Source organism: Sporosarcina aquimarina, assembly GCF_019748715.1.
GTDB lineage: Bacteria > Bacillota > Bacilli > Bacillales_A > Planococcaceae > Sporosarcina > Sporosarcina newyorkensis.
Genome location: NZ_JACLBZ010000006.1, coordinates 57,672 through 101,835 on the forward strand (window position 1 = coordinate 57,672; position 44,164 = coordinate 101,835).

General features: G+C 39.0%; 50 protein-coding genes, 3 pseudogenes and 1 riboswitch (1 of these 54 running past the window's edge). Of the genes and pseudogenes, 12 read left to right on the forward strand and 41 right to left on the reverse strand.

Annotation, left to right across the window (positions count from 1 at the left end; translation table 11 throughout):
• A protein-coding gene (locus H7J92_RS02640) for a vWA domain-containing protein (protein ID WP_078818170.1) crosses the window boundary here: on the forward strand, window positions 1-1,279 show its 3' portion. It extends 122 nt beyond the left edge of the window; only the last 1,279 of its 1,401 coding nucleotides appear in the window; its start codon lies off the left edge, out of view; it ends in the stop codon at window positions 1,277-1,279.
• A gap of 60 nt (window positions 1,280-1,339) precedes the next feature.
• On the opposite strand, the gene H7J92_RS02645 is transcribed toward H7J92_RS02640, so the two are convergent.
• Window positions 1,340-2,098 (reverse strand): class I SAM-dependent methyltransferase, encoded by a 759-nt coding sequence (locus tag H7J92_RS02645; RefSeq protein ID WP_078818171.1) that lies wholly within the window; start codon window positions 2,096-2,098, stop codon window positions 1,340-1,342.
• 174 nt (window positions 2,099-2,272) lie between these two features.
• Window positions 2,273-2,370, forward strand: a riboswitch (guanidine-I (ykkC/yxkD leader).
• A 65-nt stretch (window positions 2,371-2,435) separates the two neighbouring features.
• Here H7J92_RS02645 and H7J92_RS02650 point away from each other — a divergent pair.
• A complete protein-coding gene (locus H7J92_RS02650) occupies window positions 2,436-2,777 on the forward strand; it encodes a DMT family transporter (RefSeq protein WP_078818172.1) in 342 nt (113 codons plus the stop codon).
• Window positions 2,777-3,091, forward strand: a complete 315-nt coding sequence (locus H7J92_RS02655; RefSeq protein WP_009497921.1) for a DMT family transporter — start codon at window positions 2,777-2,779, stop codon at window positions 3,089-3,091. Before H7J92_RS02650 ends, H7J92_RS02655 begins: the two co-directional genes overlap by 1 nt.
• A 50-nt stretch (window positions 3,092-3,141) precedes the next feature.
• On the opposite strand, the gene H7J92_RS02660 is transcribed toward H7J92_RS02655, so the two are convergent.
• From H7J92_RS02660 to H7J92_RS02695, 8 genes are all read right to left on the reverse strand, one after another.
• Entirely contained in the window at window positions 3,142-3,417 is a 276-nt protein-coding gene (locus tag H7J92_RS02660; protein WP_009497922.1) for a hypothetical protein, read from the reverse strand.
• A 100-nt stretch (window positions 3,418-3,517) separates the two neighbouring features.
• On the reverse strand, window positions 3,518-4,735 hold the full coding sequence (locus H7J92_RS02665; protein WP_040759677.1) for an MFS transporter: 1,218 nt from the start codon (window positions 4,733-4,735) through the stop codon (window positions 3,518-3,520).
• A gap of 513 nt (window positions 4,736-5,248) precedes the next feature.
• On the reverse strand, window positions 5,249-5,758 hold the full coding sequence (locus tag H7J92_RS02670; protein ID WP_078818175.1) for a YfiT family bacillithiol transferase: 510 nt from the start codon (window positions 5,756-5,758) through the stop codon (window positions 5,249-5,251).
• Window positions 5,759-5,813: 55 nt separating this feature from the next.
• A complete protein-coding gene (locus H7J92_RS02675) occupies window positions 5,814-6,338 on the reverse strand; it encodes a hypothetical protein (protein ID WP_078818243.1) in 525 nt (174 codons plus the stop codon).
• Between the two features lie 73 nt (window positions 6,339-6,411).
• Window positions 6,412-6,639, reverse strand: a complete 228-nt coding sequence (locus H7J92_RS02680) for a hypothetical protein (RefSeq protein ID WP_040759382.1) — start codon at window positions 6,637-6,639, stop codon at window positions 6,412-6,414.
• Window positions 6,640-6,710: 71 nt separating this feature from the next.
• Window positions 6,711-7,163 (reverse strand): GNAT family N-acetyltransferase, encoded by a 453-nt coding sequence (locus H7J92_RS02685; RefSeq protein WP_221835276.1) that lies wholly within the window; start codon window positions 7,161-7,163, stop codon window positions 6,711-6,713.
• Window positions 7,164-7,273: 110 nt separating this feature from the next.
• Window positions 7,274-7,567: a hypothetical protein gene (locus tag H7J92_RS02690; protein WP_009497931.1), complete on the reverse strand. Its 294-nt coding sequence runs from the start codon at window positions 7,565-7,567 to the stop codon at window positions 7,274-7,276.
• Window positions 7,568-7,658: 91 nt separating this feature from the next.
• Window positions 7,659-8,219 (reverse strand): methyltransferase family protein, encoded by a 561-nt coding sequence (locus H7J92_RS02695; RefSeq protein ID WP_221835234.1) that lies wholly within the window; start codon window positions 8,217-8,219, stop codon window positions 7,659-7,661.
• A gap of 266 nt (window positions 8,220-8,485) precedes the next feature.
• Between H7J92_RS02695 and H7J92_RS02700 the strand changes: the two genes are divergently transcribed.
• Entirely contained in the window at window positions 8,486-8,977 is a 492-nt protein-coding gene (locus H7J92_RS02700) for a hypothetical protein (protein ID WP_221835235.1), read from the forward strand.
• A 54-nt stretch (window positions 8,978-9,031) separates the two neighbouring features.
• Here the strand turns inward: H7J92_RS02700 and H7J92_RS02705 are convergent, their stop codons facing one another.
• Both H7J92_RS02705 and H7J92_RS02710 read right to left on the reverse strand, forming a co-directional pair.
• A complete protein-coding gene (locus tag H7J92_RS02705) occupies window positions 9,032-9,331 on the reverse strand; it encodes a cupin domain-containing protein (RefSeq protein ID WP_221835236.1) in 300 nt (99 codons plus the stop codon).
• The gene (locus tag H7J92_RS02710; RefSeq protein WP_221835237.1) at window positions 9,318-10,346 is read right to left on the reverse strand and encodes an LLM class flavin-dependent oxidoreductase; all 1,029 of its coding nucleotides are present in this window, start codon (window positions 10,344-10,346) and stop codon (window positions 9,318-9,320) included. The genes H7J92_RS02705 and H7J92_RS02710 overlap by 14 nt, the downstream gene beginning before the upstream one ends.
• Window positions 10,347-10,439: 93 nt before the next feature.
• Here H7J92_RS02710 and H7J92_RS02715 point away from each other — a divergent pair, with 93 nt between their 5' ends.
• Complete coding sequence (locus H7J92_RS02715; protein ID WP_221835238.1) at window positions 10,440-11,519, forward strand: type III polyketide synthase; 1,080 nt, start codon at window positions 10,440-10,442, stop codon at window positions 11,517-11,519.
• Window position 11,520: 1 nt separating this feature from the next.
• Complete coding sequence (locus tag H7J92_RS02720; RefSeq protein ID WP_221835240.1) at window positions 11,521-12,048, forward strand: isoprenylcysteine carboxyl methyltransferase family protein; 528 nt, start codon at window positions 11,521-11,523, stop codon at window positions 12,046-12,048.
• A 307-nt stretch (window positions 12,049-12,355) separates the two neighbouring features.
• On the opposite strand, the gene H7J92_RS02725 is transcribed toward H7J92_RS02720, so the two are convergent.
• The 3 genes from H7J92_RS02725 to H7J92_RS02735 form a co-directional block, all read right to left on the reverse strand.
• A complete protein-coding gene (locus H7J92_RS02725; RefSeq protein WP_221835241.1) occupies window positions 12,356-13,468 on the reverse strand; it encodes a TolB family protein in 1,113 nt (370 codons plus the stop codon).
• A gap of 64 nt (window positions 13,469-13,532) precedes the next feature.
• The gene (locus tag H7J92_RS02730) at window positions 13,533-14,999 is read right to left on the reverse strand and encodes a sensor histidine kinase (RefSeq protein ID WP_221835242.1); all 1,467 of its coding nucleotides are present in this window, start codon (window positions 14,997-14,999) and stop codon (window positions 13,533-13,535) included.
• 3 nt (window positions 15,000-15,002) lie between these two features.
• Entirely contained in the window at window positions 15,003-15,674 is a 672-nt protein-coding gene (locus H7J92_RS02735; protein ID WP_343228062.1) for a response regulator transcription factor, read from the reverse strand.
• Window positions 15,675-16,049: 375 nt separating this feature from the next.
• Between H7J92_RS02735 and H7J92_RS02740 the strand changes: the two genes are divergently transcribed.
• Together H7J92_RS02740 and H7J92_RS02745 are read left to right on the forward strand one after the other, a co-directional pair.
• Window positions 16,050-16,379: a PadR family transcriptional regulator gene (locus H7J92_RS02740; protein WP_221835245.1), complete on the forward strand. Its 330-nt coding sequence runs from the start codon at window positions 16,050-16,052 to the stop codon at window positions 16,377-16,379.
• A gap of 15 nt (window positions 16,380-16,394) precedes the next feature.
• Window positions 16,395-17,591 carry a chromate transporter gene (locus tag H7J92_RS02745; RefSeq protein ID WP_221835246.1) on the forward strand — a complete coding sequence of 399 codons (1,197 nt, stop codon included), beginning with the start codon at window positions 16,395-16,397 and terminating at the stop codon, window positions 17,589-17,591.
• A 162-nt stretch (window positions 17,592-17,753) separates the two neighbouring features.
• Here H7J92_RS02745 and H7J92_RS02750 read toward each other — a convergent pair whose 3' ends face one another.
• Both H7J92_RS02750 and H7J92_RS02755 read right to left on the reverse strand, forming a co-directional pair.
• Window positions 17,754-18,311 carry a YdhK family protein gene (locus tag H7J92_RS02750; protein WP_221835278.1) on the reverse strand — a complete coding sequence of 186 codons (558 nt, stop codon included), beginning with the start codon at window positions 18,309-18,311 and terminating at the stop codon, window positions 17,754-17,756.
• A gap of 344 nt (window positions 18,312-18,655) precedes the next feature.
• Window positions 18,656-20,152, reverse strand: coding sequence for a multicopper oxidase family protein (locus H7J92_RS02755; protein WP_221835248.1), 1,497 nt, complete (start codon window positions 20,150-20,152; stop codon window positions 18,656-18,658).
• Window positions 20,153-20,249: 97 nt separating this feature from the next.
• Here H7J92_RS02755 and H7J92_RS17590 point away from each other — a divergent pair, with 97 nt between their 5' ends.
• Both H7J92_RS17590 and H7J92_RS02760 read left to right on the forward strand, forming a co-directional pair.
• Window positions 20,250-20,411 carry a hypothetical protein gene (locus H7J92_RS17590; protein ID WP_246602430.1) on the forward strand — a complete coding sequence of 54 codons (162 nt, stop codon included), beginning with the start codon at window positions 20,250-20,252 and terminating at the stop codon, window positions 20,409-20,411.
• Window positions 20,412-21,305, forward strand: coding sequence for an HAD-IC family P-type ATPase (locus H7J92_RS02760; RefSeq protein WP_246602431.1), 894 nt, complete (start codon window positions 20,412-20,414; stop codon window positions 21,303-21,305). It abuts the gene before it with no gap.
• Between the two features lie 275 nt (window positions 21,306-21,580).
• On the opposite strand, the gene H7J92_RS02765 is transcribed toward H7J92_RS02760, so the two are convergent.
• From H7J92_RS02765 to H7J92_RS02805, 9 genes and pseudogenes are all read right to left on the reverse strand, one after another.
• Window positions 21,581-22,291, reverse strand: a complete 711-nt coding sequence (locus H7J92_RS02765; RefSeq protein ID WP_221835250.1) for a cytochrome c biogenesis CcdA family protein — start codon at window positions 22,289-22,291, stop codon at window positions 21,581-21,583.
• 81 nt (window positions 22,292-22,372) lie between these two features.
• On the reverse strand, window positions 22,373-23,107 hold the full coding sequence (locus H7J92_RS02770) for an urease accessory protein UreH domain-containing protein (RefSeq protein WP_221835251.1): 735 nt from the start codon (window positions 23,105-23,107) through the stop codon (window positions 22,373-22,375).
• 123 nt (window positions 23,108-23,230) lie between these two features.
• Window positions 23,231-23,908: a response regulator transcription factor gene (locus tag H7J92_RS02775; RefSeq protein WP_221835252.1), complete on the reverse strand. Its 678-nt coding sequence runs from the start codon at window positions 23,906-23,908 to the stop codon at window positions 23,231-23,233.
• A gap of 18 nt (window positions 23,909-23,926) precedes the next feature.
• A complete protein-coding gene (locus H7J92_RS02780; RefSeq protein WP_246602432.1) occupies window positions 23,927-25,234 on the reverse strand; it encodes a HAMP domain-containing sensor histidine kinase in 1,308 nt (435 codons plus the stop codon).
• A gap of 504 nt (window positions 25,235-25,738) precedes the next feature.
• Window positions 25,739-25,948, reverse strand: coding sequence for an excalibur calcium-binding domain-containing protein (locus H7J92_RS17785; protein ID WP_425441356.1), 210 nt, complete (start codon window positions 25,946-25,948; stop codon window positions 25,739-25,741).
• Window positions 25,949-26,008: 60 nt separating this feature from the next.
• Window positions 26,009-26,286 (reverse strand): annotated as a pseudogene (locus tag H7J92_RS17790) (thermonuclease family protein); the annotation flags it as partial.
• A gap of 124 nt (window positions 26,287-26,410) precedes the next feature.
• Window positions 26,411-26,800: pseudogene (locus H7J92_RS18015) on the reverse strand (M56 family metallopeptidase); the annotation flags it as partial.
• A gap of 385 nt (window positions 26,801-27,185) precedes the next feature.
• On the reverse strand, window positions 27,186-27,473 hold the full coding sequence (locus H7J92_RS02800; protein ID WP_342746532.1) for a BlaI/MecI/CopY family transcriptional regulator: 288 nt from the start codon (window positions 27,471-27,473) through the stop codon (window positions 27,186-27,188).
• Window positions 27,474-27,531: 58 nt separating this feature from the next.
• The gene (locus H7J92_RS02805) at window positions 27,532-27,771 is read right to left on the reverse strand and encodes a hypothetical protein (protein ID WP_078818220.1); all 240 of its coding nucleotides are present in this window, start codon (window positions 27,769-27,771) and stop codon (window positions 27,532-27,534) included.
• Window positions 27,772-28,266: 495 nt separating this feature from the next.
• Here H7J92_RS02805 and H7J92_RS02810 point away from each other — a divergent pair, with 495 nt between their 5' ends.
• On the forward strand, window positions 28,267-29,259 hold the full coding sequence (locus H7J92_RS02810) for a M23 family metallopeptidase (RefSeq protein ID WP_221835254.1): 993 nt from the start codon (window positions 28,267-28,269) through the stop codon (window positions 29,257-29,259).
• An 887-nt stretch (window positions 29,260-30,146) separates the two neighbouring features.
• Here the strand turns inward: H7J92_RS02810 and arsC are convergent.
• The 7 genes and pseudogenes from arsC to H7J92_RS02845 form a co-directional block, all read right to left on the reverse strand.
• Window positions 30,147-30,560 carry an arsenate reductase (thioredoxin) gene (gene arsC / locus H7J92_RS02815; protein WP_040759388.1) on the reverse strand — a complete coding sequence of 138 codons (414 nt, stop codon included), beginning with the start codon at window positions 30,558-30,560 and terminating at the stop codon, window positions 30,147-30,149.
• A gap of 26 nt (window positions 30,561-30,586) precedes the next feature.
• A pseudogene (locus H7J92_RS02820) lies at window positions 30,587-30,817 on the reverse strand (ArsB/NhaD family transporter); the annotation flags it as partial.
• Between the two features lie 92 nt (window positions 30,818-30,909).
• Entirely contained in the window at window positions 30,910-31,257 is a 348-nt protein-coding gene (locus tag H7J92_RS02825) for an ArsR/SmtB family transcription factor (protein WP_009497957.1), read from the reverse strand.
• A gap of 140 nt (window positions 31,258-31,397) precedes the next feature.
• Entirely contained in the window at window positions 31,398-32,126 is a 729-nt protein-coding gene (locus H7J92_RS02830; protein WP_009497958.1) for a thermonuclease family protein, read from the reverse strand.
• A 19-nt stretch (window positions 32,127-32,145) separates the two neighbouring features.
• Complete coding sequence (locus tag H7J92_RS02835; RefSeq protein WP_009497959.1) at window positions 32,146-32,487, reverse strand: fluoride efflux transporter FluC; 342 nt, start codon at window positions 32,485-32,487, stop codon at window positions 32,146-32,148.
• Window positions 32,488-32,859, reverse strand: a complete 372-nt coding sequence (locus H7J92_RS02840) for a fluoride efflux transporter FluC (RefSeq protein WP_009497960.1) — start codon at window positions 32,857-32,859, stop codon at window positions 32,488-32,490.
• A gap of 29 nt (window positions 32,860-32,888) precedes the next feature.
• Complete coding sequence (locus H7J92_RS02845; protein ID WP_040759389.1) at window positions 32,889-33,677, reverse strand: alpha/beta fold hydrolase; 789 nt, start codon at window positions 33,675-33,677, stop codon at window positions 32,889-32,891.
• Between the two features lie 117 nt (window positions 33,678-33,794).
• Here H7J92_RS02845 and H7J92_RS02850 point away from each other — a divergent pair, with 117 nt between their 5' ends.
• Window positions 33,795-34,310 carry a gamma carbonic anhydrase gene (locus H7J92_RS02850; RefSeq protein WP_221835255.1) on the forward strand — a complete coding sequence of 172 codons (516 nt, stop codon included), beginning with the start codon at window positions 33,795-33,797 and terminating at the stop codon, window positions 34,308-34,310.
• A gap of 354 nt (window positions 34,311-34,664) precedes the next feature.
• Here H7J92_RS02850 and H7J92_RS02855 read toward each other — a convergent pair whose 3' ends face one another.
• The 9 genes from H7J92_RS02855 to H7J92_RS02890 all read right to left on the reverse strand — a co-directional run.
• The gene (locus H7J92_RS02855) at window positions 34,665-36,062 is read right to left on the reverse strand and encodes a sodium:solute symporter family transporter (protein ID WP_221835256.1); all 1,398 of its coding nucleotides are present in this window, start codon (window positions 36,060-36,062) and stop codon (window positions 34,665-34,667) included.
• 72 nt (window positions 36,063-36,134) lie between these two features.
• Window positions 36,135-37,736, reverse strand: a complete 1,602-nt coding sequence (locus H7J92_RS02860; RefSeq protein WP_221835263.1) for an N-acyl-D-amino-acid deacylase family protein — start codon at window positions 37,734-37,736, stop codon at window positions 36,135-36,137.
• Window positions 37,729-38,937, reverse strand: a complete 1,209-nt coding sequence (locus H7J92_RS02865; protein ID WP_221835264.1) for a YgeY family selenium metabolism-linked hydrolase — start codon at window positions 38,935-38,937, stop codon at window positions 37,729-37,731. Before H7J92_RS02865 ends, H7J92_RS02860 begins: the two co-directional genes overlap by 8 nt.
• 30 nt (window positions 38,938-38,967) lie before the next feature.
• Window positions 38,968-40,197, reverse strand: a complete 1,230-nt coding sequence (gene dpaL, locus H7J92_RS02870; RefSeq protein WP_221835266.1) for a diaminopropionate ammonia-lyase — start codon at window positions 40,195-40,197, stop codon at window positions 38,968-38,970.
• A 12-nt stretch (window positions 40,198-40,209) separates the two neighbouring features.
• Complete coding sequence (locus H7J92_RS17795; RefSeq protein ID WP_343228064.1) at window positions 40,210-40,428, reverse strand: Rid family hydrolase; 219 nt, start codon at window positions 40,426-40,428, stop codon at window positions 40,210-40,212.
• A 7-nt stretch (window positions 40,429-40,435) separates the two neighbouring features.
• Window positions 40,436-40,564, reverse strand: coding sequence for a Rid family hydrolase (locus H7J92_RS17800; RefSeq protein ID WP_281422249.1), 129 nt, complete (start codon window positions 40,562-40,564; stop codon window positions 40,436-40,438).
• A 193-nt stretch (window positions 40,565-40,757) separates the two neighbouring features.
• Entirely contained in the window at window positions 40,758-42,512 is a 1,755-nt protein-coding gene (locus H7J92_RS02880) for a sigma-54-dependent Fis family transcriptional regulator (protein ID WP_221835272.1), read from the reverse strand.
• A 292-nt stretch (window positions 42,513-42,804) separates the two neighbouring features.
• On the reverse strand, window positions 42,805-43,446 hold the full coding sequence (locus H7J92_RS02885) for a metal-dependent hydrolase (RefSeq protein WP_009497964.1): 642 nt from the start codon (window positions 43,444-43,446) through the stop codon (window positions 42,805-42,807).
• A 169-nt stretch (window positions 43,447-43,615) separates the two neighbouring features.
• The coding region (locus H7J92_RS02890) for an RNA-guided endonuclease TnpB family protein (RefSeq protein ID WP_221835274.1) at window positions 43,616-44,164 on the reverse strand (549 nt) is incomplete at its 5' end.

Here is a 44,164-nt window from a genome sequence, read left to right on the forward strand (position 1 = left end):
AAAAGGATCTGAAACTGATAATGAGACTAAAAAGCAAATTATAGCTGAAGACATTGAGCCTGCCCCACTTCCGCAAACATTAGCTGAGTTAGCTGAATTACCACCTGGTTATACAGGTCCCCAGCTTTTTGGAATACATGAGGAAGACCATCCGAAATTGGATGAATTAACTGCACACTTACCTGATATTTCTGGTGAACCTACAGAGGCACAGCTTGATCACTACTATAATGAAATTTTGGCAGTATTCCAACATGATTTTAAAGGTCCTGAAGAGTTACTTGCCAAGATGCGCTTTCAAGCTATTGGCAACCCGGATATTGAAGATTCCCGGATGCAGTTTAAGGAAAACTTAAATGTCCTTGTGGTACTTGATGCTTCCGGAAGCATGGGAAAAAATCTTGGCGGAGAAACGCAAATGGCCGCAGCGAAAAAGGCCATCACTAATTTTGTGGAAGGCCTGCCTGCCGAAGCCAATGTGGGGCTGCGAATATATGGACATGAAGGTACAGGCAATGCTTCTGACAAAGCCCGTTCGTGTGCAAGCAGTGATTTAATCTATCCAATAGGAAAATACGACAATGCGAATTTTAAAACTTCTTTAGAAAAAGCACAACCGGCTGGATGGACGCCAATTCAATTGGCGATCAACGAAGCTCAGAAAGATTTAGCAGGATTCAAAGGAGATCAAAACACCAATATCGTTTATTTGGTCAGTGACGGGGTTTCAACCTGTGATGACGATCCCGTTGCCGCCGCCAAACAGCTTTATGACTCTGATATTACTCCCATTGTCAATGTCATCGGATTTAATGTCGACAATGAAGGTCAAAAACAGTTGAAAGAAGTAGCCAGAGCAACAGAGGGCACATACGAAGACGTGCAAAATGCAGAAGGACTACAAAACGAGTTAGATCAAATGAAGGAAATAGCGAAAAATTGGAAAAAGTGGAAAGATCAAAAAACAACGAGTATAAATCATGACAAGATAAAAAACTCGCTCGATATCTTTGGCTATGAAGCAGGTGAGTATAAAAAAAGGGTAGATGAAGGAAGTCAAGTTGGAGTAGCCCTACAATATTTATATCAGGATCAAAATTTGATGTCGCGGGAAACCCACGACTATTTAAGAAAAAGAAATTCTGAATACCACAACTGGATTGAAGAAGAATATATTAAATTAAAACGAGAATTAGAAGAACTCAACGAAAAGAAGATTGATGAAGCGTTACAATTACTCGAAGAAAAGTTTAATGAAAATGTGCCAAGAGATTCCTAATACAGGAATCTCTTTTTTTACGGGCTCACTCTCACTGAATAGGCAGCCACTTTTAATAGATTACTTTTTAACAATGGCTTCAAATGTTATGGTTTGAGTTCGGTCTGTTGGATATTGTCCATACTTATAATCTGCTGAGATCATTATATCCTCAAATCCAATCCGTTCAAGGATCATTTTAAATTCTTCAACTCCATACCAACGAAGCGGGAATCGCTCTAGTTCTGTTTGTACAAGTGTTCCGCTGTCCCACTTTTCATAGCGATTATGAGACACAGTGTATTGATTAATATGGTCAACTTCAACAATTTTACTTTCTAATGTAATCATCCCGCCACCCTTAGATTCCCAAGATCTCGTCGAAACTTTGTTTGTCGTTACTTCGGTTTGTAAAAATATGTCCAGTATAAGCTTACCGCCATTAGAAAGATGATTGAAAAAGTTTTTTAGAGCTTTAATTGAGTCTTCTCTTTTATATAGAAGCAAAAAGGTTCCAGTTGGCACGATAATCGCTTCATATTCTGTATCTAAAGAAAATGACTCCATTTTCCCTTCAAATAATTTCGGGTGCAGGCCCCTATTTTCACAGTTATGACGGCATATTTTTAACATCTCTTCTGAAACATCGAAACCGTCAACTTTTAAACCTTTTTCTAATAGTGGTATAAGGATACGTCCCGTTCCGACACCTGGCTCGAGGATGCTCCCCTTACAAGAAGACAATCTTTCGCTATAAAATTCTACATCCCCAAATGAAAGACCAATATATTTGTCTATATCGTATACTTCTGAAGAAAGCCTATTGTAATAACCCAACATATACTTTTCCCTTCTTTCTAATTTGATTTAACATGCCCTTAGTTTACTATAAATCTATGTGTTAAGATACTCATTCCTTAACAGTCTAATGCGGTTGGATCTAGTAATTGCGCTTGATTAATGAATATATCTTTTTAATCAAAAAGGGTGTATACTATTAGACAATAGAATAACTAAAATGTTTTCTAGGGTTCCGCAACTATTTTGTTGGTCTGGTCCGAGAGAAAACTCACAGTCATGCTGTGTCACGGAAGGATAAAAGCCTGGGAGAAACTGTTCAACAGTTTTTTCCAGGTTTTTTTATTTTGCAGAAAAAATAACAGGAGGTGTTCTGTATATGAATACAGATTGGATCAAAGTAATCATTGCAGCTTTTTTTGAAATTGGTTGGGTTATTGGATTAAAGCATGCAAACAACTTTTGGGAGTGGACAGGGACGGTTGTTTGTATCGTCGTTAGTTTTTACCTGATGATTATGGCAGGGGAAAAACTTCCTGTAGGAACAGTCTACGCCGTCTTTGTAGGACTAGGAACTGCTGGAACAGTATTTGCAGACATCATATTTTTTGGTGAATCGTTTAAAATAGCGAAAATTGTTTTGGTCATGGTTTTATTGGGTGGGGTTATTGGCTTGAAATTAGTGACGAAAAATCCTGTTCCAGAAGGAGATGAGTTGTAATGGCATGGGTTTCTTTAGTGGTTGCAGGTTTATTTGAAATGTTTGGTGTTGCCATGATCAATAAGTTGCACAAGGATCGAAACTGGCAGGCATTTGTTTTGTTGGTGGCGGGATTCGGAGCAAGTTTTCTATTCCTTGCTCATGCAATGAAAACATTACCTATGGGAACAGCCTACGCCATTTGGACAGGAATTGGGGCTTCGGGCGGTGCGATTTTAGGAATGGTTCTGTACGGTGAACCAAAAGATTCGAAAAGAATGTTTTTCATTGCACTGGTTCTAGGTGCAGCAATCGGATTAAAACTGATTTCATAAACCATCATTGGAAAGCCTATTTTGTAAGTAGGCTTTCCTTTTTCAAAACTCTAATTTTTCATCCAAGTTAATACGCGGATAATTTGAAATGGTTCTGTCCAAATAATTATGAAACTTAATAAAAAAAACGCAACCACTGATGAAAACTTTGCCGCACCCTTTTCTCCCCTAACCATTGCCCAAAAGCATAGAAACGATCCAACAATTAACGAACCAAACCCTAAGACCATAAGGAGTTCAAAAGATTCCTTAAAAATATATGAGAAACCAATTAACAGAACACCAATAATTGCAAATAGAGTTGACAAAACACTAAAACTTCTCATAGCAGTCCCTCCTCTTCACTCATTATACCGAATAGTAATTTAATTCAGAAAGTTGATATAAGATATTGTAATTCTGGAGACGCACTCTGTACGGAACAACTTAATAAAAAGCCTTTTTTGTTTTATCCAAAACAACTATACTCATAATAATTCCTAGAATCAAAAAGGCGAAGGAACCTATACTATATATGAACCGAATCTCATACGACTCAGCAAGAACACCAACTGCCGCAGTAAATAGAATGATTAATAATGCCTCTAATATGCCAAAGATACTTGAAAACCTCCCCATGATATGGACCGATACATTATTTTGATAAAATGTTAAAAAACCAGTATTCCCAAATGATATTGCGAATGTTAATGTTAAAAATCCTATAGCTGCCCAAGTAAAATCTTGTGAGTATGCAAAGATCAAATAACCGATTGGTGTAAAAATTGCACCTACGCCGATAAGGATGTTCGTTTTTAAACGACCAGCGAATAAAGCGTTTGTTAATGAGCCTATTATAATTCCTATTCCCGCGATACTTACCAGAAATCCATAAGAACTTTCAGATAACAGGAGAACTTTTGTTGCGAATGCGGCTTCTAATGAATCTAACGCTGTCATAAATACTGTAATTCCACTAAAGAGAACATAAACCAATGTAATATGCATGTTTGATTTACTAAAACTTAGAATTTCTCTCCAATCATTCCTGATTACTTTAATGCTCACTTTTTCGGCTCTAACTGTTTCCTCGCTTAATTCTAAATTGGGAAGTAAAAAGATTACTATAGCCGACATACATAATGCTAGAGAATTCAGCTGAATAGCAAGATATGGAGAACCTATAATAAACAAAAAACCTGCAATGGAAGGTCCTAGTATAAACCCGCTTGAATTAATAAAATTTCTAAGCGCATTAAATCTTTGTCGATCTGTCTTCGGTATAAGCTTCGTCATATAAACCATAGATGCAGGCTCAAAAATAGAACTCGCAATATTGATGATAAAAACCAATAGATAGATGAAAAACAGTGAATCCATAAATGGGAGTAGGAATATAAAAACTGCTCTGATTAAGTCGAGAAAAATCATTAAATTCCTTTTATTTAACCTGTCAATAAAACTCCCCGCCCAAAAATTTGTACACAAAGCAGCAAAGGGTATTAGGATATAAAGAACGGATACTGCCAATGGGGAACCTGTCATATCTAATACAATCAGGTTCAGAGCAATTAAATAAATCCAGGCACCCAGATTGGATACGCCAATACCTAACAGCAGTAATAAGGGGTTTTTCCACTTACTAGATTTCAACATCTTATCCACTCCTAAATTCATTGTTTATAGACAGTAAAAAAGAATCCCACCCCCAAGTCATTAGACTTGAGGACGAGACTCCCTGAATTTAGAAGTTCGCGGTGCCACCCCAGTTTGTTCTTGTGTTGCCACAAAAACCTTTTCAAGTACGCCTACTGTGTAATGTAGGATATACTCTATCTCGATAACGGGAGAAACCGGCACATAATCAATATCATGAAGACAATATCCTATGGCAGCTCTGAGGCTTGGTTCCATGTACTTGTACATCCTCCTTCGCAGCTAACGGAGTTCTCTGTCATGCTTAAGCACATATACTCTTCTCTTCATCGCTTTTTAATTAATATATATATTACCACAATTCAAAAATATTTAAAATAAGGATGATTTTTATAGTATCTTAGTCAAAGCACGTATCTTGCTTCAGAAAGACGCCCTTTAATTGAAAAAATCGCTGAATTATTTTTTGTTTTTAAAAAGTGGCTTATCAAAGTTCGATACGCCACTTTCGTACATATTGTATTAGTTTGATAAAGCGATTTTTATATGAGCTAAGTGGTGCTCTTCGTGCCATGCTAACTTTGCCACTTTTGCAGCAACTGTTATTTTACCATCTATCTGATGAATAAACGCACGATCCAATTGCTCTTCAGTTAAATTATTTCCTAAAAATACGATACGCTCATTTATACCTTCTAGCATTTGAATAGAACTTTCTACAGGAAGCCTTGTATCCGGTTGAACAGCCCATTTTTCTTCGTCAAAAGCTGTTACTGTTGGATTCTCATCTGTTAAAGCCAGCTTCAAACGTTGATACATATTCAACTGAGAATCTGCAATGTGATGAACCAGTTGACGAACTGTCCAGCTCCCGTCACGATAGGTTCTGCTCAATTCTTCATCACTTAATGAAGCGACAGTTCCCCTTAATCGAATCGTGAAAGTTTCGATTTCCTTTAGCCATCCTTGAATATTTTCTAATGTCACATTTTCAGGAACTTGTAATCTCCCAATTGGATATCTCACATCCATTTTCATTCCCCTCTCCCTAGTCGTTATTTCTTTTACCTATTTATTATTACATAGTTTATTTTTTAATACCCCATTTAGTAATTGCATACATAATTTCTTTTGGGTTAGGGTCGTGTTCTACATATCCTCCATAACGGGAAACTAGAACACCATAGCTGAAATCTTGACCAATAATCCATATATCATCATAGTTTATACAGTTCCATAAAACGCTAAAATTCCTTACTATCCATTTTCCATCAACCAGAAATATTGGACTATCATCTATCCCTCCTAAAAATAAATAGACTTTTTTCTCTGCAATAGCACACCCTTGAACATACTCCATAACCTCTTGTTCCCAACTAAATTCCTTTCTGAAATCGCTATAAGTAAGCGCAAAATCATTTTTATGCAAATCAAAGTTCCATTTTTCATGAACTTTTTCTAGTATTTTTTCTAATTCCGGAGAAGTGATTAATTCGCTTTTCTCAATAACAACAGACATATCTGGAGGCAGAAGTTTCATTAATTCTACCCTTAGACTTTTTTGTTTGTTGATTCTTAGCTTCTGTTTTAAGAGCATTTTTCGTTCATTCATATTCCTGCCCCCATTAACGACATAAGTATTTATGCTTTTTGTGGCTAAAAAAATTGCTTTCCAACTACCTTTTTTATTCAATGATCTCGCCTGAATAAACTCTCAGTTTTTCCTTGGCAATTACCGTTGCACTGTTTAAGTTGTCGGTGAGTGAAAAGCCAGTAGATTTTTGTATCCAAGTGTCCCATTCACTATCCCACAAATAAACATCTATCTCTAATAGCCCGTCTCGTGAACGTTTATTAATTTCAACTTTATACGCCTTACTTGGAGCGTATATTTCTTTAAGAAGTTCATGCATGACTCCAAATTCTCCTATAAATATGTATTCCTTGTTCAACTAGTGCATCTGTTTGTTGAAAACTTGTTCACCTATAAATCTTGAGATAAACGAACCATATCTCTGCATTGAATACCATTTTCAAAGATTTTCTCAGAATAATGCCTAACGAAAAAGTCCATATCTACACCCATTATTCTAAACCCGCATTTTTGATAAAGAGCCAGTTGCCCAATGCTTGAATTTCCTGTTCCTATTTCAATGGTTTTGTAGCCTTTTGTCTTAGCTATCTTTATTGCATCCAACACCAACCGTTTGCCAATCCCTCTACCTTGTTGACTTTCAATAACCGCAACATTCACTAGCTCGACTGTCTCAGGTCTTGTTGGAAGTAATACATAGGCTCCAATCGTCTGCTGTTCCATCTCAGCGATAAAACATTCTCCCCTAGTGACATACTCTTCAATAATTTTTCTTGAAGGATCAGCCAATAACAATAATTCCATTGGAGTTGTTTCGCCTTCATTAAGTTTCCTAATAACCATTTTCACGTCTTCCAATTCCCTTCATATTTCTTATATGTTGTTCTGCAATATGCTCTGACTGACTAAAACTGTGTTCCAGAACGCACTTAATAGCGGCATACTTCCAGTAATTAATTTTTATGATTATTTCTAAAGTTAAACAATTCATTGCCCGACAAGACAATGAATACAACATAGAAAATAAACGCGACTCCGCTCGTAGCCACGTAAAAATACCACGCTCCTAACAATAACAGCTTTGTCATGATACAGCTGATGAGTACTGTTAGCCCCGCTCCTAACACATTTTTGATCGCTGTGGAGGGTAAAAACTTGTAAATTACTTGGTAAAACAAAAATCCAATAGCAGCACTCATTACCACTGTAAACACGAACACAGAGAAAATGGTTAGATAGGCCAACATAAAAAAACCCTCCCTATAAATTCAAATGACTCTCTAAAAAAAGAAGAGCATACTGAACTATTCAATTAGCGTTCTCGTATAGTTACTCTTCTCAAAGATACCTACGAACTTTTTTTCGATATCGATTGTATCCATCACCATAAATTTCTTTCAAAGAACCTTCTTCACGGAGAACCTGACGATTAATAAACCAAAACCCGACAATTAGATACAGCAACAATATCCAATTTGGGATGACTAAAAATATTCCTGACAAGATAAACAAAAATGCCGAATAAATCGGATTTCTGCTGATGGAAAATACACCTGATGTGATAAGCTCTCCTGGATGATCCTTATCTATTCCTACACGAAAGCTTTTGCCAAAAGCAATTAAACTAAGCAAAAATAGGATAAGTCCAATTATACAAAATGCAATACCTATCCAACTTATAATTTTGTTGTTAAATAAAAAACTTCCTAGTATTGGGAGGTCAAGAACAGATGTCACTATAATATAAAAATACAATAGAACAAATGGAATTACGATATAATCCTTTTTATCCAACTCCCCAAACTTCATAGCTTCGATTCCTTTTTTCCGCAAGATCGCAACGCGGGCAAGAACCATAATAATAACTAAGATAAGTGTGGTTATCGCAAAATATCCCATTAAGATCACCTCCAAATTTTAATACCATAAATCGTTTGCTGCAATTTTTTAAAATTGAACCGGCATAAATTTCTCTTCCAATATTTCTGGTTTTAATATAGGTACACTCGAATTCCCCTTATATTTCTTTCATCTACTTGCATCGGGAGCTGTTCTTCCACTTTCAGCATTTCACCCAATACTTCTAGGTTATTATAGTGAATTCCCCTTACCATTACAGTATAATCAGATTATTAAGACTAATATTCTGTTAGGAGGTAAAATTAGTGCATTTAACATACAAGCTTTTAATTTTCTTGACTCTAGTTCTTCTAGTTGCCGGGTGTTCTCAAAAAGAGGAAAGTATATTGAAACTGCCTGAAGACATACCCGACTTTGTAAAAGAAACGGATTTTGACAGTATCGATTGGGATCATAAAGCAGTTCGTCTTTCGGATCACATGATTGGGAATGAAAATAAATCTGGAGTCATTGGCATTGATATGCCAAGCCTGCAAACTCAAAAATGGATGTGGCATTTGTGGGGATTAGAAAACCCAGTAAATAAAAAATTTACAGTGATCGGTTATCATAGAGAAACGGGAACGGTCCATCAGGTTTTAACATCTGGCTGGACAATCGGGCTTTCGGGAGAAAACAATGGAGCGGATGCACATACCCCCTCCAATGTACAAATACCAGAGGCGGGAGAATGGGCATTCCTGCAATATATTGAAGGCGAATTATTCGATACGTTGGTTTATAAGATTACTGAATAATGTGCAACGACATCTCAGATTTCAGCCCTAAACAAGCTGTTCAAAAAGTCGGAGTCATGGTTGCACCTGAACTAACACTAAATCCGTATCTTCAATTGCATGCAGGCTATGCTTTTCAAGCGGTGCCATGTGCAGAATGTTTTCAGGTGTCACCTCAACCGGCTTCCCTTCCACCGTAAATCGTACCTTGCCTTTACGTACAATAATAATTGCTTCGTTTTTTGAATCGTGTTCAGCAATTTCCTCGCCTGCTTTTAGCTGGATGTTCGTCAATGTGGCATTGTCCACTCCAACTACTTTTCCCATGTGCTTTTCTTTGTCATTCAGCTGATTCTTCGTGTCAATCAGTTTCATTTTCTTTCGCTCCTTTCAAAAATTCATTCGCAATCAACTCAAATGATTTCAGCTTATCATAAAAGTCATAAGTTATTGTGACAAGCATGATTTCTTCGGCTTGAAAGTCATCCGCCAGCCGTTCGAGTTGCTTGCGAACAGTTTCTGGAGTACCTACGCTCATACGCTCGCGATTGAGCTGTACGAGTTCCCATTCGAGTGGACTGTATTCATACTCAGCCGCCTGCTCAGGTGTTGGAGTTCCCTCAACCGGCATTCCTTGCTGTTGCATGATCAGCAATAAATCCAATGAAGACGCCACGCGATTCGCCTCTTCCTCTGTTTCAGCACAAATACAGAAAACCGCCAAGGCTTGTTCCGGTTGCTGATAATAATCGGAGGCTTGAAAGTTAGTGCGGTAGTGTTTTGCAGCTTCCACGCCACCCTCACTATTAATGAATTGTGCAAAAACATACGGCAAACCTTTTTCTGCCGCTAAACTTGCTGACCCCTCATTCGTACCAAGCATCCATACCGGCGGTGCACTCTGCGTAATCGGAGTCGCTTTTAACCCTTCATATTTATGGTCTTCAGGCAATGCATCATGTAAATACATCAGCAATTCATCCACTTGATCTGGAAATTGTTCTCTGTTTTGATACTGTCCTTTGTTTAAGGCATATGTCGCTCGCGGCATTCCGCCCGGTGCCCTGCCCATTCCGGCGTCAATTCGTCCGGGAAACAGCGCTTCGAGCACTTTAAAGTTTTCTGCCACCTTATAAGGGGAATAGTGAGGTAGCATGACACCGCCAGACCCGATGCGGATAGTGGAAGTGATAGTGGCCAAATGTGCCATTAAGATTTCAGGAGATGAACCTGCCAATGTGGATGCATCATGATGTTCTGACACCCAAAAACGAGTATATTCCCACTCCTCCGCTTTTAACGCTAGCTCGGCTGTCTGCTGGAGAGCTTCGTGAGCGTTTTGCCCGTCTGAAATAGGCGATTGATCCAAGATACTTAATTTGACCTTCAAGACAAGTCCTCCTCTCTTGTTGCATATAGTTTACAAGAAGTCTCAGCATAACTCACTACTCTAGCTCATTATAATTTTTAACGGAGGTTGCCTATGCCAACAATTCATTCTGTCAGTACCGTTTATCCGCCAGTTGAAATCAAGCAAGAAGAAGCCATGTCGTTTGCCCGTTCTTTGTTTTCGGATTCATTTAAAAACATTGATCGTTTACTTCAAGTGTTTCAAAATGGAGAGATTAATACACGGCAAGTATGCATGCCGATTGAATGGTATGCTGAACCGCATGATTTTGAAACTCGAAATAATGTCTATATCAAACACGCCGTAGAGCTTGGTAAGACAGCGGTGGAACAATGTCTCAATAATACAGCCACACTTGCGCGTCCGGTAGATTTTGCTGAGATCGATGCAATCTTCTTCATTTCGAGCAGCGGTCTGGCTACGCCAAGTATCGATGCGCGCCTTATTAATCAATTACCGTTTCGTCATGATATCAAACGTATTCCGATTTGGGGACTTGGTTGTGCAGGCGGTGCTTCGGGCATGAGCCGCGCATTTGATTATTGCAACGCATACCCCGAATCAAATGTACTCGTCCTGGCGATTGAACTATGCAGTTTGACGTTCCAGCGTGACGATGTATCAAAAAGCAATTTAGTGGGTGTGTCTTTATTTTCTGACGGTGTTGCTTGTGCACTCGTTTCAGGAGAACAGTCGACAGTGAAAAGTATACGTCCGATGCCTGCCATCCGCGCGACTTCCTCTCGCTTCATGCCGGACTCAGAGGACGTCATGGGGTGGGATATCAAAAATGATGGCCTTCATGTTGTATTTTCGAAAAGCATCCCGACCATCATCAAGAGCTGGCTTGGACCGGTCGTCCACCAGTTTGTCGAAGAACAAGAGCTGTCAATGTCCGACATTAATCATTTCGTCGCACATCCAGGGGGCAAGAAAGTGCTGGACGCTTATCAGGCCGCGCTTCATTTGGATACTAATGAAACCGCTACTTCGAAAAAAGTCTTGCAGCACCACGGCAATATGTCGTCTCCTACTGTGCTGTATGTGCTGAAAGAATTTATTGAACAACAGCCGGCTGTGGGAGAACGTGGGTTGATGGCTGCTCTCGGTCCTGGCTTCTGCGGAGAGCTTCTGTTGCTGGAGTGGCAGTAAGATGAGCGGTTTATTCTTGATTGTCTTCATTATCGTGGTCATCCAGCGATTAGTGGAGCTCGCTGTAGCGAAGCGCAATGAACGGTGGATGCTTGGCCAAGGAGCGGTTGAGGTTGGTTCGACACATTATAAATGGATGGTGCTGATGCATACTGCATTTTTCGTCTCATTGCTTGTAGAAGTACTCATTTTCAATCGTCCTTTGCCGGCTTTTTGGGGTATCCTGCTGGCGATTTTTCTGCTGATGCAAGTACTGCGTGTTTGGTGTCTTTCATCGCTAGGCAAGTTTTGGAATACAAAGATCCTCATCCTGCCAGGTGCGAACGTTCAGAAAAAAGGACCTTATCGCTGGATCCGCCACCCGAATTATGTAATTGTGACTACGGAATTGCTCGTCTTGCCTTTATTGTTCAATGCGTATGTTACCGCTGGATTATTCTTTATTCTAAATCTGTGGATGCTGTCGGTTCGGATTCCTGCGGAGGAAAGAGCACTGCGGGAGCTTACGGATTATAATGAGGTGTTTTAATTCGAAAGGATGATGTCCGGTAAATACGGGAGTTTTTGTTTCATCCAGTCGGTTGGTAAACAGAGGAAAGGTGTGGCGCAAGGCTGGATTGGTGCGGTTCTGAAGCTGATTGGTTCGGTTCTGAAGGTGTTTGGTTCGTTTCGGAGATAGTTTGGTTCGGATGGAGAGTTGATTGGTGCGTTTCTGAATCTGATTGGTGTGGCTACCGCATACTTTGGCTCGTTTCGCTGCTTTACTTACCGATCGTACAAAAAAGACTGTTACTGAAAGCCGTTTTGGACTTTCAGGACAGTCTGTGTTTTGATATTTATTTATCCAATTCGATTTTAAAAACTTCTATTGCATCGATTTTGTCATTTCCCGGAACCGTCGTACTGATATAAGCTTTGCTTGAATCATCGCTCCAATAACCCGTCTCCGAAATCACGGCAAATAATTCTGCATTTTGCATAAGCAGCGCAGGCTTTGTTAGTTTGCCTTCTACAAACTCCGCTACATAGACATTGGTTTTATATTCTTTGCCAACTTGCACCGGCGTATCAAATAAAATTTTACTCTTATCCGGCGATAGTTTATAAAACGGCACCCAGATGCCTTCTTTATCCTCTCCACCCGCTACAAGCTGTGTCACATCTCCTGTTGATAGATTCAGCGTATAAATACCCGATTTGCCTTTGTATTCATCATTGAAAATGATCGTCTGCTCATCTAAAAACTGAAAGCGGGCCATTGAATTTACCCCTTCCAAAGATGAAAGTTTTTTCACATCTCCATTATCCAATAAATGATACAAGCCATATCCTTCTTTTAAAGAATTACCTGCAATATATATTCCTTCCTCGCTCGATTGAAATGAATTGATTGCTATACCGTTACTATCAAAGACTTCATCAATATCCCAACTGAACTTTTGATCGCTTTCTAAGACGGTCTTTTCCACTGTGAAATTTTCGCTAGTGTCTTTTACTTGGATGACCGACGAACCCTTAGCATCTCCAAAGTACGTACTCCACTCCTCCGTAGCATTGCCAATAAATTTTTTCGTACCGTTTTGGAAATCATGTACGTAAAACTTTTCATTTACATGTGAAATTGCTCGCTGTTCGTCATCCGATATAGAGGTGAACGGTGTTCCCATCACCTTTTCCTTTTTTTTGCTCTCTACATCATACTTATACATTGCGTTGTGTTGATTGAAATACAACTGATTCCCTTTAAAACCTGTGTAATCCGCTGTAATTTCAATGGGAAACGTAGCTTCATGCGTGATGAGTAGATGGTTCTCATCCAACGCACTTTCAAGTTTTACATTGTCACTTAACGTTACAGTCTTTGGCGCCACTTCTCCGGAAAGTGAACAGCCTGCTGCCAGCATACTGCTTAACGTGAGTACCGCAATTCCATGCCATTTTCTTTTCATTTTCATAACCTCCTGTTAGTAGCGTACAGATTGATCATAAAAAAATGTTGTTGCCAACCATGCTTTACTTGTTGCCGACATGTTTCTGTTGAGGTATTTTTATTTTGATTTCAGCCTGTCCATTTTTCTCTTCAAACTGAATCGTTCCGTGATGACGTGCCGTAATATCCGCACATATGAATAATCCTAAGCCTGAACTGTTTTCCGATTTACTGTGCACGAATGGTTCGAATATATTGTCGGCAATGGCCGGAGGGATAGGCGCGCATGGATTGGTCACCATGATTTCTTGGTCTACAGTGATTTCAATAACGCACCCTGGTATTCCATGCAGGATGGCATTATCAATTACATTAATAAAGAGCTGTTGGATTTCATTCGGATTGCCCTCCACTATATAAGGACGGCCTTGCAGGTGAATCTTCATGTCGCGTGGAACTGCCATCATTTGCAGGTCTTCACAGACAGATTGCAGCATCGGATACACATCTACAGTTTCATGAATGGAATCGGGCACATACGATTGGTATTTTGACAGTGCTAGTAATTGAGTGACCATTTCATTTAGACGTTCGCTCTCTTTTCTAATTTTCAAAGAAGCTTTTTGTAGAAATTCTATGTCATCAAATGCTCTTTCTCCTATTATTTGGGCATAGCCTGAAATGGTTGTCAGCGGTGTTTTCAGTTCATGGGTAATATTATGGAAGAAAGTTGTGCGTTTTTCTTCGAGCACTACCACTTTGTCTTTCTCCTGTTCAATCGTTTGAATATGCTGCTGAATTTGCAATTGCATCTGCAGGAAATTCTGAGCCAGTTCACCTATTTCATCGGATGCCTTGTTTGCAGAAATTGGCTGATAGTCGCCTGTTGTCATCCTTTTCGTTGCACTTGTCACTTCTTTAACTCTTCGTATGAATTGATTAACTAATAACAATGAAATTAAATAGACGCCGCAAAACAAAAGTATGGTAAGCAAGGTGAATGCCCGAAGCAGGCTTTTATTATGTAAGAAAACATCCGTGTAATCTGCTGTAAAACGAACGACTCCGTAGAGCGTATCATTCAGATAAAGCGGGTACGCGAAATAGAGAAGTGTCCCCTCCCGCAGCGGTTGAATGGTATAAGAAGATTTATTTTGAAATGCTTGTTTTAACTCCTCGCTGCTGTTCTCCCCTACACTTGCTTGATAGCGTTGCTGTTCCATCAGAATTGGGCGATCGATTGGCACAGCTTCATATAAAAACCGCCCTTCGCTATCAAACAAAGCTACACTTTGGTTATTCATTTTACTTAATTCATTCGCAAGTGTATCACTGTGTTCAACGATGAAGTTTCCGTTTTGCGGATGCAGTTGTTCAAATTGTTTTATAAATTGAGTCGACGAATATTGCAGCGAGGTCACAGCTTCTTCGAGATTGGTCATCGTATATTTTTCAAGTATCTTCGCCATGATTTGATTGCTCAGAACTGCTGCAAAGAAAAACAAGATGAAAAAAACAATAAAGAATTTCTTCCGGATCGTTAGTTTCATTGCTCAATATCCTCTCATTCTATAACCTACGCCGAATACCGTCTCGATGAGTGATGATTCGAGCTTCTTACGAATTCGTTGAACATGTACGTCCACTGTTCGCAGTCCACCTTCATAATCCATTTCCCAGACGGTGTCGAGAATTTCTTCTCTTGAAAATACTTGATTCCGATGTTGAACAAATAATAGTAAGAGTTCATATTCCTTCGGCTTTAATGTGACCAATTGTCCATCCTTGAAAACGGAGTGGGCACGTGGGTCGATATGGATACTCTCATTGAGGTGAATCAATCGATATGGCTTCTGGTTGCGTCGAAGTAACACATTCACACGCGCAAGAACTTCCCGAATATCGAATGGCTTCGTCATATAATCTTCTGCACCGAGTTCGAGGCCTACAACTTTGTCTACGATATCATCGCGCGCTGTCAGCATGAGAATCGGGGAATTCGTCATGACCGTAATCTTTTTGCAAAGCTCAAAGCCCGTGGTATCGGGCAGCATGATATCTAAAATAATAAGATCAATCTCGATCCCTTGAAGAATTTCTAACGCCTTCACTCCTGTAGATGCACCCATGACTCGAAACCCGGCTTTCCGTAAAGCATACGATAGTATATCGTAGATCGATTCTTCATCTTCTATAATTAAGATCGTTTTTTGTACGTGTTCCATTTTCATCTTCTCCTACTTCTAAGCTATATCTAGTATAGCGTGAACTTGTTGCTAAGTTGTTGCCTGGTTAAATAAGGAGCCCGTTGAGCCGATATGCTTCTCCTTCAAACACTCAAAATTCGTTTACACAATTACAATTTTAAGGATAGTAATAGCTTTTGACGAGAAACCAGAGAGTATTGTTCTAGCAGATAAATTCAAACTATCATATTTCCATTTAACACATTCAGGTATTATACATGATTAGAAAAAAACAGTTGCAGATGAATCGGCATACTGTTAAGAATATGTAAACTTTCATCAATCGGACTAGCCAGACAGTATTAACAGTGTTATATTCCCAATAACGGATATCGATATTGACTTTCGTTATTAATGACAGGAGGTGCGAATTTGGAAAACGACAAAGTGTTACGCAAGCTTTTTCTTGGTTTTATTCACATACATATTTTGCATCACGCAAAAGAACATCCTATTTTTGGTGTGTGGATGCTAGAAGAACTTAGAGAACACGGCTATACCATCAGTCCAGGTACTCTTTATCCAATATTACATTCCATGGAATCAGACGGTCTTCTAATGAAGGAGGATCGTAAGGTGGAGGGCAAAATAAGAAAATATTATACGATAACTGAAAAAGGAGATCTAATACTTATTGAGGCGAGGAAAAAGGCATACGAACTCTTTAAAGAAATCAATGACTAATAAAAGGAGTTACTAATGAATCAAACGAATCCACGTAGGAAAATTACATCACTTTTAGAATTATTTTTAGTTTCAATAAGACTTGGGTTTACATCTTTTGGGGGACCAATCGCTCATTTAGGGTACTTTCACGAGGAATATGTACGTCGAAGAAAATGGATGGATGAAAAAAGTTATGCTGATTTAGTTGCGTTAGCTCAATTCCTGCCGGGACCGGCGAGCAGCCAAGTAGGAATAGGCATAGGAGTTATGAGAGCAGGAGTTTTAGGAGGGATTATTTCTTTTTTAGGATTTACACTCCCCTCAGTTGTTGCTCTAATACTCTTTGCTTTGCTACTCAAAGGATTTGATGTCGGAACTGCCGGTTGGATTCATGGATTAAAAATTGTAGCGGTAGCTGTCGTTGCCCATGCCATAATGGGCATGTCAAAAAACTTAACTCCTGATATCAAAAGAAAAGCCATTGCTTTATTCGCTCTAGTCGGTACACTGGTTTGGCAAACAGCTTTCACTCAAGTAGGCGTCATATTACTAGCTGCACTCCTTGGGTTTCTTCTTTACAAACAACCTGAAGAATCCGAAGAAACAAGTTCACAATTCCCAATCGCTAAAAGAATTTCAGTGATTTGTCTAGCACTGTTTTTCAGTTTGCTTTTTCTATTGCCGATCCTGCGAGAAATAACTGGTTCCTATTGGGTAGCTATGTTTGATAGCTTTTATCGGGCCGGCTCATTAGTTTTTGGTGGCGGTCATGTTGTTTTACCTTTATTAGAACAAGAATTTGTTCCTACCGGATGGTTAAGTGAGGCATCTTTCTTAGCTGGTTATGGAGCAACACAAGCAGTACCCGGTCCTCTATTCACCTTTGCTGCCTATTTAGGGACTGTTATGAATGGTTGGCTCGGCGGATTGGTCGCAACGGGCGCGATCTTCTTACCAGCTTTTCTTCTGATCCTTGGTGCATTGCCTTTTTGGGATAGTTTACGGAACAACCCTAAAATTAAAGGCGCAATATTAGGCGTGAATGCAGCAGTGGTCGGAATCTTAATCTCCGCCTTTTATTTTCCGATTTGGACAAGTTCCATCTTAGCACCTGTGGATTTTGCCTTGGCCTCTATTTTGTTTAGTATGCTCGCCTACTGGAAACTTCCTCCTTGGATTATTGTAGTTTCCGGGGCTGTAGGCGGATCGCTATTGGCAATGATTCAGTAAATATGTAAAGCACCACTCAATAAATTTGAGTGGTGTTCACTGGTTGATTAAATCCCTTGCCTCACAATTCGAACATTTTAAATTATGCTTCCTAGCCTACAATGTGCTAGGTGATCGATGTTTTCCCTGTTATCCTTTGCCTAATATTTCTTTGGTGAATTTTCAGTTACCAGAAAGTTCGCTTTCCGTAACCCATTTATGGTTTGTCACTCTCTCGTCGCCTGAAGTCGGATTGTAATCAACCATGTATACAGTTGTGTGTTCAGCTGACTCAATCTCCGCCACTGCACCTTCCATTCCTTGCATATGATCGGCCAGTAAGGTAGCCTCACTTCCTTTTTCTAAAGTCTTATCGTCTACATCTTTTAATTCTTCCTGGATTACCCATTTATGATTCTCCACCCGCTTTGCATCCGTCGTTGATGTATATGAAACGGAATAGGCTACGGTATCATATGCACCTACTATTGTTGCTTCGGCACCTTTCATCCCTTTCATATGATCTGTCTCAATGATTGCTGTGCTTCCAACTTGAAATGTTGGATTTTCCGCTTCTTTTAAGGTTGGCGGGACCTCACCTGATCCAGAATGCTCCATTTCCATGTTCTCATGTTGGGGTTCATTATTCGTACCTGAGTTTTCTCCATCGCTGTTATTCTTACCACATCCACTGATAACAATCATGATTGCTATAGTTAAAATTAGCAAATACGGCTTCATTTTCATTCATTGACACCTCTCAATTTCATTTGAAATATGAACTTTTTGCCTGCTGGCCTCCAAATATTCTTCGAACTTGGTATTCATGAAATCTACCTCCAATTTGGTTCCGGTAGTATTTTGCCCTTTACAGAAGGTTTAAAACGCAAAAGAAAAAACTCCTTAAAAAATCCTTATTTTATCTGTATCAAGGCTTTTTTCTTTTCCCGCTATGTTGTGTTAGAAACACGATGTGAACCATCTTTAAATAACAGATTAGAAAGCCTAATAATTTCATTAATACTAGTCAAACAGCCAGTGCAATCTAATCAGCACTGGCTGTTACGAACTTCGCGTATTATTTATTATTCAATCTTAATTTGCCCCATCATGCCATTGTCTTCATGTTCGAGGATATGGCAATGGAACATATATACACCTTTATGCTTAAATTGTATAGCTATCTTCACTCTCTCATCTGGTTTAACGGATATACTATCTTTCCATCCACGTTCATTTTCCGGTGGCTCTGCTCCATCTCGTGAGAGAATTTTAAATTGTGTGCCGTGGATATGGAATGGATGAATCATACCACCCATCATATCCGGCTTATTGTAAATCTCCCATACTTCAGTGACCCCTTGCTGTTGTGTGAAGTCAATTCTTTCAGGATCAAACTTCTTTCCATTTATCGTTACCATGTCCATCATGCCGAAAAGTTCTATTGTCTTGGTAACCGGCAAATCCTTTTCTTCTTCTGTCAATGAAAAATCATTCATCTGCCCTGGAGTCATACTATTTGTTGCGCTTTTATCAGAAATCTCAAAAGGCAAAAGAACTGAATCCTCTTCATTTATTAACGCCAGGTCATCATCTGTCTGGATCTTTGAAAAATCAATGATGATTTCTGCTCTCTCAGAAGGCGTCAGGGTAATTTCATTTAACGTAACCGGTTCATTTAAGAAACCACCATCCGTTGCAATTTGAACAAACGAATTTCCCGTATTCAGCTTGAAGGTAAAGTTCCTTGCATTTGATCCATTTACTAAGCGTAAACGAACCTTCTCTTTATTTACAGTTAACTTTGGATTCAACGTGCCATTTACCAGCAATGTATCCCCGATTGTGCCATCTTCATTCATAGCTGCGTTATAATTCAATTGTTTTTGCTCATCAAATGTGCGATCTTGAAAAATCAATGGGATATCATTTACCCCGTATTCATCTGGTAGCTCAAGTCTTTCTGAATTGTTATCTGAGATATAAATCAATCCTGCAAGCCCGTTGTAAACCTGCTCAGCAGTTTTACCCATGGGGTGGGGGTGGAACCATAAAGTTGATGCCTCTTGAGCCACTTTGAACTCAATTATTTTTTCCTCTCCCGGTTTAAGAGCATCGTGAGGGCCCCCATCCACATCTCCTGCAACCTCTAACCCATGCCAATGGAAAGTAGTTTCTTCATCCAATTCATTTATCGTTTTAATTTTCACTGTTTCGCCTTTTTCGAAACGAAGCATAGGTCCCAAAAATGATCCGTTGTATCCGTAAGTGACTGACTCAACACCGTCAAATATTTCGGTTTTTCCTTTTTCTGCACGGATAGTGTAGACGATTCCTTCTTCGTCCTCATCAGGCCTAAGGGTAGTTGGGATTTTTAGTTCATTTTCACCGGATGAATCATTTAGACTGATCACCTCATCGTGACTCATGTGTCCCTCCATCATGGAGTGGTCCGTTTCTCCTTTGTTTTGACCCATCGTTGTATGATCTATACCCTGGACAGGCTCTGTTTTATTATTGCTGCAACCACTTATTATGAAAATGCTAATTGCCGCAGCTGCAAGCTTCATCTTAATTCCCATCGATTTTCCCCTTTCTTTTTTTATTGCGATTTTAGTGTAACAAGAAAGTATGAAAAAAATATGCAGAGGACGTTGTATTTGGAAACTGTCACAATGTATGCAAAAACTTGGCTTAATTGATACGAATTATAGAATGCTAGATTTACTGATTATGAAAATCGGCAGTGAAACATACCTTTCACAAGTAATCACCATAGTAAAGGAAGCGCAAGAATCCAAATCACGAGCTCAAGACCTTGCGAACCGTGCTGCAAAATGATTGTTTTACGGTGCATTAGCAACAGGGCTGATCACGTTCATTATTTGGATTTCCCTGAGCTATCCTGTTTCCTTCGCAATAGAAAGAATGGTGACAATACTAATCATCGCTTATCCACATGCTTTAGGCCTGGCAGCTCCTTTGGTTGTGGCAGTTTCAACATCACTAGCAGCTAAAAATGGACTTCTCATACGAAATCGTGCTGCTTTTGAAGGTGCCCGAAATATTGAAGCCATCGTTTTCGATAAAACCGGTACACTTACAAAAGGCGGATTTGGCGTAACAAACATTGACACTTTTAAAAACTTCAGTAAAAAAGACGTTATTTCTTTTGCAGCCGCGGTTGAAGCACAATCCCAACACCCTCTTGCGAAAGGTGTAACTAGGAAAGCAGAAGAGATGGGCATCGCTTTACAGCGAGTGGAAAGATTTCAATTACTCACTGGGAAGGGGTCGGAAGGGACAGTGCATGGCAAACAAGTCATGGTCGTCAGTCCCGGTTATGTGAAAGAGTTGAATCTAAAATTTGATAATGTTAAATTCGATCAATGGTCTTCTGAAGGAAAGACGGTAGTATTCACGTTGATTGATAAAAAACTTGTCGGTATAATCGCCCTTGCTGATATCGTCTGCGAAACTGCTGTAGAGGCAGTCAAAAAGTTAAAAGAAATAAATGTCAAATCAATCATGCTTACAGGCGATAATGAAAAAGTGGCGCATTATATAGGTAAACAACTCGCAATGGAAGAGATCTTTGCTGAAGTCCTTCCACACGAGAAGTCCGAAAAGATAGAGCATATACAAAAAGTTGAACAACTTCGGACTGCAATGACTGGAGATGGTGTAAATGATGCTCCCGCCCTTGCCAAAGCAGACTTAGGCATTGCTGTGTAGCTATCGAAACCGCCGATGTAGTTCTTGTTAAAAGCAATCCGTTTGACGTCGTAAATATTATTAAACTTTCAAGTGCAACCTATCGTAAAATGATACTAAACCTGTGGTGGGCTGCTGGATACAATATCATTGCAATCCATTGGCTGCAGGGCCCCTATATAAATTCGGTAGACTAATCATGTTTCAATCTCTTCCCTATCAATTTGCTTCTAAGTAGTTGTATCCTTTTATGCGTATGAATGTAAACTCGCGATAAATAAAATTGAACACGAATATCAGAATCCCATAAAACTACCAAAAAACGGACTAAGCCAAATAATAATGTACGTCAAACCATCGAAGAAGAGTAGTACACCTAACGCGATCATTATATAGCCTCCGATTTTCGTAATGGTTCGATTGTGTTTTTGTATCCATGAAACCCGGGTAATAAATAAGGACAAAAAGAAAAAGGGAATCGCGAATCCGAGAACGTATGCACTCATATACCATACACCTAAACCAGGATTTTGGGATGCCATCATAAAAATAGCTCCTGTGATTGGTCCCGTACATGGAGTCCACCCTGCTGCAAATGCAAGTCCAATGAGGAACGTACCGAAATAACCGGCCGGACGATTCTTAAATTGTAACTTTTTCTCCTGCATTAGAAACTTAGGTGTAAAGAAACCCAGAATCATCAAACCGAAAATAACAATGAAAATTGCACCTACCTGGCGAAGGACGTCTTGATATTGATAAAAAAATGTACCAACAAGTGATGAGCTATACCCTAGAAAGATGAAGATAACTGAAAAACCGCTTAAGAAAAAGATTGTATGGAAGATTCCACTCTTCCTATATCGTTTTTTATCTGATTTAAGCTCATCAAGCGACATTCCCGTTATGTAAGATATAAAAGCTGGATATAACGGTAATGTGCATGGTGAAATAAAATTCAGAAACCCTGCACCAAACGCAAGAAACAAATTCAAATCCGCAAACATCTATCTTATCTCCTTTTTCGAACAATCCTACAAAACAGAATCGTCTTTAACATCGCTAGTAGCTATAACCAATACGATGATTCAAATCCCCCAATAGGTGATCGTATCCAAGATGCCAATGACGATTAGTACAAAGCCTGCAAACCGTTGTATAACTCTTCCTACTCTCATGCTTCGCTTCATTATTAGACGCTTTGCATCGAAAAACCATATTAAAAAGAACAATAAGAGGAGAGGAAGAGAAGTTGCAATCCCAAAAACGGCTGGTAGAACGAAGCCATACGAAGTCGTCACAACGATGGGCATAAGCCAAAGAAAAAAAAGGACGAATATAGTCGGACAGAAAGCAAGTGAAAAACTAGCTCCCAATAAAAAGGAGCCCAGCTTCCCTTCACGGAGCTTCATCGGGATACGCATTGTTATGCGTTGAAGAAACCCTAGTTTGAGAACACCCATCAAAACCAGACCCGTCAGTATAATTAGGGGTCCAATCACTTTACGAAATAGAGGGAAATAATCTGTCATTTTCGTTTCAAATGATTGGCCAAATAAATATGCCAGTAATCCTAGGGAGCTAAAGACAGCAACTTTCCCGCCAATAAAGAAAAGAATCTCAACCCAATCTGTTTTCATTTGAACCGTACGATTCCCGTAAAATGTGATTGCGCTCATATTTCCGGTCAATTGACAAGGCGCAACAGCCCCTAGTAAACCCAATAATAGAACATAGATTATTGGAACATCCACAAACGAATGTACAAGTGTCGTAAGCGGTTCACTTATTATTTGACTGATCTCTGACATCAATCCATACATCTATGAAGCACCGTCCATTTTCTTAAGTCGTTAATTTCCCATTTTTCACAAGCCTATCTTAATTAAGGCTTTTATCAACGATAGCGCCCTCGCACTAACTTAGAATTATTGTTACGACTGCCTTTAGTTCCACTTATACCCAATTCCCCATACAGTCTTTAAAAATTCACCAATTGGAAATCCTGCCGTTTTTAATTTATCCCTCAAATTCCGAATATGTGAGTCTACAGTACGGATATCTGTATAGGTGTCATATTCCCAGGCAGCATGTAATAACTGTTCCCGTGTAAATGTCTTTTTAGGTCGTGAAATTAAAGCTTCAATAATATAAAATTCTTTTAAAGTAAGTTGCGCTTTTAAATATTCATATTGTAATGAATAGGTTTCCTTGTCCAGCTTGAAATCACCATAAATAATTTTTTCAGTATCTTTTTTGTCTTCGGGATAACGGCGCAGCAGTGCATTTACCCTTGATAATAATTCTCTCTCATCGAAAGGCTTTGTAATATAATCATCCGCCCCGTTATCAAGCCCTTTAACCATATCAAGCTTGTCTGTCCTGGCCGTTAACATAATAATAGGGACGTCCGAAAACTCTCGTATTTTTTCACACAATTCCCATCCATCCATTTCAGGCATCATGATATCCAACAAAATCAGACTAACCCTTTCTTTAACTAGTGTTTTCAATGCCTTCTTCCCGCTTGTCTCTTTGATACACCTGAAGCCGTGTGGAATTAGAAATAATTCAATGAGGTCTAGCATTCTCTGTTCATCATCAATAAGTAAAATTGTTCTCATATGAGCTTTGACCTCTCTTCAAATTATAATCGTGAATGTGCTACCTTCTCCCAAATTACTTATGACATCAATGCTACCGTCATGTGCTTCGACAAGCTCCTTGACGATTGCCAGACCAATTCCTGATCCTCCCAATGTTCGTGAGCGTGATTTTTCCACTCGATATAGTTTTTCAAAAATGAAGTCAATTTCCTCTAAAGGAATGCCGATTCCAACATCTACAACAGAAATGACTGATTTTTTTCCTTTCTTGGAAACCTTCATTGTAACCGTTGATTGTTCTACTGAATATTTCAATGCATTATCTAGTAAATTCAACACAATTTGCTCCAAACGCAATGGATCAGCATGGATTTTGAAATCCGTATCGCAAATTAAGTTCAATTTAAGTTTTTTTAATTTAAATGAAGGTTCGACTAGCTTAAAAATATCCTCAAAAAACGGACGTGCCTCAAAATATTCCTTTGATACTGTGAAGGTGTTTTCATCCATTTTTGCTAGATCCAATAAATTTTTGACAAGCTCTTTCATTCGATCCGACTCTTCCGCAATAATCGCTAGATAGTGTTGACGTTCTTGTTCAGACACTCCTTGTCTCATAGCCACTTTCGAATAACCAATCAAATAAGTCAATGGTGTGCTTAATTCATGGGCAACAGATGCGAGAAACTCATTGCGCTCCGTTTTTAACCTTTCTAAATCATCCGCAAGCTTTTGAATAGAAGTTGATAATTCGCCCAATTCGTCACTTCCTATGAACGGTAGGCTTACATTGAAATTGCCCTTGCTTAATTTCTCTGTTGCTTTCTTCATACGGATTAAGGGACGTGTAAGAAATTTGGAAAGAACAGCGTAGATTATTAATAATGCGACTACACTTGTTACTCCTGCCAGACCAAAATGCAAATTTAATTTCCTTACTAACTGTTCAATAGGATGTGTACTTTGAAACATTATTACATAACCGGATTGACTTGGATTCACTTTATAAGGATGTGTGCTAACGATGTATGATGATCTTTTCCAATCTGAAACCAAAATCTGATCAGTCTGCAAATCTAGATCGTTTACTTGCGGGAGATCTCTTTTTAGTGCTTCTATATTTTCCTCTGAACTACGGATTATTTCGCCTTGATTATTTGTAATAAGGACTTCTCGTTCCTCATCTTTTTCCATCAAGACGATATGCTTCATAGTGGTATCTGAATAATTTTCACTAAGAACGTCTCGATGATTAGAACCGGTTGCCAATAAGCGGGAGAACTCTTCATCAACCCTTGTATGAATGATGTTCTGATGAAGATAAAGGATAAGGGATGTTTCCATGATTAATACTGCAATAAAAAAATATGCGGTTAACTTTATAGAGATTCTGTTCACTTGAACATTCGCCCCTCTCCTGAAATTTAGTATAAGAAATAATTATGGAGTAAATATGCAGAAAGTGATGTATCTATATTCAAAAGTGATTTTCCGCTATATTCATGACAGCTTTGTGACTGTATAGTTTTTAATAGAACTTCAGTATAGTGATTATTATAAATAAATACTGCACGGGTGTACTGTTCGGTGAAGATAAAACGCTTAATGAGCGCGCTAAGCAACTTTATGATCGGGTTCAATGCTGTTATGATCACTTGGAAGGAGTTTATGAGCGGCAAACGGCGAGCTATGAGCGGCAACTGGGATTTATGAGCGTAGACAAGGAGTTTATGATCGCCGGCAGACAAATAAGGCTAGAAAAAGAATAAGAGCTGCCAAGAAGCCATTTTTCAATGACTTTCCCGACAGCCCTTTTACTTTTTTTAAAGCAACGTCTTCCGCTTCTAGCTATTCACAAGCAAAGCCATCTCGATCTCCATCCATTTTGATGGAGTAGGCGGGGTGGCCTTTTTTCACGCCATTTGGATACTTCTTCCGTAACACTGTGCAATTCTGAAACACTTCTGTAGGTTCATCTGAAACTGTTGTCTCTATTTTCTCTTTTACTGGATATGCATAGCTATCAAAACCACGATCTGTCGCATAATCCTCTAACATCCAAATTCCAACGCCCGACTTTTTGGCTTGTTGCTCCGCTTTCTCAAATTCATCCAAATAACGTGTATTTGGCAGATACACATAAGCTACTCTTGCCAAGCCTTCTTTCAATAATTGCTCCTGTACGCTTTTTCCGTATATATATACGCCAGCAATCTGCCGTATTTATCGTATTTTTCACCGATATTAAACTCAATCTCTGGTTTCCCTTTTTGCAACAGCTCTTGATTGCGCACTTTCGCTTCTAGGCCAAACGGCTGCTTGCCAAGTCGGGGATGGTTCGTTTCTGGTATGTCGATCAATAGATAGCGCACATTCTGCTCTTTGCCTTCATACATGATTTTTATTGTAACGCTGTCTTATCGCTATAAAAACAAGCGTACATATATAAATTATATCACTAGTGTCGCATAAATAAACTTTTTCATTGGTTTCACTTCTAATAACATCATTAATCGCTTTTTAAGCGATAATTTTGTTTCCAAATAAAAAAGCACTATAAAAAACAGGAGTTTCAAGTGAATCTTCTAACATGTTTAAAATTGTTTCACCGTATCTCTTTCTTTCAGCATAAGACATTTCAAATACAACTTCTTCGTCACAAGATAATTCGCTCCATATGTGAATCTCCTTACATAGAATATGAACGAATAGATTAAATCAGTGTAAAGAACTTACTATTAACATAAACAATTTTATGCATACATCTTTTCGTTTAAAATGAATCAACTCATGATGAAGCACCATGTTTAATTCAACAGTAGGTATTTTCCTAGTCGATAATAGAATCGTTGGATTGTGTAACCCAATGAGGGCTGGACTTGCTATTTGATCATTGTACACAAGTTTTAAATACGTCTTATTCTTAGCTTTTCTTTATGGCTATCCAACAACTGATAAGCATCATTAACGACTACTATTGAGATATTATTTTTTAAATTTTCCATAATAATATACATTCCAGCCACCAAAAATGATGGCTCCAACTCCTCAAATACTTAAGTATACCAACACCCATTCAAAAGAAATATATTGTTCAGGAATTATTTCTCTCCAATAGCCTGTCTGTATAGCAGTAATAGTGCTATTCTGTTCTGTTGAAAGAAAAGAGAGCCCTCGTACAATCAGCCAAACAGGTACAAGAAAGAAGATTTAGAACAAGAATACACTCCACAACAGTGCTTCCCACAACAGATAATACGATAAGATTTTCAAATAACTCGCTCACATTATGCATCTATTTCTCTGAAAACCATTGTTTTAAATCTTTGATATCTTCTTTCGAAATATCCTCACCGTCATAAAGTGTAGATAAGAAGTTTCTCACAGAACCTTGATACAATACGACGAGTAGGCTTTGAGCTCTCCATCTTTTGTACTCTTTGAGAGATAGACAGGGAAGTAAGTATTTGCACGGACCTTGTTTATTGGCTAATAACAGCCCCTTGTCAACCAATCTTGAGAAAAAAGTAGCGATTGTCAATCCTTTCCAAGCCCTATAATTTCGAGAAAAAATCTCTAACAATTAATTGGATTGTCCGGGACCGCCTATCTCCCATATCACTTGCATCAACTCCATTTCTTTATCCGATAACTTTTGAAACTCCTTCATCGTGTACACTTAGCAAATCATTATGTGAGTCCACACTTTTGACTACTACAATGTTGTAGTAGTCAAATGTTTTATTTTTTCTTTTCGAATTCTTTAAATGCACTTTCCAATGGTAAGCGACAAAGAAAAACTGACCTTTGCTATCATATAGAGCTACGCTTTGCGCGTTCAATTTGCTCAGTTCATTCGCAATCGCATCATACTCTTCCATAAAAAGTTTTCGTCTTGCGAATGTAGCTGTTTAAATTGCCTCATCAAATCACCAAGTCTAAAACCGAAGAAATTTGTATTACCTCACCTAATTTTAGCCACACTAATGAATAAAAGAGAATAAAGGATGAAATTATGGTAATTAGAATTGTTACAACTCTCGTACTGATCTTTTATTCTATCTTTGGTCTGTATTGGTGGGGGTTGAAAACACCCGTAGCTAGATACCTATCATCAACATTTATCAAAAGAGAATATTGCTGTCTTGATTGAAAAGCTGCTGAGGAAGCAATAAGTTACTAATATTGTGACTCTTACCTAAAATTCAGAATCAAAAATTCTTTTCTTCACTGTTTTTGAGTAAAGTAATAACTAATTTCTGTGATCTAATTATGCTAACCGGGTAGTTCAAAACGAGAAGGAAAACATCGAGAAAGTACTCATAAAAAAATGCAAATAGGGAACTTTATGAATGCACCGAAAAGGAGGTTTTTGAATGCGGCACTGGTTTCTATTGCCGATTTATTTAATCATGCTGTCCTTATTTTTTTTCGTCGTTGTTTCAGCTAAAGAACAACCAACCCAGGAAAAATTATTGGAAGAACGAATGAACTACTATTTAAAATTCGAGAACGAATTTGTCCCTTGGTACTATTTAGCTGCTGTAGACCAGTTTGAACGCAACATCCAACAAGTACGTAATGATATTCCAAATAAGGAAGGAATCATTGCTCTCCAATTTACCAAAGACTATTGGATGGGTGAGCTTAATCCAAATAAGGAAGATACATCACCGTTGTCTATTGCACTTTTCGCAGGAAAAGGATTGGACGGAAATGGGGACGGTTACGCTGATCTGGATGATAATGAGGATGTGCTTTTTACGATGGCTACTTTTTTAAGTGGATACGGAAGTGCTGAAGAGGAATTTTCTCTGGCTTTATGGGATTACTATAAGCGTGAAGAAACCGTCAATCAAATTATTACCATTGCGAATCTTTATAAACACTTTGAAACGTTGGATTTGGATGAGCACGCCTTTCCTATTCCCATCAAGCACAATTATAGTTTTCAAGGTACTTGGGGAGCTAACAGAGGATGGGGCGGTCGAAGAATACACGAAGGAACCGATTTGTTTGCCTCCTATGGAGTTCCTGTCCAGTCAACATCTTACGGAATTATTGAAACATTGGGATGGAATGAATACGGAGGCTGGAGAATAGGTATTCGTGATATCCATAATACGTACCATTATTTTGCTCATTTAGCTTATTTTAATGAAGGTCTTAAAGAAGGCGACATTGTTGAACCTAGAACTACTATCGGCTATGTCGGCAATTCTGGATATGGAAAGAAAGGTACTTCAGGTAAATTTCCTCCTCATCTTCACTACGGTATGTATAAAGATAATGGACGGACGGAGTGGGCTTTCGATCCATACCCCTCCCTTAGACTTTGGGAAAGACAAGACAGGAATACTGACCGTTAGTAATTTTGTGGGAAGGCAATTCATAGGTACGAATCGTTGAAAGAGAATGAAGGAGTTCCTCCACGCTCTTTCTTACATTCTCCAAAGGTTTTGAAATGTTCCAATTCCCTCAGGATCTATTCCACACCGACCTACCCTTGCCTAAACAGCGCCGCTACCATCATCGATTTCATTAACGATGATGATAGCGGCGCTTAATTTTGATACAGAGATTTTTTCAGTGTCCTCTACCCAAAAGGAGCGGTTTTTTATAATTTGGGCTTACTTTGAAGAAGTTCCGCTATTTACTGTTCATACTAACCCTGATTATCTCTTCTAGCGATATACTCATCATACGCAGCTTGCACCTTATCAGATTTCCGTGAAACTCAAGGGCTAATTTGATTCAGCAAATATAATACCTAAAGCAAACAGCCTGTCACGATAACAAAAGTAAGAAGACCATCTTTTATTGGATTAATCAAAGCAAAATATATACGAGCAATGTTGAAAAAAATAGATAGAGCGTAAGCCCCCAATCTGTATTCAGCAATAGTCTCTTACCTGCTTCGTCAATGTTATACGGCCAAGGCGAGAAAAGTGTCACATGCTCTCACGTGCTAACATGCGCTGATACTGTACCTTTTTTCAATACAAAGAATGGTAAGATGCGCTTGCCGCCGCTAAACCGATTGATCCTGCACCAATGACAGCTACCTGTAGATCAGGCTCGCAACAACCTGTGTTTTGTTCACAGCAAGTTGATGGTTAAATAATGTTAAATTCTATTATAAAAACTCCTCTATGTTTTCCACTGATATATATGAGAAAATAAAAAGTTAGCTTATAATTGCTCCTTGATCTCTTGAAATATTTGTATACTCTGCCTATTTTTTATTATACGTTCATTACTTACTGGCAAATAGTTGAATTCGTTCACCAATTTCATCCCGCACACGCTGGAACTCTGCCCAAATGTCTTCTTCCGTCCCGGTTGCTTTAGCCGGGTCGTCAAATCCCCAATGTTCACGACGAATTGATGGAGGAGTCATAGGGCATTTATCCGCAGCATCCCCGCAAAGTGTAACGACTAAATCCGCATTGTTAAGAATCTGAGAATCTATTGTGTTTGATGTTTGATTTGAGATATCAATCCCAATCTCGCTCATTACCATTATTGCCTTAGGGTTTACTCCATGTGCTTCAATACCAGCACTAAGTACATTCCATTCCTGACCGAGAATTTTCCTCCCCCAGCCTTCTGCCATCTGGCTGCGGCACGAGTTTCCTGTGCAAAGAAAGTACAAAGTTTTTTTCGTCATAACTATAATCCCCTTTTCTAATCAATTTAGATGATCAATAACCATACATACAGTCCGATCGGTGTAATAAATAGCGTAGGGATCGTTAAGATTATACCGACTTTAAAATATGATCCCCAGTCTATTTTCACTCCCTTTTGAGAAAGCACATGTAGCCACAACAAAGTTGCCAGTGAACTGATTGGCATAATTTTAGGCCCGAGATCTGATCCGATCACATTTGCATAGATGAAAGATTCACGAACGGCACCTGTTGTTAGACAAATTTTTGGGCTGGCAGGTAACAAAAACTAACGTTATTGCAAAGATTGCTATCGCAATACTAGTTGTAACCAATCAATTTTCCTCCCTAGCCACATGAAATACGTAAACCTTGTTTTTCCAAGTCGTTAATCGATTCATCCTGTCCCGGCAATTGGTCAAGAATACTTTTAATCAGCAGGTAATCCTCATGCTCAGAATTGATCGAATAAAAGATCCATTGTCCTCTCCGCTCTTCTCTTACCAGCTCAATATCTCTCAATTTACGCAGATGTTGGCTAATGGCTGGCTGGCTCATCTTAAAAATCCCCACGAACTCACAGACGCAACATTCATGAGAGGATAGTAATTTCATCATCGTCAAACGTGTCTTATCACCTAGCAATTTTAAAAGTTGTGAGGCGCGCTGTAAATCGACAGTTTCTTTTGGATTCATTTTATAACCTCCTTGAAAATAGTATATAATGATATGCTTATATGACCAACAAAGTATATAAAAATCCCGACTGCGATATAAATATTATCGTCAACGGGATTCATTTATATTATTGAGTCAAATTTTTATTTTGCTGAAATTTACTCACATGCCCTGCCATCATTATTCCGATCCAAATGAGAAGCGTATGCAGGGTGTCCTTTTCTGACGCCGTCAGGATATTGTTTTCGCAGTTCCGTGCAGTTTGGGAATATTCCCTTTTTTCCACTTACTGTCTGTTTGGCTGTCTCATTGGCCGGATGCTTATCGCTATCAAAACCACGATCTGTCGCATAATCCTCTAACGTCCAAATTCCAACACCAGACTTTTTAGCGTGTTGCTCTGCTTTCTCAAATTCATCCAAATAACGTGTATTTGGCGGATACACATAAGCTACTCTCGCCAATCCTTCTTTCAATAGTTGCTCCTGCACGCTTTTTCCGTCTATGTATATATACGCCAGCAATCTGCCGTATTTATCGTATTTTTCACCGATATCAAACTCAATCTCTAGCTTCCCTTTTTGCAACAGCTCTTGATTGCGCACTTTCGCTTCTTGGCCAAACGGCTGCTTGCCCAGTCGAGGATGGTTTGTTTCAGGTGTGTCGATCAATAGATAACGCACATTCTGCTCTTTGCCTTCATACATGATTTTTATTGTATCACCATCAATCGTCTTGACCAATTCGACTGGAATCAAGCCATCGCGGCTCGGTTCTTTTTTTTCTTCCATTAATTCAGGAAAATAGACAGCCGCGATCGCGACTACTACGGCGATCAGAAAAGAGCCGACCCATTTTTTTCCCGTATTCTTTTTCTTTGTACTCATTTAATTAAAATCCTCTTTTCTACAAACTAAATCCAATATAGGCCAAGCCGACTCCCAACCCGAACGTCAGCACAGTATAGGCCGCTGAACGCCCTATTCGGCCTTCGTTCCAATACGTCCAAATTTCTTTCATTAAGGTGGAGTATGTCGTCAACGCTCCCGCCACGCCTGTCGCCCAAAACAACGTCCACTGCAATGGCAGCTCCATGCCGACAATCCAACCAATGAAAAAGCTGCCTATGCTGTTAACGAGTAACGTCCCAAATGGCAAGACGCTTCCGTTCAGTCGGTTTGATACTTCAAATCGCAAAATTGCTCCAAGAAACCCGCCAAAGCCAACCGCCACTATATGCCATATCATTCAGCTCACCTTCCTTGCCAATGAAAATCCGAAAGCCGCCATGGTAAGACCTCCGAATAAACTACAGAAGACATATGCACCTGCAATTACCATCAAACCGTCCTTCAGCAACTGGATTGTCTCTAAGCTAACGGCAGAAAACGTTGTGAAGGCGCCTAGGAATCCAACCGTGATAACCGTAACTGCAAGAGGAGAAAGATGCCCGCCAAGCCTTGCTCGTTCCACTATAATACACAGCAACAATGTCCCGATCATATTCACAGCAAACGTGGCAACAGGAAAAGCACCATTGACGATCCATAACTGACCGACCAGTAAGCGGGTTACCGCACCGATTGCCCCTGCAATTCCTATGTATAGTCGCACTCTCATTTATTCACGTCCTCCAGCTAAGTTTCATTTCATTCAATTACATAGCCTAATGAACGAAGCACATTTTTCATGAAGGACCGCATATATACGTAAACTTCTTCACGCTCAGGCTCTTGCATGACGTCGTGGTACAGATCTTTCCATCTCTTATCCTGCAGTTCGGATAAATTTTGTGCTTGTGCCCATTTGCGAGAGTAATCGGGATCCGTTATTTCATCCGCTTCTCCCGTCAGCAGCAGAAATGGGACATCCTGTATCACCGAGTCCTTCTGCATGACATTCTTCAATAGAATTTGCAATTCTCGATACCAGCTTGCTGTAATGACCGACGTATACAATGCATCGTCTTTGTATTGCTCTAGAAATTCAGCATTACGCGACAGCAAAGCCGGCGTAATTTCATGGTTCAGCTTCATCGATTGAGATAATTTCGTTAACATCTGTGCCAACAACGGCGGCTGATGTTCCAAATGCAGCCAAGGCGAGGAACAAATAATACCGGCGCATTCCACCTGTTCCATCTGCATTATTCGAAGAAGGCATGTCGCACCCAATCCATGTCCATATAAAAATAGCGGTAAGTTGTCGTCGAGCCCTGTCATAACCAATTGTTTAATAAATCGACGATATTCTTTAAATGTTTCCGAATGAGCGGTCAAGCCTTCTTTTCCATGACCAGGCAAATCTCCTGTCACGACATGGAAGCCATCATTCCTCAATCGCTGAATGAGCCAAACATACCGACGATGATGTTCATATGCATTATGGACAATTACTACTACAGCTTTCGGCTGGCCTTCCGCTTCCCACTTCCACATGGCCATCACTCCTCATTTAGCTTTCTTACTTTATGGAATGCCCTTCTTTTGTATCGGAAAAACCAAATCTTTGTTAGGATAAATTATACATGATTTTTTGGAAAAGAGGAGATTTCATTGATTTATCCATACGAAGGAAAAATACCTGAGATCGATCCATCTGTATATATTGCAGATTATGTAACCATTTCAGGTGATGTCACGATCGGTCCCGAATCATCCATTTGGTTCAACACGGTTATTCGCGGCGATGTGTCCCCGACAATTATCGGCAGAAAAGTGAACATCCAAGATTTTTGCTGTCTGCACCAAAGTCCGAAATTCCCGCTTATTTTAGAGGATGAGGTGACGATTGGACATAAAGTGATGCTACACAGCTGTACGATCAAAAAAGGAGCACTGGTTGGGATGGGCGCAACGGTTCTGGATGGAGCTGAAGTCGGGGAAGGCGCATTTATTGGAGCGGGCAGCTTGGTGACCCCTGGCAAGAAAATTCCGCCTAACACCTTAGCGCTCGGTTCTCCGGCTCGAGTCGTTCGTGATTTGACCGACGAAGACCGTACCGACATGACGCGTATCGTGAACGAATACGCACGTAAAGGACAATTGTATAAAGCGCTGCAAGACGAATAAGCACTAGCACCCATTCTTTTGTGGAATGGGTGCTTACTTTGGTATCTTATTCAGTTTCATTTGATCTCTCGTCTACTTTTGGATTCTATCATCTTTAATATAACTTACTACTAATCACACTATGATATAAAGATACACCTGGATAACTACATTTGTCTCTGTTCTTTAAAATCATTATTTATAGCAATATTTGGTCTTACAAGTAATAAGTTTGGTTAATGATTATTTCACTCGGCTCTGATTTTCTTATGTAACTCTTAGAAATTCACTAGTTTCCGAGCAAAATATATTTTCTAATGTAGGATTATAAAAACACCAAGACCTTCACTCCATAAGAGAGATGATCACTTAATTTTATTCTTTTGGGTATGCAGTAGGCGCGATATCCACTCCACGCCGTAATTCAATTTGGTTAACAATCAAGAATGTGATCAAGCTGGCAGTACTACCCATAATTACAGCCATTATATTAAACGGATTCTTCAGAATTTCCCAAATTACACCTACAATTGTACCGATGATTATCGAAGCTAATCCTGCATTTTTAGTAACTCTTTCAACTAGTAACCCCAATAAATAAGCAGCGAATGGCCCAGTAGAACGGATAGTAAATGCGAATACAAGAAGCGGAATGATTTGTTGGCTGAATAAGGATATACCAATTGCTCCTACCCCAGTGATAACAACAATCCAGCGCGACGCTTTTAATTCTGCCTCATCTTTTAGCTCTTTTTTAAATAGGTTTCCATGAACATCTTTAATATAGACTGATGCAACAGCCAATAAGTTTCCAGAGGCACTAGACAATGTGGCTGATATGACGCCTGAAAGAAGTATACCTGCTATGACTGGTGGCAATAATTCTACTGAAACTGTGGCAAGTGCACTATTCTCTTCAATGTTTGGAAATGCTGCTAATGCGATCAATCCAAGTACAGCTGGAATAAAGGCATATAATGTCATGAGACCGCCACACATGATAGAGCCCCAAATAGCAGTTTTCTCATCCTTTGCAGCATAGTATCGTTGAACAGCTTCTTGACCTGTTGAAAAAGTCATAAAGTACAAAACAATGAATCCTAGAATTGTGCCCCAACCTATTTTGGTAAACCCTAACTGCTCTTTTGGAAGTTGACTAATTACATGTTCCATTCCACCTGCATTAGAAAGAGCAAATGGCACTGCAATAGCAAATCCAATTACAATAATGAAAAATTGTACAAAATCTGTTAGTGTAACACTCCACATACCACCTAAAAATGTGTAGAAAACAACTACAGCACCTGAAATTACGATGGCTAATTTTAAATCAAATCCGGTCAATACATGAACAATGGAAGCGGTTGCAGTAATTTGTACTGCAGTCAAAGCAGATGAGGCAACAAGCGATAGTATACTCGCGATTAATTGACTTGACTTACCATATCGTCTACCAATAACCTCAGGTACCGTAGTAGCCAAAGCTCTTCTCATATAAGGAGCTACAAAAGAGACTAAAATGATAGCTATACCAGCAGAAACCACATACCAACCTGCTGAAAGTCCCCATTCGCCGTATGCTTTTGATGCTACTCCTACAGAGCTTCCTCCTCCTATTTCTGTTGCAGCCAAAGTTCCCGCAAGCATTATAGGTCCTAACCTTCTCCCTGCTAAATGATAATCTGTACTATCTTTAATTTTTGTTTTTGCATAAAAACCAATCCCAATCATCGCCAACATATAAATTATTATTATACTCCAAATAATCGACATATCTATCCTCCTCATTAGAGATATAGAGAAGTTTCTCAGCTATGGTTTGCATGCCGAGAGACTTCTGTTTGATCATTTATTTTTACTATACTCCCGAGTAAAGACTTTACCTGAAGGTGTGCGATAAGCATTGTCTCCTTCAATGACAACATCACCGTTTACAATTACATAATCTATACCAATATTATACTGGCGCGGCTCTTCGAATGTGGCTTGATCCAGGATAGTATCTGGATCAAAAATCACAATATCAGCAGCCATTCCTTCTCTTAAAATTCCACGATCCTGCAATCCGATAATTCTAGCAGGTTGAGAAGTCATTCGACGAATCATTTCTTCAAGTGTTGTGACCTTTTCTTCACGAACATATTTACCAAGTATACGTGGGAATGATCCATATGCTCGTGGGTGTGGTTCTCCGCCCAGTAGTCCATCTGAGCCCACGGTTCCTGCTGGATGGGCTACTATGCGCTTAACTGATTCTTCGTTCATCACGAAATCTATCATTCCAACACCATTTTTTTCGTGTAGTATTAGATCCAAAGCAGTAACTGCTTCGCTTTTCCCTTCAATCTCTGCTATCTCTGTAACCGTTTTACCTACACAATAACTTTTTTCATCTGAATCTACTGATGTAATAATTATCCCATCCCAGCCAGCCCACTTGGACATACTATCCCACCCTTTTAGAGCGGACTTCATTTCTTCAATCATTTTTTCACGTAGTGATTCATCTTCAAGCCGTTTCAACATTTCTTCTGTTCCACCGTCATGTGCCCAAGGCGGTAAAATAGCACTGAACATAGTACTTCCGGCAATATACGGGTACTGGTCAAATGTTACTTCTAATCCATCCTCACGCGCTTTATCTATTTTCTCAAGAACTTGTTCTGTTTTATACCAATTATCTTTGCCACAATTTTTTAGATGTGAAAAATGTAAATGTGCCCCACATCTTTTCATCATCGCTATAAGTTCATCCATTGATTCTAGTATTTCATCACCTTCACTACGTTGATGAATGACCAATGGCGCTCCATACTCTCCCAGTACCTGGCAAAGGGCTTCTAGTTCTTTCATTTCTGCAAAACAACAAGGTAAATAAATTAATCCAGTGGAGAGCCCTACAGCTCCTTCGTCTAAACATCTACGCAATACGGCGACCATTTGCTTAATTTCATCATCTGTAGCTGGACGATTTGCCAGACCCATTACTTCCATACGGATATTTCCATGGGGTGCTAGTACCGCCAAGTTATAGCTAGGGTTATTTCTTTTTATCTTCTGAATATAATCTCCGACTGTTTCCCAATCCCATTCAATAGGTGGAGTTCCATTGAGGCCGGCTAAATTTTTCTGCCATGTAGAAACATATTCTGGTGGAAGGGGGGCTGCTGCAATCCCATCCTGTCCCAACAAGTCTGTAGTGATTCCTTGCCGAACTTTTGCTTCAATTAGCGGTTCATCAAGGATAACTAAGTCCGAGTGAGTATGCATGTCGATGAAACCCGGAGAAACAACTTGTTGTTTAGCATCAATGACTGTCTTAGCCTTTTGAGAAGTTAATAATCCAATAGATTCGATTTTGCCATTAGACACCGCTATGTCAGCGTAGTACCAAGGCGAGCCTGTTCCGTCTACAATTCGACCGTTTTTTATTAGTAAATCATACATGTGCATTCCCCTTATCATTTAAGTTTGTTAATGTCTCGATAATTGAAATGTAACCAATAACAGACTTTTTCAGTTGGTCAATTTCAATATATTCATTATCAATATGAGCTAACCTCTCCATAGATGGTCCAAAACCTATTGTTGGTATATTTGCTTCTCCTGCAAAATGACTGCCGTTTGTGCAAAATGAATAATGTGACATTGTAGTTTCAGGCAAAATAGTCTTTAGGTTTTGAAAGGTTTTTTCAATAAACGGCTCACTTTCATCATATAACCAAGCTGGAAAAAAACGTTCTGCTTCGATAATAGTCTCCGTATAACAGCTTTCACTACCTCTTGAGAATGAAACTTCTGCTTTTAATTCAGGATCTTCTTTCATAGACTCTTTAATTAGTTCTTGAATCGGCTGCAACACACTTTCACGAGTTTCATTCACTAAAAGTCTGCGATCAAACGTTACACTAGCTCGTGAAGGGATCACAGATGCGCCTGGATAAGGTGAAGAAATGATATCCGTTAATTCCAAAATACCCCTGCCCAAAACTGGATGATTATTAGTCTCTAAATTTTGTATTTTTGAAAGTAATTTCACCATTTTATTAACTGCATTTATTCCAGCTTCTGGATTAGATGAGTGAGCGGGTTTACCAAAAGTTTCAAGCAATATTTCTGCCCTTCCTCGCTGACCATTATTAAGTTGCAAATTTGTTGCTTCCCCAATTACGACAAAATCTGGCTTATATTGAGCGCTTACATTTCGCGTAGCTACTCCTTCGAAACATTCTTCATGTACACTGCATGACACAATAAGTTTACCTGGGAATTTCTTTTTACGGTCTTTTGCATAATAGGAAGCGGCTAATAACATGGCACTTACTGCACCTTTCATATCAGATGTCCCTCTGCCATAAATTTTTCCGTCGCGGACATCCCCGCTAAAAGGATTTTTGCTCCAGTTGCTTTCTTGGACTGGTACCGTGTCGATATGACCGTCTAACAATACAGTAGGTCCATCTTCAACTCCATTAATAATAGCTGCCACATTACCTAATTCATCTATTTTCACTTCATCAAATCCAATTTCTTCTGCATACTGTTTAATATAAATAGCTATCTTTTGCTCTTCTCCCGAAAAACTTGGAATCTTTACAAGTGAACTACATAGTTGTACAACTTCTTCAACACGTTCTTGTGCTAACATTTTCTTGACTCCCTTCACGATGATTAGTAATTATTGAACGGGCAAAAACCCATCCCACACAATTTTACGGTAGTTTTCTTCGTCTGTATCACCTTCAGTATTGATTACTAAGATTCGGGCGTTCTCATCAAGCCCTAACTCATCATTCAAAGAAAGATCTTTCATAAACTTTCTCAAGTAATAAACAACTCCTAAAGTAACAGAACCTGATTCGCCTGAAATTACGGAAGGATCACCTTTTAGAGGATTACCGTATACCCTCATTCCGACTGTTGCAATAGCGTCATCGCAAGACAATACTCCAGTTGAGTAACTTCTCAATAATTTAAACGCCTCGGTATTAGGCTCTCCACAAGCCAATCCTGCCATTTCTGTAGACATTGCTCCCCCTACAAATTCTCGTTCACCCTTTTCAGTAAGAAAAGATTGATAGAAACAGTCAGCTTGATTGGGTTCTACGATGATTATTTTCGGTGCTTGCTCACCATAAACCTGTAATATATATCCTGCTATCCCTGCGGCAAATGAACCTACACCTGCTTGTAGAAAGAGATGAGTAGGTGGTTGTTCTGATGTTTGATTCCATTGCTCAACAATTTCATGAGCCATGGCAGAATACCCTTGCATGATCCAGAGTGGTATTTCATGATAGCCTTCCCATGCTGTATCTTGAACCATAATCCAACCATTTTTTTCAGCCAGCCTTGCACAAATTCTAACAGTATCATCATAGTTCACATCTTGAATATCGGCCAATGCTCCTTCGCTCCGTATCGCTTCTAAGCGTTGTAGCGACGACCCCTTGGGCATATAGATAACCGATTTGAACCCCAACTCCCTTGCAGCCCATGCAACCCCTCTGCCATGATTCCCATCTGTTGCTGAAATAAAAGTTAGATCGCCAAGCCTGGCTTTCACTGATGGATCTTTTAATTTATCAAAGGATAAGTTTTCAATTTCCTCTCCTAATTGTTTTGCAATATACATTGCAATTGCATAAATTCCGCCTAATACTTTAAATGCATTTAATCCAAATCTTTGGGATTCATCCTTAGTTTGTATCATTGAAACATCCAAGTAACTTGCTAGGCGTGATAAACTATAGAGTGGTGTATGTGTATAAGATGGATGGGTTTGTTGGAATTTCAAGATATTTTGGATATTCTTTATCTCGAAGTTATCTAAGTCACCTTTATTTATTTCGTTGTTTTTAAATTTATTTTTCACCCATTTGATTAGTTGCTTATCTTTAACCGTCATTTTAATTCCTCCCTATTCTTTAGCGACAATGGTCTCAATTTCAATTAACGCTGATTTCTGAAGAGCACTTACTTCTACACAACTTCTATCAGGTCGATGACTTGTAAAATATGAAGAATATATAGTATTCACAATTTCAAAATCATACATCGAAGATAAATAAATTGTTGTTTTAATAACATTATTTAATAATAATTTTTGATCAGTTAAAAACAACTTTATGTTCGACAATACCTGTTCAGTTTATCTCGGTTACATTTGGATTAATAGGTAACATTCCCGATAAATAGATTACCCTGTTAAAATCAATCGCTTGTGAATAAGGCCCGACCGCTGTCGGTGCAAATTTACTTGTTAATACATCCATTTATTCAATACCTCCTTTGCTTACTACTATTGCAATAACCATGCCAAGTTCGTAAACACCGAATTGACAGTGAACTTTCGCGTAAAATATAAATAGGTTAGTTCAATAAGTATCTTATTGATACTTATATATCCTTTTAAGTCCCTTGATTCGTTAACTTGAGTGACAAAAAAGAAAAAGTATCAAAACGACACTAAGTGTCATTTTGATACTTTTTCAATTTCCTAAATAAGGTTGCTCTACTTATCCCAAGTAATGTTGCCGCCTCTTCTATGTTTTGCTTGTTTTTCTTCACAAATTCAACTGCCTTTTCAATATGTTCTTTTTCTACCTTCTCTAAGGAGTATATAATAGGCCGCGTTTCATCCAATGCCGTAATATCTAATTTATTTTTAATTAACGTGCCTGCATTTTCTATAGTGATGTATCCATTTTGAATAAAATTAAACAAGTACTCAATGAAGTTTTTTAATTCACGTACATTTCCTTTCCATGGATATTGAAGCATGATGTTCATTACATCTTCAGTAAATCCTTGAACATTCGCGTTAAACAATTCATTGTATTCTGATACGAAGTAATCACACAAAGATACAACATCTTCAGGCCGACTACGCAAAGGTGGAATCATCATAGGTATAACATTTAAACGAAAATATAAGTCCTCCCGAAAAACACCTTCTCCTATTAGTTCTCCAAGTTCTCGATTTGTTGCAGCGATTATCCGAACGTCGATGGGAATCGTTTTCGTTCCACCAACACGTTCAATCTCATTTTCTTGCAATACACGCAAAAGCTTTACTTGTAAATGCAGAGGCATTTCACCAATTTCATCTAAGAAAATGGTACCTCCATTCGCTAATTCGAATTTCCCTACTTTTCCTAGATTGCTGGCCCCAGTAAATGCACCTTTTTCATATCCAAAAAGTTCACTCTCTAGTAAATTTTCCGGAATGGCTCCACAATTTACTGCTACGAACATGTTGTCTTTACGCATGCTAACTTTATGGATAGTCTTAGCAAACACTTCTTTTCCCGTTCCACTTTCACCTTGAATTAATATTGTAGATCTAGATTGTGCGGCTTTGAATGCATATGCCTTCACTTCATTAATTTGCTTACTGGAACCCACAATATTTTGAAGTGCTTTCATCTGTTCTTCACTGGCTCTCTCGGCTATCCCCTGAATTATTTCTACGTCTTGTATTGTTAACAACAGTTCTTTAGTTTTACCACTGCTATATATAACTTTTTTTGTTACAACAAGTGCTTTTTGAAACAACTGGTGATCAAGTTCGAATGTTTGATTCTCCACGTTCTTTTCTTCTAAAATCTTTTGAATAAATTTTTTAACATAAAGAGGAAGTTGCTGATGTTCAGAAATACCTAAAATAGACTTTGCTTGCTCATTAAGTTCTATTATTCTTGCATATTGGTCCGTTATTAAAACTCCTTCTTGAATAAGATCTAATATTTTAATTATCTTTTTATTATGTATTTCTAACTCTTCCAACATGTAATATTGATCCAATTTACTAGCTAGAAGATCTGCCATCTTATCCAGAAAAGTAAGGATTCCATCAATATTTTCAAATAATCGACTTTGCTGGTCTTGATTAAAGGCTAACAAACCTATTACGCCAACTACTTCTCCATGAATAATGATAGGAACGCCTATTTCCCCCATCTCTATACAGTTTTTAAAGAACTTGCAACTAACACAGATATCCTCATATCCCGGATTTCTTATAATGACGGGTTGTTCTTTCCGAAATACTTCTTTATAGACAAGGTCGCCTTCTAACTTTTTTAATATGTCTATCTGCATTTCTCCCGTACACGCAATACGTATAAACTCATGATTGACGATTTCGACCTCAATTTTCAATACGGCAGCTGTTGCTTCTGCTATACTTTGTACAATTGATTGAATATCCATCAAATTCATTTCTCATCCACCACCCTGTTTAGATTTTTTCTTACATGAATCATCTTTGACTTTAAGTTCATTAAATGCCGGTGTAACGGCAAAAATAAAATATATCGTAGGCGATATGTATATGATAAATCTAAATAAAATCTAATCTTTAGGGCTGATCAATAAATCTTCTCATAAGCTGTTTTTAACACTTGTTTCAAAAAAGCTTTTATACTTTCTAAAGCGCTCTTAATTGACATTTAAACTAAATTATAATTTGGCATAGTTTTAATGAGTTCATTGTGTTTCCTTATCATCCAGGTCAGAACACTCGATTCCAAACAGGCGCAAACGGTTTCACTCCTCTGCGATTCATCGGCAGTATTTTCATATCCGCCACTATATGACTGATATAACCAGCCAGCCCTGCCTCGAAGACTCCTTTCATCGGCCACTCCAGCATCAGATGATGTAAAATGAAAGCGAAAAAAACGATGCCTAGTACAGAATGCGTATATGACCGGTGCGGAAGAAAGGAAGCGATGATAATATAGCTTCCGGCCAGAAGGATTCCAGTTGAATTATGTAAATACAATCCGAACAGTACGACGAATATTCCTGTCAATGTCAACAGCCGTCTTTGGGTAATGAGCTGCGACAGAACAACCAGCGCCAATCCTGCAAATCCATATGTCAGATCGGAAGTCTGGAATCCTCTGCTAATAGATTGATAGACGATAATCAGCAACAAAGCCACGCCTAATAATCGTAAAACAGTTTTACTAATCTGCTTTGAAAGCGTGACCCGATTAGCTGCCAGACCATTCGTATCGAGGTCCGGCACAAGTGCTGAAGCTCCTCCTACTGCTGTACAGAGCAGAACGGTCATTGGATCCGATTGTGCCTTGAAGCCGGCAACTGCTCCAACTGTAGCCCCAACAACTAAATGTGAAGTTCCTTTCATTAAATAAACCCTCTCTGTCTGCAAAATTCTAAGTTGTACGTAATCTAGCTACTCTTAATGCTTTCCTACTGATCTTCCTATATACTGATACCAGTTGAACTACTCCCACTTTCACTACGTTTAGAAGTGGGAGATTCCTAAGATCACCGGCGTAACCGCCAGTTATTGATTAGGCTATCCCCGCAGCCCCTGCGGTTAGAAGTCTGTCCGCTTCCTTTTTAAGATTTATACTTGCGTTAAGATCTCGGTCGTAATGGACTCCGCATCCTGGACAGTCCCATTCACGCAAGGCAAGATTCTTAACGTCTTTGTTTCTATAGCCACAAGATGAGCAAAGTTGGCTTGAAGGGAATGTTTTACCTACAGAAACAACCTGTTTTCCGTACCACTTCGCTTTATATTCAAGCATTGTTCTGAATTCTGACCAACTTACTTCGCTAATCGCCTTGGCCAACTTGTGGTTTTTGAGCATATTGGATACTTGCAAATCTTCTATTCCGATTACATCGTGGTTTTTGATGATATCGGTTGAGATTTTATGCAAGTAATCCTTTCGCTTATTCGCAATGCTTTCTTGGATACGCGCAACTTTGACACGTTGTTTTTGATAATTTCTCGCTTCACTTAGCTTACATTTTCTTTTGATAGCCAGCTCTCTCCGTCTTGAGAGAATCCGTTGAGCTTTTGCTAACTTCTTCTCTAATGAACGAAAGTACTT

What these genes read in the sequence shown, in the direction of transcription:
- H7J92_RS02645 (WP_078818171.1), bottom strand. Translation starts at nt 2,098, where the DNA reads ATGTTGGGTTATTACAATAGGCTTTCTTCAGAAGTATACGATATAGAC.
- H7J92_RS02650 (WP_078818172.1), top strand. Translation starts at nt 2,436, where the DNA reads ATGAATACAGATTGGATCAAAGTAATCATTGCAGCTTTTTTTGAAATT.
- H7J92_RS02655 (WP_009497921.1), top strand. Translation starts at nt 2,777, where the DNA reads ATGGCATGGGTTTCTTTAGTGGTTGCAGGTTTATTTGAAATGTTTGGT.
- H7J92_RS02660 (WP_009497922.1), bottom strand. Translation starts at nt 3,417, where the DNA reads ATGAGAAGTTTTAGTGTTTTGTCAACTCTATTTGCAATTATTGGTGTT.
- H7J92_RS02670 (WP_078818175.1), bottom strand. Translation starts at nt 5,758, where the DNA reads ATGGATGTGAGATATCCAATTGGGAGATTACAAGTTCCTGAAAATGTG.
- H7J92_RS02675 (WP_078818243.1), bottom strand. Translation starts at nt 6,338, where the DNA reads ATGAATGAACGAAAAATGCTCTTAAAACAGAAGCTAAGAATCAACAAA.
- H7J92_RS02680 (WP_040759382.1), bottom strand. Translation starts at nt 6,639, where the DNA reads ATGCATGAACTTCTTAAAGAAATATACGCTCCAAGTAAGGCGTATAAA.
- H7J92_RS02685 (WP_221835276.1), bottom strand. Translation starts at nt 7,163, where the DNA reads ATGGTTATTAGGAAACTTAATGAAGGCGAAACAACTCCAATGGAATTA.
- H7J92_RS02690 (WP_009497931.1), bottom strand. Translation starts at nt 7,567, where the DNA reads ATGTTGGCCTATCTAACCATTTTCTCTGTGTTCGTGTTTACAGTGGTA.
- H7J92_RS02695 (WP_221835234.1), bottom strand. Translation starts at nt 8,219, where the DNA reads ATGGGATATTTTGCGATAACCACACTTATCTTAGTTATTATTATGGTT.
- H7J92_RS02705 (WP_221835236.1), bottom strand. Translation starts at nt 9,331, where the DNA reads ATGAAACTGATTGACACGAAGAATCAGCTGAATGACAAAGAAAAGCAC.
- H7J92_RS02715 (WP_221835238.1), top strand. Translation starts at nt 10,440, where the DNA reads ATGCCAACAATTCATTCTGTCAGTACCGTTTATCCGCCAGTTGAAATC.
- H7J92_RS02720 (WP_221835240.1), top strand. Translation starts at nt 11,521, where the DNA reads ATGAGCGGTTTATTCTTGATTGTCTTCATTATCGTGGTCATCCAGCGA.
- H7J92_RS02725 (WP_221835241.1), bottom strand. Translation starts at nt 13,468, where the DNA reads ATGAAAAGAAAATGGCATGGAATTGCGGTACTCACGTTAAGCAGTATG.
- H7J92_RS02730 (WP_221835242.1), bottom strand. Translation starts at nt 14,999, where the DNA reads ATGAAACTAACGATCCGGAAGAAATTCTTTATTGTTTTTTTCATCTTG.
- H7J92_RS02735 (WP_343228062.1), bottom strand. Translation starts at nt 15,674, where the DNA reads ATGGAACACGTACAAAAAACGATCTTAATTATAGAAGATGAAGAATCG.
- H7J92_RS02740 (WP_221835245.1), top strand. Translation starts at nt 16,050, where the DNA reads ATGACAGGAGGTGCGAATTTGGAAAACGACAAAGTGTTACGCAAGCTT.
- H7J92_RS02745 (WP_221835246.1), top strand. Translation starts at nt 16,395, where the DNA reads ATGAATCAAACGAATCCACGTAGGAAAATTACATCACTTTTAGAATTA.
- H7J92_RS02750 (WP_221835278.1), bottom strand. Translation starts at nt 18,311, where the DNA reads ATGAAGCCGTATTTGCTAATTTTAACTATAGCAATCATGATTGTTATC.
- H7J92_RS02755 (WP_221835248.1), bottom strand. Translation starts at nt 20,152, where the DNA reads ATGGGAATTAAGATGAAGCTTGCAGCTGCGGCAATTAGCATTTTCATA.
- H7J92_RS17590 (WP_246602430.1), top strand. Translation starts at nt 20,250, where the DNA reads ATGCAAAAACTTGGCTTAATTGATACGAATTATAGAATGCTAGATTTA.
- H7J92_RS02765 (WP_221835250.1), bottom strand. Translation starts at nt 22,291, where the DNA reads ATGTTTGCGGATTTGAATTTGTTTCTTGCGTTTGGTGCAGGGTTTCTG.
- H7J92_RS02770 (WP_221835251.1), bottom strand. Translation starts at nt 23,107, where the DNA reads ATGTATGGATTGATGTCAGAGATCAGTCAAATAATAAGTGAACCGCTT.
- H7J92_RS02775 (WP_221835252.1), bottom strand. Translation starts at nt 23,908, where the DNA reads ATGAGAACAATTTTACTTATTGATGATGAACAGAGAATGCTAGACCTC.
- H7J92_RS02780 (WP_246602432.1), bottom strand. Translation starts at nt 25,234, where the DNA reads ATGGAAACATCCCTTATCCTTTATCTTCATCAGAACATCATTCATACA.
- H7J92_RS17785 (WP_425441356.1), bottom strand. Translation starts at nt 25,948, where the DNA reads ATGTTAGAGGATTATGCGACAGATCGTGGTTTTGATAGCTATGCATAT.
- H7J92_RS02805 (WP_078818220.1), bottom strand. Translation starts at nt 27,771, where the DNA reads ATGGAAGAGTATGATGCGATTGCGAATGAACTGAGCAAATTGAACGCG.
- H7J92_RS02810 (WP_221835254.1), top strand. Translation starts at nt 28,267, where the DNA reads ATGCGGCACTGGTTTCTATTGCCGATTTATTTAATCATGCTGTCCTTA.
- arsC (WP_040759388.1), bottom strand. Translation starts at nt 30,560, where the DNA reads ATGACGAAAAAAACTTTGTACTTTCTTTGCACAGGAAACTCGTGCCGC.
- H7J92_RS02825 (WP_009497957.1), bottom strand. Translation starts at nt 31,257, where the DNA reads ATGAATCCAAAAGAAACTGTCGATTTACAGCGCGCCTCACAACTTTTA.
- H7J92_RS02830 (WP_009497958.1), bottom strand. Translation starts at nt 32,126, where the DNA reads ATGAGTACAAAGAAAAAGAATACGGGAAAAAAATGGGTCGGCTCTTTT.
- H7J92_RS02835 (WP_009497959.1), bottom strand. Translation starts at nt 32,487, where the DNA reads ATGATATGGCATATAGTGGCGGTTGGCTTTGGCGGGTTTCTTGGAGCA.
- H7J92_RS02840 (WP_009497960.1), bottom strand. Translation starts at nt 32,859, where the DNA reads ATGAGAGTGCGACTATACATAGGAATTGCAGGGGCAATCGGTGCGGTA.
- H7J92_RS02845 (WP_040759389.1), bottom strand. Translation starts at nt 33,677, where the DNA reads ATGTGGAAGTGGGAAGCGGAAGGCCAGCCGAAAGCTGTAGTAGTAATT.
- H7J92_RS02855 (WP_221835256.1), bottom strand. Translation starts at nt 36,062, where the DNA reads ATGTCGATTATTTGGAGTATAATAATAATTTATATGTTGGCGATGATT.
- H7J92_RS02860 (WP_221835263.1), bottom strand. Translation starts at nt 37,736, where the DNA reads ATGTATGATTTACTAATAAAAAACGGTCGAATTGTAGACGGAACAGGC.
- H7J92_RS02865 (WP_221835264.1), bottom strand. Translation starts at nt 38,937, where the DNA reads ATGTTAGCACAAGAACGTGTTGAAGAAGTTGTACAACTATGTAGTTCA.
- dpaL (WP_221835266.1), bottom strand. Translation starts at nt 40,197, where the DNA reads ATGACGGTTAAAGATAAGCAACTAATCAAATGGGTGAAAAATAAATTT.
- H7J92_RS17800 (WP_281422249.1), bottom strand. Translation starts at nt 40,564, where the DNA reads ATGGATGTATTAACAAGTAAATTTGCACCGACAGCGGTCGGGCCTTAT.
- H7J92_RS02880 (WP_221835272.1), bottom strand. Translation starts at nt 42,512, where the DNA reads ATGAATTTGATGGATATTCAATCAATTGTACAAAGTATAGCAGAAGCA.
- H7J92_RS02885 (WP_009497964.1), bottom strand. Translation starts at nt 43,446, where the DNA reads ATGAAAGGAACTTCACATTTAGTTGTTGGGGCTACAGTTGGAGCAGTT.